Below are 44985 nucleotides of genomic sequence, written 5' to 3'. Positions count from 1 at the left end.
TTCGACATACCAGAGAACCTGAGCGTCGGTCTCGCCGTGCGTCCGGCCGCGGACTGGCTAGTGTCCCTGGACGTGCAGCGCATCAACTTCGCCAGCGTCAACGCGCTTGGCAACGGCGTGCTGAACACGCTCGCCGACCCGCTGGGCAAGCCGCTGGGCAGCAGTGATGGCAGCGGCTTCAACTGGCGGGACGCCACCACCTACCGCATCGGGCTGGCCTACACCTGGTCGCCGAGCCTGACCCTGCGTGCCGGTTACGGTTATGGCGAGCGACCGAACGACAACGACATCAACTCGGTCAGCTTCAACATGCTGACGCCCAACCAGTTGCGCCAGGCGAGCGCCGGATTTACCTGGCAGCTGTCCGACCGCCACGAACTGCACGGCTCAGTCGGCCACTACTTCGAGAAAACCTACCGCGGACCCTCCGCTGCGCTGCCCGGCGCCAGCGAGAAAATACGTCCGCACGTGGAGATGGTCATGCTCGGCTGGAGTTGGCGCCTGTGAGGCGACGCAGCAGTCGCTCGTGCCGTTTCCGGATCCCTAAATAGAACCTCTCAGTGTCATGCGCACGCTTCGCCGCTGCGCAGCACCCGCCCGGGCAGCGCGCCCTGGTACTGCCCTTCCTGATACAACACGCGGCCGTTGACGATGGTGGCGAACATGCCTTCGGCGTGCTGGACCCAACGCTTGCCGCCGGCGGGCAGATCGAACGCTTTTTCCGACTCCAATGGCCGCACCCGGGTGGGGTCGAACAGGGCCAGATCCGCGTAGTTACCCGACTCCAGCAAGCCGCGCTTGGCGATGCCGAAAAAGTTGGCCTGTTCCGAGGTCAGGCGCCGGACGGCTTCCTCAAGCGACAGTACTTTCTCCTCGCGCACCCAGCGCGCGAGCATATAGGTCGCAAAACCGGCGTCGCACATCATGTCCACGTGGGCGCCGGCATCGGACAGACCGATCAGCAGGCGCTTGTCGGTGATCAGCGGAACCACTTCGCTGGCCGCGTGGTTCAGGGCGACCAGCTCGAAGATGGCGCCCAGGTCATCGTCGAAGGCGATCTGGAACATCAGATCGACCGGATCGCAGCCCCGATCGGCCGCCATCCGGGCCACCGAGCGCTTGTCCTGTGCCAGTTTGAGGGTCGGTTGCGTGACACCGTCGATCAGGCGCACGCGGTCCCAGAAGTTACCGCTCAACGCCTCGTTCTTCAGGATGTCCTTGCTGAACTGGGCGCGAAACTGCGGGTCTTTGTAACGCGCCATCTTGCCCGGCAGATCCATGGCCATGACCGGACGCCAGCACTCGAAGATGCCCAGAATGAACGGGTTTTTCAGGTGAAACTGAAACTTGATGGGATGGCAGGTGGTCTGCGGCACCAATTTATCCCAGGCGATCAGGTGCTCAACAGCAGCCAGTTTGGCTTTGTACGAGTCGGTGGTGCCGGGGGTATTGAAACTGCCGATCCAGGTCACCGGCCGTGTGCTCTCGGTGACCAGTAACTCCAGCAGCTGGCGCTGCTCGTCGTTGACGGTATCGGTCGGGGTGACAGTCAGTTCGATGGCGCCGCGGCCCAGATCCCGCAATACGTTGGCGAAGGCGGTGTATTCCGCGTGGTCGGCGTACCGGCACGCCAGGGGCTTGCCCTCATACCCGGCGTGGATGCCGAGCACGGTGGTCGAGAACCCGAAGGCCCCATCCTGCATCGCCTGGCGAAACACGTCGGCCATCTGTTTGGCTTCGCCAGGCGTCGCGGCGCGTTTGCGGGCAGCCTCGCCCATCACGCAGTGGCGAACCGGGGTCATGGCGACCAGGGCCGCGACGTTGATGCCGAGCCCGGTGTCATCCATGGCCTTCAGGTACTCGCCGAAGGTCTCCCAGCGCCAGTCGACGCCCTTGCTGAGCGTGTCGTAGGGCATGCCCTCGACATTCACCAGGTCGCCGATCAGAACTTCGTACAAATCCGGCCTGGCCGGTGCCAGGCCCACCCCGCAGTTGCCGGTAACCACCGTGGTCACGCCGTGCTCGGGCGAGGAGCTGAGCAGCCCGTCCCAGCAAAACTGGGCGTCGTAATGGGTGTGGGGATCGATAAAGCCGGGGGCCACCACCAGGCCGCTGGCATCGATCTGCCGGCGTGCCCGCACGCCACTGCGCTGTTTGGAAACGAACGTGATCTGATCACCATCGATGGCGACATCCCCGGTGAACGCCGCCGCCCCGCTGCCGTCGGCGATCGTCCCACCCTTGATCAACAGGTCGTGCATGACGCTTCCTCCATTATCGAAAGGCGGTTACTTCTGAATCTGGCAGGCACCCCACCGCATGATCGCTCGTTAAGGTTTAATTTACACCGCCAGCCGTTCCGAATACTTCGGGGGCTCGGCCATGCAAAGCTTGAGGGAACCGCTGATTTATTCAGCGGCTCCCGCAGCGCAGGGACGCGCTGCCAAAATCTGTGGCTGTAAGTCACTGATTTTGTGAGTCATCGGAAAACCACGCTTTTCCGATGACGGGCGCTGACAAATCCAGGGCGGATTTATTCAGCGCTTCCTGAGGAGGAATCATGAACTTCGATTACACCGACGACCAGCGCGCCCTGCGTGACCTGTGTCACCGGCTTGGCAGCGATTACGACGACAGCTACTGGAATGCCATCGACCAGAAACACCGCCACCCGCTGGAGTTCTGGAAGCTGCTGGCCGATCAGGGCCTGATGGGCATGACCATCCCGGAGGAATACGGCGGCAGCGGTCTGGGCCTGCTTGACCTGTGCCTGGCCGCCGAGGCCCTGGCCGAGGCCGGCTCCGGTGACGGCGCCGGCGCCTTTGTCAGCGGCCCGGTGTTCGGCGGCTATCTGATCAACCGCGGTGGCACTCCGCAGCAAAAAGCCAGCATCCTGCCGGCACTGGCCAGCGGCGAACTGTGGGCCGGTGCCTTCACCGAGCCGGATGCCGGCTCGAACGTCACCAATATCAAGACCTTTGCCCGCCGCGAGGGCGACACTTTCCTTATCCGGGGACAGAAAGTGTTCATTTCCAACATGGCGGTGGCCAGCAAAATCGCCGTGCTGTGCCGCACGGCGGCTCGGGATGACAAAAATCGCATGAGCGGCATCACGCTGTTGCTGGGCGACATGCCAAGCGAGCGCATCCAGTACCGCCCGTTTCGCAAGATGGGCACCAATTACATGGACACCAACGCGGTGTTCTTTGACGACTATCCGGTGCCGGCGGCCAATGTCATCGGCGAGGAAGGCAACGCCTGGCGCCTGCTCTACCAGGTGCTGAACCCGGAACGACTGGTCATCTCCGCCATCAACGTCGGCACCGGCAACTATCTGGTCAAAAAGGCCGTCAACTACGCCATGGACCGATCAGTCTGGGGGGTGCCCCTGGCTACCCATCAGGGCCTGCAGTTCCCGCTCGCCGAGGCACGTATCGAGCTGGAGTGCGCCAAGCTCAAAATCTACCAGGCCGCGTGGCTGTTCGATCAGGGCAAGGACGCCGGCGTGCCGACGGTCATGGCCAAACATGCGGCAACCCATGCCGCGCTGCACGCCGCCGACCGTGCTATTCAGACTCTGGGTGGGGCCGGCTATATCGCCGATTCGGGGGTCGAGCGGGCTTACCGCAACCTGCGCGGTTCCCGCATGGTGCCGATTACCGACGAAATGGTGCTCAACACCGTCGCCCAGCACGACCTGGGCATGCCACGCTCGTACTGAGTACGCAGCGCCAGCTCATGCGCGACCGGGCTCAGACTGCGCGGCCCCTTCAACCGCCGGCTCCCGGCCAAGAATCCCCGGCGCGAAGCGGATCAGGCCGATGAAACCGGCCGCCATCAGCGTCATGGTGAAGCCGTAGACACTCGGCACCAGGCCCACTTCGGGCCGACCCAGAAACTGCGGCGCGGTGGCCAGCGTGGCGGCCATGATCACGTTCTGGACACCGATCTCCATCGGCAAGGTGATGACCTGCCGCCGGGGCAGGGACGCCAGACGCGCCAGCAGCAGGCCCAAAGCCATCACCAGGAAGTTGTAGCCAAGTACCGGCACAAAGGCAGTCGCCATCATGTTGCCCAGCTGACCGCGCGCGCGCACCAGAATGCCGACCACGGCCAGCGCCAGGAACAGCAGCGACAGGATGCGCACCGGGCGGTCCATACGCCGGGCAAACGTTGGGCGCAGGCGATTGACCAGCATGCCCAGCGACACCGGAACCACGGTCAGCATGGCGATGTGTTTCATGGTCGGAAACAGGGGCAGCCGGATATTGATGCTGTCGCCCACCAGATAGGTCACCGACAGATTCAGCAATATCGGCACCCACACCACCGCCACCGCGGCGCTCAGGGCAGTCAGGGTGACCGCCAGCGCCACGTCACCGCGCGCCAGGTGAGTCCACAGATTGGACACCGCCCCGCCCGGGCAGGCGGCGACCACCATCAACCCCAGCGCGAACGCCGCCGGCATCGGGAACAGCATGATCATGCCCAGCGCCACCGCCGGCAGAATCAGCGTATGGCCGAACAACCCGACCAGCACCGGCCGGGGTATGCGGGCCAGGCGCGTGAAGTCGGCCGCGGTCAGCTCCATGCCCATGCCGAACATGATGAAAATCAGGGCGCCCGGGATCAGCTGCTCGATCACGCCGTGCATCGGTGTTTCTCCTCAGGACTGCCGCTTCGTGCCAACGTTTTTCAGCAGCATAGAGCCAAGCGCCGATCGCGCCAACCAGCCTCAGTCGGCCGGGGTCACCGTACCGAGCGCCTCCCCGCAGCGCAGTGCGACACCGGCGTGTAACGCCGCGTCCCAGCTCAGGCGGCCGGCCGGCACAAGCACAATCACCGTCGAGCCCATCGCGAAATGACCAAGCTCGGCGCCGCGCGCCAGGTGCACACTGCCCGCCCCCGAGGCCGGATAGGTCTGCCGCCACAGGCGTTTGCGGTCGCCGTGTGGATTGATCTCGCCCGCCCACACGGTGGTGATGCTCGACACCAGCAGCGCGCCTACCAAGACCACCACCAGCGGTCCGCCGGCCGTGTCGAACACGCACACCAGGCGCTCGTTGCGGGCATACAGGCGATCGACATGGCGGGCGGTGGCGCCCTGAACGGAGAACAGTCGGCCCGGGATATGGGTCATGCTGCGCAGGGTACCGGCCAGCGGCATGTGTACCCGGTGATAGTCGCGCGGCGCCAGATACACGGTGCAGAACTCGCCGTCGCTGAGTTCGTCGGCCAGTTGAAAGTCGCCACCGAGCAGTTCGCCCAGCGTGAAGCTGCGGCCCTTGGCCTGCAGCAATCGGTCGCCATCGATGCGACCGTGCATGCTCAGCGCGCCATCAGCTGGACTGACCAGGGTCTGTTCGTCACCGGCCACAGGCCGGGCGCCGTCGCGCAGCGCGCGGGTAAAGAAGCTCACGAAATCGGGATAGTCATGCGGGTCCGGCTGCTGCGCATCGGCCAGGTCCACCCGATAAGCGCGAACCAGGCCGTTTATCAGGAGCTGCTTGAACCACGGCCGGCGCGAGCGGGCCAGGACGTATATAAGGCGCGAGATGGCATGCTGCGGCAGCAGCCGCGACGGCAGGCAGGCGAGTTGATCGGAAAACCAGGACATGATGAGCACCGAGATTAATGGCAAGGCATTGTGCTGCGGGACGGGCTCTCACGCTATTCGCGTAACGCCGCTCGATGGGTACCAGACCTCTTGACAGAAGGTCTTGGAACGATTTAACTTTTGTTACGTTGTAACAGGAGAATACTTCATGGCCCCAGTTGTACGAATCGACGACGACGTTTGGGAGTGGTTGAAATCTCAAGCCAGACCGCTCGAAGATACTCCCAACTCAGTGCTCCGGCGCGTCGCCGGACTGGACCATAAGCGGTCCACTCGCCCGATGACGGACGGCACCCCTCAAACTGCCACGCCACAAAGAAATAGCCCTCGCGCGATCAAAAAATCCAAACTACTTGATGTGTTTCTTTCCGAGCTTGAAGCGGCAGATCTCGAAGTAGAGCGGGTAATGCAAGATCGCCGATCAAATCTGTTCGAAACGCGAACACAAGATGGTTCAAAACACTTGTGGTATGTCAAAGAACGTTCAGATGACAAAGGCTTTTGGGGATTAACACCAAAATTTTTAGACTCGTTCAGGGGAAGTGGTTTGCCGTGGCGGGTGGTGCTGCTCATTGGTCCAAGCCAACGTAGCTACTCATTGACACCTGAAGCAGTCGAGAAGAACCAAAACCATTGGAGTACGGATCGTCTTGGTCAGTACAAAGTGCATGAAAAAGATCGCGAACTTGAAGGCGCGCAAAAATTTGACTCGTACGGCAATCTGGTTGTTTCTGTTCTTGCTGACGTCACAAAAGGCTTGTGACGTACACGGATCCATCGGTTCCAGTCCGCCCGGCGCGATCAGAATAACCATCCTGCTCACAACGATGTCATAACCATGCTGCGCATCGCCACCCGCAAGAGCCCGCTCGCCCTGTGGCAGGCCCACCACATCGCCGGCTTGCTGCAAGCGCACCACCCGGCCCTGCGCGTCGAACTGGTGGAGATGCTTACCGAGGGCGACCGCATCCTGGACCGCACGCTCAGCGCCGAGGGCGGCAAGGGCCTGTTCATCAAGGAACTGGAGCAGGGTCTGGCCGATGGCCGCGCGGACCTGGCCGTGCACTCCATGAAGGACGTGCCCGCCGAGCTACCGCCGGGTTTCGCGTTGCCGGTGTTCTGCGCCGCCGCCGATCCGCGCGATGCCCTGGTCACATTGCAGGCAAGCAGCCTGGACACGCTGCCGACCGGCGCCCGCGTCGGCACGGCCAGCCTGCGCCGGGGCTGTCAGGTGCTGGCCCGCCGACCCGACCTGGTGCTGGTGATGACCCGCGGCAATGTTCAGACGCGCCTGGCCAAGCTCGATCGCGGCGACTGCGATGCGCTGCTGCTGGCCGCCGCGGGCCTGGACCGGCTGGGACTGGCTGACCGGATTGCCGCCCGCCTGCCGGTGGACGTAATGCTGCCGGCAGTAACGCAGGGTGTACTGGGCCTGGAATGCCGGACCGGTGATGCAGCCGTCGCGGCACTGATCGCACCCCTGCACCAGCCACCCACGGCCCTACGCGTGCAGGCCGAACGGGCCTTTGCCGGGCGCCTGGGCGGCGGCTGCCATACGCCGCTGGCGGCGCACGCCGTGCTGGACGGCGACACGCTGCACCTGACAGGCCTGGTCGGTACGCCGGATGGCCGCCGCATACTGCGCGAGGCGCTCAGCGGACCGGCTGACCAGCCACAGGCACTCGGTCTGGACCTGGCCCAGCGCCTGCTCGACCACGGCGCGGCCGACATCCTGGCCAACCGTGCCTGAATCCGCCGCCAGCGGCGTGCTGGTGACCCGACCAGCCGGCCAGGCCACGGCGTTTGGCGAGCGGTTGCAGGCTGCCGGCTTCAGTCCGCTGTACCTGCCCACCCTGGCCATCGCGGCGACGGATCCAACGGCGGCCGGCGCGGCCCTGCGAGCCGCCCTGCCCTGCGATTTCGCCGTGTTCATCAGCGCCAACGCCGTACAGCACGCCCTGCCAGCAATTACCGCGGCCGGTGGCCTGTCTGCCAATTGCGGGGTAATCGCGGTCGGGCCGGCGAGTGCCCAGGCACTGCAAGCGGCCGGCTTCCGAAACCTGTTGCTGCCGGAGGCCCGCTTCGACAGCGAAGGCGTGCTCAGCCTCCCGGCCCTGCAGGCCGTGACCGGCAAGCGGGTGGTGATCTTTCGCGGTGAGGGCGGGCGCACCCTGCTGGCCGAGACCCTCGCGGCGCGTGGCGCCGATGTCCGGGCGCTGGTCTGCTACCGGCGGGTCGCGGCGGGTGACCCGGTTCAGCTTGCCGCCTGGCTGGCGCAGGACGCCATCGCCGTGGTGACCGCCACCAGCCGTGCCGGTCTGCATGCCCTGATGGCCCTCGCCGGGCCACTCGCGGTGCAGCTCAAGGCGCTGCCTTTGGCGGTGCTCAGTCCGGCCCTGGCCGAGTCTGCCCTTCAGGCCGGATTCAGCGGGCCACTGATGGCCGCCGACCAGGCGCGCGATGCCGATCTTGTGACAGCCGTCACTCGCTTGCACGGCACGCTCGCCGTGGACCGGTAAAATGCACCCATGGTATGGACTCCTCGCGTCACTGTGGCCGCCATCGTCGAGAACGACGGCCGTTTCCTGCTGGTGGAAGAACTCGCCGAAGGCCGGCTGGTATTCAACCAGCCGGCCGGGCACCTTGAAGATGGCGAAACCCTGATCGAGGCCTGCCGGCGCGAGACGCTGGAAGAAACCGGCTGGAAGGTCGAACCCGAAGCGGTGGTCGGCGTGTACCGGCGTATCGAGCCCGGCAACGGCCTGACCACGCTGCGCGTCTGTTTCAGTGCCCGGGCCGTCCAGCACTATCCTGACCAGCCACTGGACACCGGCATCAAGCGCGCCGTGTGGCTGGATCGCACGCAACTGGCCGCCTGCGTCGACCGCCACCGGACCGAACTGGTGATGCGCTGCCTGGATGACTACCTCGGCGGCGCCCGGCACCCGTTGTCATTGCTCGCCGACATCTGATGGATGCCCCCTTTGGATTGCCGCTGCCGCCACCCGCGCGGGTGGTGGTCGGGCTGTCTGGTGGTGTCGATTCGGCGGTCACCGCATTGCTGCTGCAGCGCGCCGGCTACGAGGTGCTCGGTCTTTTCATGAAGAACTGGGAGGACGACGACCAGTTCGGCGACTGCCCGGCCGAGGTGGACATTGCCGACGTCCAGGCGATCGGCGCGCAGCTCGATATCCCGGTACAGGTGGTCAACTTCGCCGCCGAATATCGCGAGCAGGTATTCGCCCATTTCCTGGCCGAATACCGGCGCGGGCGCACACCCAATCCGGACGTGCTGTGTAACCGCGAAATCAAGTTCGGCGTATTCCAGCAACACGCGCGGGCACTCGGCGCGCAGGCCATCGCCACCGGCCACTACGCCGCCCTGCGGCGAAGCCGCGGGCAGGTTCATCTTTTGTGTCCGGCCGACCCCGACAAGGACCAGACCTACTTCCTGCACGCCCTGACGCAAGCGCAGCTTGCCCCGGCCGGCATGCCGCTGGCCGGATTCACCAAACGCGAAGTGCGCGCGCTGGCCGCCGGGGCCGGCCTGCCGGTGGCGCAAAAGAAAGACTCGACCGGCATCTGTTTTATCGGCGAGCGGCCGTTCCGGGAGTTCCTGAGCCGCTATCTGGTGGCCGAGCCGGGCGACATGCTGGACCCGCATGACACCATCGTCGGCCGGCACATTGGCCTGCCTTACTACACGCTTGGCCAGCGGCAGGGTCTTGGAATCGGCGGCGGGCATGGCGACGGCAACGCGCCCTGGTACGTCGCCGGCAAGGACGCTACGCGCAACACCTTGCTTGTGGTGCAGGGGCACGATCATCCGCTGCTGCTGAGCAATGCCCTGCTGTCCGAGACGGCCAGCTGGATTGGCGGCGGTCCGCCGGATGTCCGATTTGCCTGCACGGCCAAGACCCGCTACCGGCAAACCGCCGAAGCCTGCGAAGTCGAGGCGCTGGATGACGGCCGCTGTCAGGTGCGTTTCGCCCACCCACAGCGGGCGGTCACGCCGGGCCAGTCAGTGGTGTTTTATCGGGACGGCGAATGCCTGGGCGGGGCGGTGATAGACACCACCACCCCCGCTGCCCAAACCCTTTCAGCCGACGCCGTGAGCGCCTGAGGGCGTCTTACCAACCGCCGCTGCGACCCAGATCCTCGTGAATGAGGAAGCGCTCCGGCGGAAAGGTCTTGGTGACGATCGGTGAGTTGAAACGCTCCACCGGCGCCGTGGCTTCCACGAACGCGAACGACAGATTCAGCAGATTCTGTTCGGCCGGTGGCAGATCGCCCAACGGGAACTGGTTCAGGTGCCGGATGACGGCATCGAAGCGCGGCAGCACGGCGTCGTAAAAGACGCGAAGTTCTGCCATATCGCTGCTGATACGCACCTGGTTGCGCTGCGACTCGGTCGGCCGCAGCCACTTGGCACAGAACGGCTCAAGGTCGGCAAACGCAGCGGGCAATTGATTGGTCATTGAACGATCTCCGGGTGCTCGGTAGTTACGGCCGCCGGCCGTTGACCCACTCGTCCGCCACCCAGTACTGGTGACGCACGGCGATCTCGGTATCGCCGATGGTCTGCTCGGTGATCACGCCCGAATCAAAGGCCTTTTGCGAGAACTCCATGGTGCTCATGTCCTCGAACACGGTGTCGCGCAGCACCACGCGGGTGAATTCCTGCGCCAGCCGGTCGCCGGCCGTGGCCGCCTGCACCTGGTAGATGTTCATGTTCCAGATGGTGTCGTTCTCCGACACCGGCCAGAAGTTGTACGTGAAGTACCAGCCACGCCCCAGATCGCAAAAGAAATTCGGGAAGAACACGTTGATGTCGAACCACCAGGACTCGTCACCCGACGGGTTCAGGCCGCGCGTGTCGCCTTCATCGGCCTTCACGAAACCGAAACTGCCGTGCTTGTAGGCAATTGCCTCGGCCGGCGTCGGCTGGATGTCGGTCTTCAGCCAGCACGACACCGAGCGGTGCGGACCGTAGAACCGCACCGAACTTGGCAGCGCCAGCTCAAGATCGCCGGCACCGGGAATGGCATGCCGGTGCAGGTAAGTGGCGTGGTAGGCCTCCTGAAAGGCGTCGATGCTCAGCTTCCAGTTGGCCTTGACGCGCGCCGTGTAGTGGGCGATGTGCTGGCATTGGTCGAACGGAAAACCGTCCATGTCCCTGGCCAGCGGACCCATGAAATCGGCCAGCGACTGCGCCGGCTGCGGGTTCCAGTGCACGAAGATAAAGCCGTTCCACGTGTCGCAGGCCAGTGCTTTCAGACCGAGCCTGGACCGATCAATGCCGGGGAAGGACTCGATCGCCGGCACCGCCTGCAAGCTGCCGTCCAGACCAAAGCCCCAGCCGTGAAACTCGCAGGTAAAGCCGCGCGTGTTGCCGCAGGCCTCAGTCGCCAGCGCCATGCCCCGATGGGTACACATATTGTGGAAGGCGCGCACCGCGCCGTCCTTGCCGCGCACCACCACGATGTTGCTCTTGAACACGTGCAACTCACGCGTGAAGTAATCACCCGCGTTGGGGATTTCCTCCACCCGGCCGACCTGTAGCCAGGCCTGCTTGAATATCTGCTCGCGCTCGCGCTCGAAATACGCGGCCGAGGTCACCGATTCGGCCGGGATTGGCCCACTGCCCATGTCCGGCACCGGGGTGCCGAATTTCATGGCATGGCTGGGACTGAACGGATAACTGACCGGCGGCTGCGGGGCGTTCATGACGACTCCTTCCTGTGCAGGGGCTCGTGGCGGCCCCGCGCTGTCGGCAACCGAACGGCCGGATGCCGGGAGTCATTAGAAAGGCTGGCCAACAGACCCGCTTGACGCCAGTCAAGCGGGCAACAGAGCCTGGAATCGGTGGATTGAGCCGCGCGCTGAGCGCACACCCCTCAGGTCAGCACCTCGAAACGCTGCCAGGGGAACCCGTCCGGCACCTCCGGCGCGTGGAACAACTCCACCGCCGGCGCCACCTCCAGGAACGCCTGACCAAGCTTGAGCAGATTTTGCTCGGGGCCAGGCAGGGCATCCAGGGGAAACGCGTTCAAGTGCAGGATGATGGCGTCCATGCGCAGCAGGAGCGCCTGGTAAAAGGCATCGAGCGCCGCCATCTCGCTCTGGCAGCGCAGGTCGCGTCGTTCGCGCTCGGTATCCAGCACCCAGGTACCCGCCCACCGCTCCAGGTCGGCAAAACTCGACGGCAGCACCGCCCCGCCGCCGCTCATGGCTGACTCAACCAGCGCTGCACCGCCCAATGCTGGTGGCGGATGAAATACTCCATCTCATCCGACAGATAAAGATGCTCCATGGCACCGGTTTCCAGGTTCTTCTGCACCTGCTCGACGGTGCTGAAGTCCTCCATCAGGGCATCGCGCAGCATGATCTTCATATACTCGCCGCCCAGCTTCTGCGCCGCGTTGGTCGGCGTCAGACCATAGGTATTCACTTCCCAAACGGTGCGGTTAACGCTGATCGGCCACACGTCGTAAGTCAGCAACCAGCCGGCACCGACAAACAGCGAGAAGTACGGAAACCAGATATTGGTATCGAACCACCAGGTAGGGGAGCGGTCCGGATTTGCTCCCGGCACGTCCTCCACCTTGCCCGGTTGCAGCGCGAAGGCGTGTTTCCACATCAGCGCTTCGGCCGGCGTCGGCTGGTGCGCCGGATTGCCCCACACCGCCATGGTGCGGTGATCGCCATACACGCGGCAGGAATTGGGCAGCCCCAGCGGATTACCCGGTGAGTTCATGGCATCCGGCAGCGAGCGGCGGTGCACGGTCGCCACGTGGTAAGGCTCGAGAAAGGCGTCGGTGATCACCTTCCAGTTGGCATTCACCTCCAGGCGGTAGCTGCCGGTGTGTTCGTATTGCTCAAGCGGGTGCTGACCGACAAACTCCCCCAGCTCGCCGAGGTATTCGGCCAGCGTCCACGGCGGTGTCGGGTTCCAGTTCACAAACACGAAACCGCGCCAGCTACCCACCGCCAGGCGCCGCGCGCCAAGGCCGGCGCGGTCCGCTTCCAGGCGCGGAAAATATTCCTCGCCCGGCACGCTGCGCAGCGTGCCGTCGAGGTTGTAGGTCCAGCCGTGAAAATCGCACACAAAGCCGCCGGCGTTTCCGCTGGCGCTGCGCGTCAGCACCATGCCCCGGTGGCGACACATGTTCAAAAATGCGTGCAGCTCGCCATCGTTTCCGCGCGTGATGATGACCGAGGCGCCCCACACCGGGATTTCGAGCACCCGGTAGTCGCCGGGTTGCGGTACCTCATTGGCCCTGCACACGCGCAGCCAGGCGCGGCGAAAGATCTTTTCGCGTTCCTGCTCGAACTGCACCGGATCGGTGTAGGCCGCTGCCGGCACCCGGGAGGTGCCGACATCGGGCGTCTGGGTGACAAAATTCATGCCGATCAAATCAGACATGGCAGGTTCCCCTCCGCAAAGTTGCCGTTCGGACGTGCGGGCCGCTACGGAAGACCAACAGGCCCCGAAAGAAGCGCTGAGTAAATCCTTCCTGGCTTTCTCAGCGCCCGTCATCGGAAAAGCGTGGTTTTCCGACGACTCACAAAATCAGCGGCTTACAGCCACAGATTTTGGCAGCGCATCCTTGCGCTGCGGGAACCACTGAATATTCAGCGTCTCCCCAACAAGCGGTAACGTACCGCGATTTGCCGGGTTTGTCCCGCCCGCGGCGCCCGCTATTTGGAACGCATGCCGCCGTCCACGCGCAGCACCGTGCCGGTGATGTAACGCGCCTCGTCGCTGGCCAGGAACACCACCGCATCGGCGATTTCTTCCGGCTCGGCCCAGCGCGCCAGCGGCGTCGACTGGCTGATGAAACCGGCCAGCGCCGGGTCGTCGATCAGGTGCTCGGTCATGCCCGTCTTTACACCGCCCGGCGCCACGCCATTCACGCGGATGCCATGCGCCGCGGCCTCCACACCAATCTGGTTAATCAGCCCGATGGTCGCGTACTTGGATGCCGTGTACGCCGCCCCGCCGCCACCGGACGCCAGCCCGGCCACGGACGCCGTCATCACGATGTTGCCGCCGGTTTTCTTCAGGGCTTCAAAAGCCGCCTGGCAGGTGAAGAAATAACCCTTCACGTTGACGCCGATAACGCGGTCGAACAAGGCCTCGTCGATGTCCGTAAACGGCAAAAAGCCATCGAACACCCCGGCGTTGGCGAACACCACATCCAGCTTGCCACTCGCCGCCACGGCGGCGGCAACCAGTGCCTCCACGCTCGGTTTGCGGGTGGTATCGGTGGCGATGAAAGCGGCCTTGTGACCCTTCCCCCGAATATCGGCGGCCACCGCCTCACCCGCCTTGGCGTTAATGTCGCCGATCATCACCGCCGCGCCCTGGGCAGCAAACGCCCGCGCCGTCGCCGCGCCAATCCCCGAACCCCCGCCGGTGACGATCACCGACTTGCCGTCGAACCGTGCCATCTTCGTATCTCCTCCAAACCGTGGCAGGAGCGCCACCAGTCCGGACGATAACCGAGCGTGGGCGGCTTGGACAGGGCCGCGTGAGGCGCGGGAATGGCAAGTAGTAGCCCGTATCGAGTGCAGCGGAATACGGGGAGGCCGTCACCCACTCGCCCCGGATTCCGCTACGCTTCATCCAGGCTACGGTCCCTGGAGCGCCTTGTTGGGCAGCATTGTCATGACAGGAGAATACCAAGACCAGCAACGCCAGTGCCTGCGACTGCCACGGCCCAGACCCAAGGCCTGACGACGGGTTGCCCGCGCCCCTTCGCAGCTCTTGAACTGACGCTCCAGTGCCCCCAAATCACGTACAAGAAGAGCGGGACTATTACAAAGTATCTGGCCAGCCCAAGTGACTGCTCCCACTCTCTGATTTCAGCCCCGTAGAAATAGCGAAGCGGAAAGGACGCGAGAAGCAAAAAAGTCCCGAATGCAATTGCGTACTCGATAGCCGTGTAACGACCGATCTTCATTGTGATGCCCAACTTCTGCGCTGAACGGACGGCGAAACGCCGCCAGGCGGTGCGCCGGTCCGAGGGCGCGAAGCGCCCGATTCGAGCGCATTGTTAGAGCGAACTTCACGACCACATAGCTTTGCGCCGCGAAATTTAAGCACCGGGAACTCTCGAGGATGAGTCTTTATCACCCTTAATTTTTTTCTCTCGTCTTTCGCGGGAGAGCTTAACCTTCTCGGGCATGATGAACGAATACATCAAGAACTTTGATGTGAAATCATGCACTTCAATCACATCGTCGTGATCTACGTTTTTTAGGTTGTCCTTGTCGGGGTGAGCACCCCAGTTTCCAAATATTCGGATCTGATGCGACCAATCCTTCACATCCTCGGACACGGTGGACAAACTTCCGATTTGCTTGATGAGGTCAATTTTCGGGTCGGCCCCGAGTTTTACTAGGGCGCTTTGCAGGGCTCTTCGAAACATGGCGCATGCTGCTCTATCGGCTCCTATCGCTTGGCATCTCAATGCTTCGTTGTAATCTTGACACACCTCGCTCGGAATAAACGCTTTTTCCTCATTACTGAGCTTGTCGTCTAGGGACACGGGGAACATATCCGTCCAACCCTTCATTGAGAGCAACTCATTGCGGCTATGCTCATTCTGCTTAAAGTAGAAGGTCTTTAGAAGGAGTTTCCGACATGGCTTGCACCGGAAGATTACGTAGAATTCAACATCTCGATTTTTCAGCCTGTGGTAGTCATTCCATAAGGCTTCGATATGAGCTTGCGTATCACAATGCGGGCATACCTCAATAAGGTCCTTGACGTGATTGGAAATTCCTTCCTGGGCTTCTTTAATATCCATAATTTCTACGGTTCGTGAGTCGATGGGATGCAGTGTGCGTTCGCTCTAACGCTCAGCATCAGCGGCGGCGCGGAGCGTCCGCTGCAACGATTTGTTAGCCGTCAGCGACTGCATCGTGGAAATCATTTTCATGAACAATGACAAGGGAAACTCCTTGCTTTCGCAGTTGCACAGCTTTTTCAACTTTACGGCCATAACAGGCGTATGCCCAACACGGGTTTCCTTCCGCCCCAATAACCAGATAGTTAACCTTCTTCGAAACGCCGGGAAGCGCTTGGCCACCTAGCTCCCGCACAACCTCGACAAATCCCGCCCGTGTGTATGAATTGGAAGCACCAGTAAAACAAAACACAGAGCCCACGAATGTTATTTCAGGGCAAACTGCGCAGACACCCGCAACTGAGCTTTGCTCGGAAAATACGGGGTTTGTGATTGTCCTGTCATCAAGTACAGCGACAAATTCGGAAAAGAACGACATAAGCATCTTGTGCTCTTCCGGATCTATGTGGTGATCGGCTAGTACAGCAGTGATAATGCTATCCACTTCATCATACGGCCAGCATGTTCGCAGATGCTCATGATTTGCCAACCAAGCAGCAAGCCCTTCTAGCTCTTCTTTCGTTATTTCTCCATCACCTGCGATTCCACCAAGAATTGCATGAAGCCTCTGAAGGTCGGCAGTTGTTTGATCAAAGAATTCAGTTGATCGTAGGCGCTCACAGAGCCATAGAATGTCATCCCTTTCCTCGTTCGCCAGAACCCCGTCAGCGATGGCTTCAGCTACAACAGGAACGAGTTCGTTAAAAGGATGTTTTTTCTGTACATCGCGATGGTCGTCCAGCCATAGATTTAGGAAATGAATTTCGTTTTCGTTTATTTTTCCATCGATCGAGATGCCCTCGACGAGCCCCAACAATGAATTTACCGCCTTGTCGATTCGCGACCGCCCGGTGAAAAGGTAATAGGGCTTGTGATCTTCGTGCATCGGGTTCTCCTACCTTTTTTCTGACGGCTAACGCTCAGCATCAGCTGCGGCGCGAAGCGCCGTCAGCTGCATGCTGTTGTTAGCCAGCATGCTGCGCAATGGGAACCTCACTTTTCCAAGAACTCTATGTCGATTATCTCGGCCTCAATCTTTTTGGCCCAAGCTGACGGAGTGTCCTCCTCAACGTTGTAGCCGAAGTCTTTCCGATACCCGGGGCGAAGCGGCGTGTTGTCGCCGATCGAGAACTCGGTGACGAGCACGGGCGAATAGTCCTTCTCGCCTATGCGGCGGCTGGCATTGTCCAGAAAGTAGATTCGCACGGTCACCTTTCGAAGCGGCTCGGCGCCGTTGTTCACGATGGTTCCAAATACGCCATCCACGGTTCGTCCGAAGCGCTCACCGGGAGCAACCCGAACGCTTTCCAGTGAGAGATTCGAAGACACATATGCCCGGATTGATCGTAGCCGCTCGGCTTCGGCCTCGGCTTTCGCTCGGGCCTCGTCCGCCCTGCGCTTCTCTCGCTCCTCCCGCATCCTTGCGACAGCCTCCGCGCTGGCTGGCTCTGTCGAGAGACGGACACGGTAAGGAACGAGCACCGCGTAGAGATCGTACTGCTCCCGCGCGCGAGTGTTCAGCTCCCGCTCGATGAAGCTCGGCCCGATGGCCTGGATCATCGCCTCACCCAGGGCCGAGCCGAGGGCGGCGAACGGGTTGTCTTCGCTCACATCTGGGGGCATGGCGATCGTCATTGAAACCAGGTTTGTCACGGGGTTCACCGAGATCGAGAGTTCCTGCTGCGAGTCGCTACTGGCCGATTGAAGAGAGCGCACGCGATTGTTGAGCCCGACGGACAGGTAAAGATGCCACGCGACCAAGAGGAAGATGATGACCAAGAACGCGAGCAACACTCGTCGTCCCCAGCAGGGCCGATTGGTGACGGCTTGCGGTGTGTCCATACGATCACCTCATGCTGGCTAACATTGAGTATCCGGAAATCTTCCGCGTTTAAACACGGAACATTTCCGCATAACCCGCCGAAGCTTCACCGGCTTCATGTCTGCCATGTCGGCTCGGCCCACCGCCAAAATCCATTGTTTCCGCCGTCGCCGTTGAGCTATCGGCCAAGAACCAAGGTGACCGCCACGAAATTCGGGAACTTTTGCGTATATCCAGCAGCATCCCAGGCACACCCTTTGTCTGGCAGGAACACGATGGGCCAACAACTCATAAACGCCTCCCGATCAGTCGGGTACGGCTTGCTCCGACCCCGTCGCGGTTAATCAACGCGATCCATTGCGCCGAAATCTACTACTGTTTTGCTGGGCAGTATAGGCAAGCCAATGACCACTCGGCAGATGGGCCATCAAGCGGACCGCTTAGGGGTCGACATCGGCCTTGAACAGACTGTTGCAATGTTGAGTCTCAGGATTTGCCGGACCTGAGCAAGTCGTGGGTGACCAAGATCACGGTTTTGCCAGGGGTGGCTTACAGATACGGCTGGCCGTCTGTGCCTCTGGGTGCTCTGGCGGGACACGAGGAGCCTTAACGTTCGCACAGTCGTACCCTGGTCGCTTTCCTCCCCCACCCCACGCAAGAACTGGTCAGCCGCGCGCCAACAGCACCAACAGTGCGATCAGCAATGCCAGGGATAGCCCCTGCCAGAACCGTAGCGGATTGCGCTCGTACAAGGGCTGGCGGCGCTGCGGCGCGGTACCGCCACCGCCGGAGAGGCCATGTTCCAGATCGGCCACCAGGTCCGCCACGTGCGCATACCGCTCGGTGGGCTGCACCGCGGTAGCGCGCGCCAGTACCGCGTCAAGCCACGCCGGCAGCTGCGGCCGGTAGTGCGCCAGGGGCTGGCGGCGGGTAAAGCGCGGCCGGGCGAAGGCTTCGGTCTCGCCGTACGGGTAGTGGCCGGTGAACATGCGGTACAGGGTCACGCCAAGCGCATACACGTCGGTGCATTCGTCGCCGGCGTTGCCCTCGTACTGCTCTGGCGCCAGGTAGCTTGGCGTGCCCGGAATATCTTCGTCAGGTGCGCCCTGTACACCGGGTAGACGTGCCACGCCCAGGTCGAGCAGCTTCAGGCCGCCACCGGGCAGCAGCAGTACGTTGTCAGGCTTGATGTCGCGGTGCACGATGCGCCGCCGGTGCAGGGCATCGACCGCCCGGCCGAGCTGGCTGGCAATGGCGACGCCCTCGGCCAGGCCAAGCGGGCTACGCTTGAGGCGCTGCTCCAGGGTCTCGCCAACATAGAACGGCATTGCCGAATACAGGCGCGTCTGGCGATCCGGCGCCAGTTCGATCACTTCCGCCACGTACGGGCTGCGCACCTGCGCCGCCACGGCCGCCTCGCGCAGGAAAGCCCGCCGGTAGATATCCTCGCCCTCCAGGCGCGGGTGCGGAAACTTCAGCGCCGCCTGACGCGACTCACGCAGGTCCTGGGCCCTAAACAGGCGGCTGTAGCGGCCGTCTGAAATCTGCTCCAGCAGTCGAAAGCCGTCCACTTCGTCGCCGACTTTGGGCAAGGCCAGCAGGGGCAGCGCCGCCAGGGCGGCTTCAAGGCCAGTCTGATCGAGCGGCGGCAGCGCCAGCACGTCCAGCACCAGGGCCGTTACGTTGTCGCGACTGCCGGCCTCCAGCGCCGCCGCGACAATTTCGGCGGCACTCGCCTGCGGGTCCCCACGGGTTGCCAGCAGGGCCTCGATGCGCCGGTCCGGCAGCGTGCCGTGCACCCCATCCGTACATAGCAGGTAGCGGTCGTGCACGCGCAGCTCGTGTCGGCTGGCGTCGGCGCGCACGTTGTCTTCCAGCGCCACGGCCCGCAGCAGCACGTGTTGCAGGTCCGGGTGATCGTGCGCGTGATCGGTGGTCACCCGGTGCAGGCTGGCATCCCGGAGCCGGTACACACGGCTGTCGCCAACGTGCAGCACGTACCCCTCGCGCCCGCGCAGCAGCAGCGCGCTGAAGGTGGTTGCCATGCCACGCAGGTCGACGTTTTGCTGGGCCAGACCGTGCAACCAGCGGTTGATGGCCTGGAGTGCGCGGCCGGCGGCGCGTTCGGCGCCCAGCGTCGCTGGCAGCCCGAAGTAGCCATCCAGAAACCCCCGAACGGCGGTCTCCGCCGCCAAGCGACCGCCCGGGCCGCCGCCGACGCCATCGGCAATCGCCGCCGCAAACTCGTAACCGCCACGACTGCCGACCGGACGATCCGCCGCCACGAAGTCCTCGTTCTGCGGCCGACGACCGGTCTGGCTGACCAGGCCGACGCCGACTTCCAGCCGCTCGCTAGTCACGCGAATGGCTCTGACGGTGGCTCAAACACGTGCCTCGGCCACCGCGCCCCAGGTGGTACGCCAGCGCGTCTTGACCGCGGCCAGCCCGATCAGTCCGACCAGAGCCAGGCCCGCGAACAGGAAAAACCCCATCCCGAAATCGCCGGTCGCCACCTTGGACCAGCCCAATGTTTTGGCCAGGAAAAACCCGCCTACTCCACCGGCCGCCCCAACCAGCCCGGTGACCACGCCGATCTCGCGCCGAAAGCGCAGCGGCACTAGCTGAAACACCGACCCGTTGCCCATACCCAGCGCCATGGCGCCGACAAAAAACGCCGCCACCGCCACCCAGGCAACCGACGGCAGTTCGCCGATGCTCCAACCCGCGACCTTGGCATCGGCCACGCTCCCGGCCAGCGGTGCCGGCCCCTCCGGCAACAAGCCGACCACCACATAGCTGACCGCCACCACACAGAACAGCACCTGCAGGGAGCGTATGCCGCCGACCCGATCCGCCAGCCAGCCGCCCACCGGCCGGAACATGGACCCGGCGAACACCACCAGCGCCACCATCAGGCCCGCCGCCACGCCAGACACGTGGTACCAGGTGGTGAAGTACAGCGGCAGTGCATTGCCCAGACCCACAAATCCCCCAAACGTGATCGAGTAGAAAAACATGAACCACCAGGTATCCCGATCGCCCAGCACCGCACCATAGTTGCGCAGCGACACGGGCGTGCGCTGCTCCGGAGCATCCTTGGCCATCACCAGGTACAGCACAAACACGATCGCCATCGGAATCAGCAGGATGCCGAACACGGCGCGCCAGCCCCAGGCCTCGGCGGCCCAGGGCACCAGCAGCGAGTCGAGCACCACACCCATGTTGCCGGCCCCGGCGATGCCCAGCACGATGCCCTGATACCTGGGCGGATACCAGCGCGAGGCCTGCGGCAGCGCGACCGCAAAACTGGCTCCGGCCAGGCCGAGCATAACGCCGAACACCTCGACCGCCAGGATGGATTCGAAGCCGACCAGCCACGCGTAGGCCAGCGCCGCCATCACCAGCAGCTGCGCCATGACGCCGGTGCGTTTGGGCCCGATGTGATCCGCCAGCATGCCCAGCGGCACCCGCAGCAATGCGCCGAACAGTATGGGAATGGCGACGATGGTGAACTTCTGCGACACGTCGAGCGCGATGTCCTGCGCCATGTACAGCGACAGCGGCCCCAAAACCACCCACACCATGAAGCTGAAGTCGAAATACAAAAACGCCGCCAGCAGCGTCGGCCAGTGGCCCGAGCGGCGAAAGTCCTGCCAGTCCATATCCTCACTCCTGAAAATACGCCGCCCCGTGCCGACGGCGATAAACCCGTTTAACAATCCCGGCCTCGCGACGAAGGCCGGGGTTTCAAAGCAGTCAGCTCTACGCGTGATCCCGAATCAGACCTTCACCTGCATCCACAACCAGCTTTTCGCGGCGTCGGTGGTATCGGGCCGGCCGGCAATGAAGGCCGGGGCGTCGGTGTCGTAGTCCGCATACTTGATGCCAAGCGTGTATTTCCGGGCAAAGGTCTTGCTCAGCTGCACGCCCCACTCGCTGCCGTAATCGTTATTGCCGGCATCGGCGCGGTAGTCGTCGTAGCGCACCAGCCAGTTGATGCCGCAGTTCGGCACCACCCCGCTGACAGTCACGTAACGATCCTGGAGACCTGCCGCCGGCGTGCGCAGGAACTGATCCGCCCAGCCATTGAAGGCATGCAGCGTTGCCAGCGGCGTCTGCAAGGCGCGCGCGCCACCCATTGCGCCCCCTTCGAGCAGCTCGTAACCGGCTTTGGCGCTGACCCCGAACAGGCGCAACCCGGCTTCGGCCAGGCCGTAGCTGAGGCCAAAATCGCCGGGGTTGTCGGCGTAATCGCCCTGGTACGCGTACTCGGCGGCATACAGAAACGCGCCGTCCGGCACGCCGACCCGCGCCAACGGCCGTTCGCCCGCTGCCCGCAGACCGTAAGTGGCCGTCGACTCGGCGTCGAAATGGTCGAAATCGAGCAGGTAGGCATAGCCGGTGAGCGCGGTGGAGGCGTTCGGCGTCCACTGCACGTTGACCAGGTGGCCGTCCAGTTGGAAATCGCCGGTATTGGCGAAAGCAGTGTTCGGCGTGTCCTCGCCAAAAATCCGGTTCACGTTGTAGATGTAGGCGTAGCTGGCGGTGACACCCGCCAGCATGGTGTTCTGGTACGTGAAGCCATCCAGGGTCTGCTGGTTCTGCCGCCAGCCGACATCACCTACAAACCGCTGGTTGTCGAAGTTGATTGCCTGGCGCCCATAGCGCGCCAGGTTGCCGGCCACGCCCTGCCAGGCCAGGTAGGCCTGGTTCACTTCGGTGCCGTCCGGATCGGCCACCACCGGGTACTTGCCCTTGCCGTTGTAGGTGTTGTTGTAGTCCTCGTTACCGATCACCGACACGTTCTCGGCCTCGGCATAGGCGGAGAAACCGTGGAACAAACCGGTGCGCCAGCCCAGGTTCGTGCGCACCGTATGTGCATTGGCTTCGTGCAGGATGCTGCCCGGCCGCTCCTGGGACGCGTGCTCGTAGCGGTAGCGGACCCCAAGGTTGACCTGGCCGTTGACGATGGCATCGGTCAGAGACGGCAAGGCGTTACCGACCGTCTGCCCCCGCGCGCCAGAGGCGGCAACGGAAGCCAGCAGCGCACCGCCAGCCAGAAAATAAGCGTGCTTGATGTTCACGTAGCAGCAACTCCGAACTGAGCACATCACCCGCAAACGGGCATAAAAAAAGGTCGCACCCGCCCGTGGGCAGGTACGACCTCGTTGTCGTAGCGCGGCGCTACAGCGCGCCGCCGGAGAATTTCCAGAATGGCTGCCGCGTCGCAGCCGCGCTACTTAAAGCAATACTCGGGCCAGATTGACAATGGTATAGAGCCGGCGTGTGTATCATCTCGCGGCCGTACCACCCTGGGTGGTGTCCACGCCGGAATGTACCGGGTATTGACCGAGACCCATCCGGGCACCAGCGTCACCCAGAGCGCCTACGCCGGCTACGCCATCCTCACCAACCCCGGGGCAGGTCAACAACCACGGGCAGCTCGGGCGCGCGACGGCGCCAGTAACGCCCTGTACAAGCAGGCCAACGCGGCGATGGCCAACGGCACGTCAGTTCTCCAGTGACTGAAGTCCGCCGACAGGCGATGGAACTGGCACACGGAGCCGTGCAAGCGGTGCGCAAGTGGGAGCGCGGCGCGCCAAGGGCAGTCCGCAACATGCCTTGGACGCACGCTTGGCCAGTGCAGGCAATGCACAAGCCCATCACGTCAGGGCGCGTTCATCCTTGCCGCCAATCATCACCACGCATGATGCGTTTCATGAACTGGTCAAACATCGGCACCGTAAATGCGGTGTCCCCGTGACTTGGACTCCAGATCATCCCCTTGGCAATGAGCTGACTACGGATCGGACCGAAGCTCGAAACCTTGCGGCCTAACATTTCGGCAACATCCCCTGACCGGTGAGGTCCGGGGCCAAGCTGTGCCATGGCGCGCAAATAGCGTTTCTCTGCCGGCGTCAGGCGGTCGAATCGCACCCGGAAAAAACTCTCCTCTAGCGCGGCAATCGCCTCTCGCGAGGCGCGTATCACATCGTCCTCGGTGATCGGAGACTGTTGCGCCACGTCCCACACGTGCTTGCCCCATTCCTGGAGGAAATAGGGATAGCCACTGGTTTCACGCACTATGCGTTGCAACGCGCGCGGGTCGAAGTAAACACCCTGGTTCGCGGCGGGTTTTTCAATGGCAACTCGCGCCGGATCAGGTCCTAGTGGACCGACTTCTGGGTAATCGAACAACCGCTCCGCATAGGACTTTGCCCGACCCATACGCCCCGGCAACTGAGGCAGTCCAGCACCGATCATCACCACGGGAAGTTGTCGCTGCGCTGTTCGGTGCAGCGCCGTAATCAGAGCAGCCAACTGGTTCTCTTCAACGTATTGCAGCTCGTCAACGAACAGGATCAAGGCTGTGCTAGCGCGCTGTGCGGCAGCGCCAGCCGCTTCGAGGAGTGCTTGTAGATCGTGCTCCAGGTCGCCGTTGTCCGCTAATCCCGGCTCCGGCTCGAAATCGAATCCGACTTCAATGTCCTGATACCTGAGTTTTAGCCCCTTGGCGAAACCAGCCAACGCCCGCAATGCGCGGTGTCCAAGTTAAGTTCCCGCGCCTGTTCGTTGCGCGATAGGCGCAATAGCGCTTGTCGTAACTGGGGCGCCAGAATGGCCGGTAGAGAACGTCCCTCAGGTGCTTCGATGCGCAGCGTTTGCATATCAGCCGCCTCGGCTTCATTGCGCATACGGTCCAGCAAGACGGTTTTTCCAACGCCTCTCAGGCCAATCAGCAAAACACTCTTGGCCGGCCTGCCAGCACGTATGCGCGAAGTAGCGACTCGTACCGTTTCGAGCAACGCATCACGACCGGCCAGTTCGGGAGGGGGAGTGCCTGCCCCAGGGGCGTAAGGATTGGTTATAGGGTCCATCGGCGCCAGTGTATATGGTTATTAAGTAAATTATGGAGCCGGCATAACTTCCTTAACTTCACTTAAATTAACTCCCGACTCGTACCCAGAAATCCGTCGTCACAACCACCTCAGGAGTTCGCCGCCAGGACCAAACTCGTCCGTTCTGCGCCTAACTGAAGGAAGCGCTGAATAAATCCGTCCTGGATCTTTCAGCGCCCGCCACCGGAAAAGCGTGGTTTTCCGGTGGCTCACAAAATCAATGGTTTACAGCCATCGATTTTGGTAGTGCGTCCCTGCACTGCGGGAGCCGCTGCATAAATCAGCGGCTCCTGAACCACTTGCCAATCAATCGCGATCCGCCAACCGCCCGTCCGTGAGCACCAGCTGACGGTCGAGCGAAGCCGCCAGTTCCGGATTGTGGGTGACCACCACCAGCCCGCCGCCGCGTTCGCTACAGACCTCCACCATTTGCGCAAACACCTGCTGGGCGGTGTGCGGGTCGAGGTTGCCGGTCGGTTCGTCGGCCAGGATGCAGCGCGGCTGAGTCACCAGCGCGCGGCCGATGGCTACCCGCTGGCGCTCGCCGCCGGACAGCTGACCCGGCTTGTGGTGGTGGCGCGCGGCCAGGCCAAGGCGTGCCAGCATGTCGGCCGCCGCCTGACGCGCCGCGGGCGGCTGGGCGCCGCCGATCAGCAGCGGCATGGCGATGTTCTCCAACGCCGTGAACTCCGCCAGCAGGTGGTGGAACTGGTAAACGAAGCCGAGCGAGCGGTTGCGCAGGCGCGAGCGCGCCTGCTCGCCAAGACCGGTCAGTAACTCGCCCTCGACCCGCACCTGGCCGGTGCTGGCAGCGTCCAGCCCGCCCAGCAGATGCAGCAACGTGCTCTTGCCGGCACCGGATGCGCCCATGATGGCCACGCTCTCGCCCGCCTCGACCGTGAGGTCCACATCATGCAGTACGGTCAGTGCGCCACCGGCGTCGACATAGGTCTTGCCCAGGCCACGGGCCTCCAGCACCGGTCTTGAATTACTCATAACGCAGGGCCTCGGCCGGATCGGTACGGGACGCGTGCCAGGCCGGGTACAGCGTGGCCAGCAGCGATAGCAACAACGCCAGCCCGGTGATGTTCATCACATCGCCCACTTCCAACTGCGATGGCAGGGTGGAGATGTAATACACGTCGGTCGGCCACAGGCTCACGTGCAGCACCCGCTCCAGCCACGGCACCAGGGTCGCGATGTTCAGCGACAACACCACCCCACTGACCAGCCCGAGCAGCGTGCCAATCACGCCGATGACCGCGCCTTGCACGATGAACACTCCCATCACGCTGCCCGGTGTGGCGCCCATGGTGCGCAGGATGGCGATATCGGCACGCTTGTCGGCCACCATCATCACCAGGGTGGAGATGATATTGAACGCCGCCACGGCGACGATCAGCGACAGGATGATGAACATCACGGTCTTTTCGGTGCGCACGGCGCGAAAGAAGTTGACGTGCTGGCGCGTCCAGTCACTCACGGCCAGGTAGGGCAGCTGCAAGCCCAGACGCCGCGCCACGGTGGGTGCCTGCATGAGATTCGTCAGGCGCAAGCGTACGCCGCTGACGGCATCGTCCTGCAACCGCAGCAGACGCTGGGCGTCGCCGATGGCCACCAGGGCCAGTGCGCTGTCGTATTCGTACATGCCGGCCGAGAAGTAACCGAGCACGGTAAAACGCTTCATGCGCGGCAACACGCCGGCCGGACCGGCGCTGACTTCCGGTATCAGCACCGTCACCTTGTCGCCCACCTTGGCTCCCAGCGCCTGCCCCAGATCCCGCCCCAGGATGATGCCGAACTCACCCGGTCCGAGCGCGGACAGCGTGGTGCCGCTGGTATTGAGTGTCAGTTCGGCGACGCCGGGCTCCTGGGCCGGGTCGATGCCACGCAGCAACACACCGTTGGCGTTGCCGGCGAACGAGATCATGGCCTCGGTCTCAACGTACGGCGCGCTGGCCTCGACCTCGGATTCGCGTTTGACCTCGCGCTGCGTCGCCCGCCAGTCGCGCAGCACGCCGCCATCGCCGCTGACGGTAACGTGCGCCACCATGCCAAGAATGCGCGAGCGCAGCTCGTGCTCGAAACCGTTCATCACCGAAATGACCGTAATCAGCGCCATCACGCCCAGGGCGATACCGGCCATCGAAACCAGGCTGATGAAGGAGATGAAGTGGTTGCGCCGCTTGGCGCGCGTGTAACGCAGGCCGATAAAAATTTCGTAGGGTTTGAACATGCTCAGGCGGGCGCCTCTGCGCCATATTGTTGTTGTGGATCGCGCACGAAACCGAACGCCCGCGGCAGATCATTGCTGGCGCAACGGGTCAGCGGCACCCGGCCCTGCGGAAGGTCCAGAATCAGTGCTGGCGTGTCCGCGCCGCCGTGCATGAGGGCGGACAGCGCGGTCTCGTCGGCCGGCTGGTCGTCCGCATGACGCACGCGGTCGGCAAAGTATTCCAACGTGGCCTCGTCAGCCCGTGCCGCGCCAAGCTCGGTCAACAGGGTCAGCACGCCGGCCTCGTCCAGACACGCCGCCTGCACCGCTCCGGCCGGCTGCCCGGTGTGGGCAACCAGCGACCCATCCGCCGCCACGTGCACCGTATAGGGCGCGTAATCCAGGCGCACAAAAACCACCTGGGCGCCGTTCTGCACGAAATAGCGACCCTGCGCGTCGCGCTGGTAATGGCGGTTCAGATGCGCCCGCAGCGACGGATGTTCCACCGCCGCATCGCGGATCAGCCACGTACCCCGCCCGGTCAGTCGCAGCCAGCCCGCCAGGGGCTGGCCCGGCGACCATGCCGGCGTGACGGGCAGTTCGCTCATTTCAGGTGCACCCGCTCACCGAGCGTCGGCGCCGTTGCCGCCCAACCGAACTTCTCGTGCAGGCGCAGGCGCAGTGCATCGGCCGCCGCCGGCTCGCCATGGGTAACGAAGGCCTGGCGGGGCGAAGGCATGGCGGATAGCCAATCCAGAATGCCCTGCCAGTCGGCATGCGCGGACAGGTTCTCGATGCTCGCCACTTCGGCCTTCACCCGCAGATAGCGGCCATGCAGCTTGATCTCCTGTGCACCGGCCAGCAGCGCGGCGCCGCGCGTGCCGCCGGCCTGGTAGCCGGCGAACAGAATGGTGTTGTCCGGATTCCCGGCACGGGCCTTCAGGTGATGCAGTACCCGCCCGCCGGTGATCATGCCGCTGGCGGAAATAATGATCATCGGGTGGGTGCGGGAATTGAGCGCGATCGAATCCTCGCGTTCGCGTACATACGTTGCCGTGGCGCACACCTCACCGGCCTGCGCGGCGCTGAGCCGATGCTCGCTGGCAAACCGCTGTAGCAACTCGCTGGCGTTGATGGCCATCGGGCTGTCCAGGAACACCGGCACGTCGGGAATGGCACCCTGCTGCTTGAGCTGATGAATGTAAAACAGCAGTTCCTGGGTACGGCCAACGGCAAACGCCGGGATCAGCACCATGCCACCACGGGCAGCGGTGCGTTTGATGACTGCGGCCAGTTCCTGGGCCGGGTCGCTGGGCGGATGCAGGCGATCCCCATAGGTGGACTCGACGACCAGATAATCGACCGGCGGTGGCGGCGCCGGATCGTACAGGATGGGGTGGTCGTTGCGGCCGAGGTCGCCGCTGAACAACAGCCGCCGGCCATCCGCCTCAAGCTCTACGCTGGACGCGCCCAGGATATGACCGGCAGGCCGCAAGCGCGCCCGCACGCCGGCGCATGGCTCGAACCAGTCATTGAATTCAACCCGTTCCAGCGCCGGCAGGCAATCGATGGCGTCCTGCTTGTCATACAGGGGCAGCGCCGGGCGGTGCTTGGAGAACCCCTTGCGGTTGGCGTACTCGGCATCCTGCTGCTGCAGGTGGCCGCTGTCCGGCAACAGGATTTCGCACAGGGCTGCGGTGCCCGGCGTGCACCAGACACGTCCGCCATAACCATTTTTCACCAGCAGCGGCAGGTAGCCGCTGTGGTCGATATGGGCATGCGTCAGTAGCACCGCGTCCAGGCTGGCGGGCTTTACCGGCAGCGCCGCCCAGTTTTTAAGACGCAGCTGCTTGTAGCCCTGGAACAGGCCGCAGTCCACCAGCAGGCGCCGGCCGGCCACTTCCAGCAGATACTTCGAGCCGGTGACCGTACCGGCCGCGCCAAGGAAAGTCAGATGCATGAAACCTCTGTCGGACTGGAATGCTTGCCGTCGGCAACACAACGCACCGTCTGGCGCAACCCGTGACGCATGCCTGCGCAACCGGGCAACAACACAGAAGGTACCGCGTCGCGCAGGAAGGTGGGCTGCCGACGTCCCACCGGCGACACCTTGCCGCTCAGGAATCGGCTAACAGGCTGCGCACATAATCGGCGACGCCGCGTTCAACCGGCATGAACTCGCCGTCGTATCCGGCCAGTCGCAGTCCGGCAAGATCAGCCTGGGTGTAGCTCTGATATCGCTCGGCAAGGCCCGGCGGGAAATCGACATAACGCACCGCACCGCTGGCTACCAGCGCTGGCAAATCGAGCGGCGCCTCGCCCGCGGCGTCGCGGCAGGCATTGATCACCGCCTGTGCCACGCGGTTGAAACTCGCTGCCTCACCGCTGCCCAGGTTGAACACACCGCTGCCCTGCGGCCGGTCCAGGAAGTGCAGCACCGCTCGTGTCAGATCGTCCACCGCCACGAAGTCACGCCGTTGCTCGCCGTCGCCATAGCCGCCGCTGCCGCTGAACAGGCGCACGCATCCCTCCTCCCGGTACTGAAGGAAGAACTGGCGCGCCACCGACGCCATGCGCCCCTTGTGCGCTTCGCCCGGCCCGTAAACGTTGAAGTAGCGAAAGCCGGTCACCGGCGCCTGCAAGCGACCGGCGTGTCGGCGAAGGTAGTTATCGAACAACAGCTTGGAGTAGCCGTAGACGTTAAGAGGTTGCTCATTTTCGGGACGTTCGGCGAACTCCTGACTCGCCCCGTACACCGCCGCCGAAGACGCATACAGCAACGGCACCCGCGCGCCCTGGCAGTAATCGAACACGGCTTTCGAGTACGCGTAGTTGTTTTCCATCATGTAGCGGCCGTCCAGTTCCATGGTGTCGGAACAGGCGCCCTGGTGCAGGACGGCGGTCAGTTTGCCCAGACGGCCGGTGTCCAGCAGGCCGAGAAAGTCGCGCTTGTCGACATAATCAGCGATCGCGCGGCCAACCAGGTTACGGAACTTGGCCGAGTTGGTTTCGAGGTTGTCCACCACCAGGATGTCGGTGATGCCGCGGCGGTTCAAGGCGCCCACAAGATTACTGCCGACGAAGCCCGCGCCACCTGTCACTACGTACATAATCCATCCTCCTGCTCCAGCACCGCAGCCACCTCGTCCGCAGTGGCTGTGGCCGTGCCAAGCTTGCCAACCACTATGCCAGCCGCGAGATTGGCCAGGTGCACCGCGGCTGCGTCAGGCAGACCTGCCGCCAACGCCAGGGCAATGGCTGCCACGACGGTGTCGCCGGCGCCCGACACGTCGTACACCTCGCGCGCCCGGGCCGGGTCGTGCAGGGCCGGCGCATCGGCGCGAAACAGGGTCATGCCCTCCTCGCTGCGGGTGATCAGCAGCCCCCCGACGTCGAGTCTGCGCAGCCAGGAGGACGCCCTGACCTGCAATTCGGCTTCGTTGCTCCACGGCCCCCCGGCGACGGTCGCGAACTCACTGCGGTTCGGCGTCAGCAGGGTGGCGCCGGCATAACAGGCGTAATCGTGGCCCTTGGGATCGACGATCACCAACAAACCGCGGGCGCGTGCCTCGCCAATCAACGCAGCCACGTGCAACAGCGAGCCCTTGCCGTAGTCGGACAGCACCACCGCCTGTGCCCAGTCGAGCGCGGACTGGAATTCAGCCCGCAGGCCGTCGAGGGCCGCCGCGCTGGGCCGCGCTTCAAAATCGAGCCGTATCAGTTGTTGGCTGCGCGACAACACGCGCAGCTTCAGCGTGGTCGGCAAGGCCGGGTCGCGCACCAATCGGGCATCAATTGCGGTGTCGGTCAGGAGTGATTCGAGCCGCTGCCCGGCCTCATCGGTGCCCGTGATGGCCAGCAGTCGCGCCTTGGCGCCGAGCGCCACCACGTTACGGGCCACGTTGGCGGCGCCGCCAAGGCGCTCCTCGCTGGCGCCTACCGCCACCACCGGCACCGGCGCTTCCGGTGATATGCGTTCGACCGACCCAAACCAGTAGCGATCCAGCATGGCATCGCCCACGACCAGCACCCGCTGGCCTTCAAGGCGGGCCAGGTGCGCGGGTGTAAGTCCGCTGACTAACACTCAGTCGCTCGGAACGCTTGCCGCCAGCGCCCGCAATGCGGCGCCAGGGTCAAGCGCACGGGTGATCGGGCGGCCGATCACCAGGTAAGTTGCTCCGGCCGCCAGCGCGGCGGCCGGGGCCAGGGTACGCTGCTGGTCATCGAGCGCCTCGCCAGGCGCGCGTATGCCGGGTGTCACCAGGGTAAATTGTTCCCCCAGCGCTGCCCGCAGCGGGACGATTTCGAGTGGTGAACAGACCACGCCGTCGAGTCCGGCATTGGCGCAGCAGCGCGCCAGATGCAGCACCCGCTCGGCAGGGTCGCCAGGCATTCCGACGGCCGCCAACTCGGTGCCATCCAGACTCGTCAGCAAGGTCACACCAACCAGGACTGGCCTGCTCGGCCCGCCGGCAAGCGCTTCGACCGCCGCCCCCAACATGCGGGGGCCGCCACTGGCGTGGACGTTCACCATCCACACGCCAAGCGCTGCGGCGCTGCGGCAAGCGCCCGCCACGGTGTTGGGAATGTCGTGAAATTTAAGGTCCAGAAACACGTCGAAACCTTGCCGCTGCAGGGCTTCGACCGCTGCCGGCCCGGCAGCGGTGAACAGTTCCATACCTACCTTAAGGCGGCACAACGCCGGATCGAGATGTGCCGTCAGGGACAATGCCTGACCCAAATCCGGGCGATCGATGGCAACAACGATTCGGGGCTTCGACATCGATATCCAGGATTGCAGTACAGGCCCGGGTCAAGGATCTGGCGGCGTGCTCAGCTGAGTCTGCAAACGTCGCTGCTCCGAGCGTAGCTGGCGCAGTTCCCGCCCGCGCCGCCAGCGCACTGGTAGCGCCGCCAGCCAGCCGAGCACCACGCTGACACCAACCACCAAAAGCAGCAGCCAGGCCAGGCGTAACTCGCCACTCCCGATCAGATAGTTGATCTTTACCGGCTGCGTGTTGACGCTGGCGAAAAGACCCGCCAGCAACGCGACCGTCAGCAATAGCAGTAAGCGCAATACACGCATCATGACACCTCCACAAACAAAAACGGCATAGCCGGGGCCATGCCGTTTTTATTCAGGTTCCAGACTTCGCCCAAGCGCCCACTGAAGTCAGGCAACGCTGCCTGCCGACCGATCAGTTACCGCGGTCACCCATTTGCTCCTTCAACAGGTCACCCAGGTTGGTAGTACCGGTAACGTTGGTGGAGCGGTACTCCTCAACTGTCGCTGCTTCTTCCTTGATCTCCTGCGCGCGCACCGACAACTGGATTGCACGAGCCTTGGCGTCTACGGAGATGATCATGCACTCGACTTCGTCGCCCACTTTAAGGACTTCGGTCACGTCCTTGGTCTTGTCCTGCGAGGCCTCGCCGGACTTCATGGTGCCTACAATGCCGCTGGCCAACTCGAGGGTCGCGAACTTCGGCTCGACCTCGGTCACCTTGCCGGTAATGCGGGTGCCGCGGGGATGATCCGTCACGTAGTCAGTCCAGGCATCGCTCTCGACCTGTTTCATGCCGAGCGAAATGCGCTCACGCTCGGGGTCCACCAGCAATACCACGGCTTCCACCACATCGCCTTTCTTGAAATCGCGTATGGCGTCCTCGCCGGGTTTGTCCCAGGAAATGTCGGTCAGGTGCACCAGACCATCGATTCCGCCATCCAGCTCGACAAACACCCCGAAATCGGTAATCGACTTGATGCGGCCGCTGACCTTGTCGCCCTTGTTGTTCAAGACAGCAAATTCTTCCCAGGGATTCATGCGGCATTGCTTCATGCCCAGCGAGATGCGTCGACGCTCGCCGTCCACATCGAGAATCATTACCTCGACCTGATCGCCCGGCTGCACCACCTTGGCCGGCTGCACGTTGCGGTTGGTCCAGTCCATTTCGGACATGTGTACCAGACCTTCCACGCCGTCTTCGATCTCGACGAAGCAACCGTAGTCGGTGACGTTGGTGACCGTACCGACCAACTTGGTCGCCACCGGGTAACGGCGGGCGATGTTGACCCACGGATCTTCCTGCAACTGTTTCAGACCAAGCGAAACGCGGACCCGCTCGCGGTCGAACTTCAGAATCTTGACTTCAAGCTCGTCGCCGACCTTGACCACTTCGCTGGGATGACGCACGCGCTTCCAGGACATATCGGTCACGTGCAGCAGGCCGTCGATGCCGCCCAAATCCACAAACGCACCGTAATCGGTCAGGTTCTTGACCATACCTTGCTTGATCTGGCCCTCCTCCAGGCTCTCGATCAGGGCGCGACGCTCCTCGACATAGCTGTCCTCGAGCACCGCGCGACGGGAAACCACGACGTTGTTGCGCTTGCGGTCAAGCTTGATGCACTTGAACTGGATTTCGCGCCCTTCGAGATGCGTGATGTCCCGCACCGGGCGAATGTCGACCAGGGAGCCGGGCAAGAATGCCCGCACGTCGCCGATCATGACGGTGAAACCGCCCTTGACCTTGTCCGTAATGATGCCGTTGATGGGTTCGGCCTTCTCGAAGGCGTCCTCCAGCACAATCCACTGCTTGTTGAGTCGTGCTTCTTCACGCGACAGCACGGTCTCGCCGTAACCATCCTCGATCGCCTTGAGCGCTACCTCGACCTCGTCCCCAATGCCGACTTCCAGCTCACCCCGCTCGTTGCGGAATTCGTGAATCGCGATCAGTGCTTCGGATTTCAGACCGGCATGCACGGTGACGAAGTTGTCGTCCAGATCGACGACGATGGCTTTGACGATGGAACCGGCCTGCAGCTTTCTGCGTGACAGGCTTTCTTCAAGAAGGGCAGCGAACGATTCGGTCATAGGGGCTAACACGTGATGGCGGATTCCGCATTCCGCAGTGGATAACAAATGCGCTGTCGACAGGGCTTTCGCCACGAAACGGAGAACGTCAACACCCCCCAGCCCTCACGGGGCCAGGCCGGCGCTGTCCGTCAGACCGCGCTCCTTACAGTGCCCTAGAATCCGGGCACAAACTTCATCCGCCGTGAGGTCGCTGCTGTCGATGATGACCGCGTCGTCCGCCGGGCGTAGAGGGGCGGTTTTGCGCGAGCCATCCCGCGCATCTCGCTGCCCCAAATCGCTCAAAATATCCGCAAGCCTAGCATCGACACCGGCCGCGCTCAACTGCGACCAGCGCCGCCGCGCCCGCTGCTCGACGCTGGCGGTCAGAAAAATCTTCAGCGGTGCCTGGGGAAACACTGTGGTGCCCATGTCGCGCCCCTCTGCCACCAGGCCCGGCGAGCGGGCACGCGCCCGCTGCAGTGGCAGTAGCACGGTACGAAGATCGGCCTGCACAGCCAGGCGCGAGGCGGCGCGCGCGCAGGCCTCCTCCCGAATCGCCGCCGTCACATCCGTGCCATCCAGCAGTACCCGCAGCGCCGCGGCATCCGGGCGAAACTCAAACTCGAGGCGGCTCACCAGGCCCGCTAGCGCGGCGCCGTCGTCCAGATCCAGTCCAGCCCGCGTCGCGGCCAATCCAACCAGCCGATACAGCGCCCCACTGTCCAGGTAATGCCAGCCGAGGCGGCGTGCCAGCTGAAGACTCACCGTGCCTTTGCCCGCACCACCTGGGCCGTCGATTGTTAAAACGGGGGGATTCACGCCTCCTCGATCTCCAGGCCGAGGCCTCGCATCAAGACCGTATAACCCGGAAACGAAGTCCCGACGTTGACACAGTCACGAATCCGCACTGCCTCAGGAGCGCGAAGCGCCGCCAGGCTGAAGGCCATGGCAATACGATGGTCCCCGTGGCTATCCACCGTACCGCCACGAAACTGCCCGCCCTCGATGCGCAGGCCATCCGGCAACGTCTCCACCGTGATACCCAGCATGCCGAGGCCCGACGCGATGGCCGCGATGCGGTCACTCTCCTTGACCCGCAACTCGGCCGCACCCGTGATAAGCGTTTGGCCCTGCGCACAGGCGGCGGCGACGGCAATGGCAGGAAACTCGTCGATCGCCAGCGGCACCAGCTCCGGTGGCACGGCGATGCCACGCAGCCGGCTTGCGCGCACCCGGATATCCGCCACCGGTTCGGCACCGGCATCGCGCGGGTTCAGCAACGTGATGTCGGCACCCATGGCACGCAGGATGTCCAGAATGCCGGTACGGGTCGGATTGACACCAACGCCTTCGATAAGCACTTCGCCCTGCGCGGCGATGACAGCCGCCACCAGCGGAAACGCCGCCGATGAAATATCGCCGGGAATGGAAAATTGCGTTGCCTGAAGCGACCCCCTGCCACCGGTGATGCACACCCGCCCACGCTGCCGCGTCACTGGCCAGCCAAACGCGGCCAACATGCGCTCGGTGTGGTCGCGGGTCGGTGCCGGTTCGGTCACGCAGGTCTGGCCCTGGGCATACAGACCGGCCAGCAGCAGACAGGATTTGACCTGCGCGCTGGCCATCGGCAGCGCGTAATCAATGCCGCGCAACTGCGCTACTGGCCGCAACACCAGTGGCGGCGTGTCACCCTCCCTGGCAGCAAGGTCAGCCCCCATCTGCCGCAGCGGGCCGATGACCCGAGCCATCGGTCGACGCGACAGTGATTCGTCGCCGGTGAGGGTCACTCCGAAACGCTGGCCGGCCAGCAAGCCTGCAAGCAGGCGCATACCGGTGCCCGCGTTACCCATATCCAGCGCCCCGGCCGGCGGTTGCAGGCCATGCAGCCCGACCCCCTGCACCCTGACACTGCCATCCTGCGGACCGTCGATGGCCACGCCCATGGCGCGAAACGCGGCCGCGGTTGCCAGCGTGTCGGCGCCAGCCAGAAAACCGTCGAAGCGACTCTCCCCTTGTGCGAGGGCGGCCAACATCACGGCCCGATGCGAAATGGACTTGTCGCCTGGCACGCGGCAGCGGCCTGCGATACGAACCGCCGGGGCAATGCGGTAATCCACGGCCAATCCTTCAGGCCGCAGGCAAACGGTGATGTGCCGCCTGGGCAGCCGTGAACAGCGCCAACAGGCGCTCGCTGTCGCCAGCATCGACCGCCGCCGCCAGCTCGCCGAGGCGTTCCATATAGCGGCGCAGGGCGAGGCTGAGCTGTGCCCGATTGGCCAGGGATACGTCATGCCACATCGCCGGATCGCTGCCCGCCAGGCGTGTCATGTCCCGAAACCCGCTGCCCGCCAGTTCCGCCAGGGTCTTGCCCTGCCCGAACTCGGCAAACTGACCCATCAGCGTATAGGCCAGCATCTGAGGCAGATGGCTGGTCAGCGCCAGGGCCGCGTCGTGTTGCTCGGCACTCAGCGCCAGAACCCGCGCTCCGACCTCCAGCCACAGCGCGACCACGCGCGCTTCGGCGCCAGGGTCGGTATCGGCCGTAGGGGTAAGAACCACTGTCCGGCCAGCAAACAGGCCCTCGACGCTGGCGGCAAAACCGCTGTGCTCGGTGCCGGCGATGGGATGGCCAGGCACAAACTGCGCTGGCAGGCGACCGCACAGGGCTGTCAGGTCGCGTACTACCGAACATTTGCTGCTACCGACATCGGTGACTGGTGTGTCGGCGGTCAGGTGGGGACGTATGCGAGCGTAGACCTCCCGCGTGCGCCCAACCGGCACGGCCAGGACCACCAGATCCGCACCGGCGACGGCCATCTGCCAGTCGGGCTCAACGGCATCGACAATGCCTAGCTTCAGCGCTGGCGCCAGCCGGCCGGCATCCCTTCCACAGGCGGTGACGCGATGGCCGCAGCGGCGCAGATCGCGCGCCAGCGAACCCCCGATGAGTCCCAGACCGATGATGACAATGTTCGCCATCAGCCGGCCAGTGCCTGCGGCAGCGCGCTGAGCAGGCGCTCCATCTGCGCGGGCGTACCGATGGTGATGCGCAGATGGCGGGGCATGCCGTACGGTGCCAACGGGCGCACGATGATGCCCCGCCGCAGCAGCGCCTCGTATACCGGCCCCGCCAGGCGACCGACATCGACAGCGATGAAGTTGCCAACCGACGGGATGTAGTCCAGGCCGAGCTGTTGGCAAGCAGCACCTAGCGCAGCCAGGCCCTGGAGGTTGAAATCCCGCGAGCGGCGCACATGCTCGTGATCGGCCAGCGCCGCCTCGCCCGCGACCAGCGCCAGGCTGTTGACTGTGAACGGCTCGCGCAGACGGTTTAGCAGGTCCGCCATGTCCGCACTGGCCACCCCATAACCCAAACGCAACCCGGCCAGGCCGTAGATCTTCGAGAACGTGCGCGACACCAGCAGGTTGGGAAACTCGGCCAGCCAGGCCAGGCCATCCGGATAATCGGGCTCGCTGACGTACTCGCAGTAGGCCTCGTCGAGCACCACCACCACATGCGCCGGCAACGAACCCAAAAACGCGTGCAAATGCGCCGCGCGGTGCCAGGTACCGGTCGGATTGTTCGGGTTGGCGACAAAGACGAGCCGGGTCCGTTCGCCGACCGCGTCCCGCATGGCCGGCAGGTCGGCACCCCAGTCGCGCGCCGGCACGCTGACCACGGTGCCGCCCGCGCTGACCGCCTCGGTGGTGAAAATGGCGAACGCATGCTGCGCCACCACCGCCTCGTCGCCAGGACTCAGGAACGCGCGTGTCACCAGTTGCAGGACTTCGTTGGAGCCATTGCCGAGCACCAGCTGATCGGCGCGCACACCCAACGCCGCGGAAAGCGCGTTTTTGAGCTCGAAACCATGGCTGTCCGGGTACAGCGCCAGGTCGGCCAGCGCACGCCGCGCCGCTTCAATACCAAGTGGACTTGGGCCGAGCGGGTTCTCGTTGGAAGCAAGCTTGATCGCGTCGCGGATACCGTACTCGCGCTCCAGTTCGCTCAGCGGCTTGCCTGGCTGGTAGGGCTGCAGCGCCCTCACGCCGGCTGTGGCCAAGTCCCTGACCGAGTGCCTCAAGGCGCATCCCCGGCCGCACGCGGGTAGGCACCCAATACCTTGCACAGAGCAGTCACTTCGCGCAGTTCTTCGAGTACCTGCTGTACCGGCGCATCACGCACGTGGCCCTCGATGTCGATAAAGAACACGTACTGCCAGCGGCCGGTGCGGGCCGGGCGCGATTCGATGCGGGTCATGGAGATGCCATGCCGGCGCAGCGGCTCCAGCAGACTGGCCAGCGCCCCCGGCCGGTTACCGGTAGACAGTAACAGCGAGGTCTTGTCGCGCCCACTGGGCTGGGTGTCCTGGCTGCCGATAATCAGGAACCGCGTGGTGTTGCCCGGCTCGTCCTCGATATTGGCCGCCAGGCACGGCAGGTCGTATAGCCGTCCGGCTGACTGCCCAGCAATGGCCGCGGCGCCGTCTTCGCTGGCGGCCCGGCGGGCCGCCTCGGCATTGCTGCTGACCGCTTCCGCGGCCACGCCCGGCAGATGGCCGACCAGCCAGCGCCGGCACTGCGCCAGCGACTGAGCATGCGAGTACACCTTGTTGATTTCGGAAAGGTCCGCGGCACGACTCAGCAGCTGTTGATGCACTGCCAGCTCCACCTCGCCGCAAACCTTGAGCGGTGAGCTCAGGAACATGTCCAAGGTGTGGGTAACCGCGCCCTCGGTCGAGTTCTCGATCGGCACCACGCCGTAGTCGGCGGCGCCAGCATCGACCTCGCGGAATACCTGGTCTATGGTGGCCTGCGGCAGGCTGCTGGCGGCCTGCCCGAAATGCTTCTGCGTCGCATCCTGCGAGAAGGTACCGGGTGGGCCCAGATAGGCCACAGTCAGCGGTCGCTCCAGTGCCAGACACGCTGACATGATTTCGCGGAAGATGCGCGTGACGGCCTCCTCCGGCAAGGGCCCGGGATTGGTCGCAGCCACCTGGCGCAACACCTGGGCTTCCCGCTCGGGGCGGTAAAAAGCGCTCTCGCCCGCGGCACGCTTGACCTCGGCGACTTGCTGGGCACAGGCGGCGCGCTCGGACAGCAGGCGCAGCAGTTCGGTGTCCAAGGCGTCGATACGCAGCCGTATCGCAGCGAGTTTTCCGTCGTCCGGCATGACTCCCCCCGCTCGATCGGCAAGCAGCTGCCCTCAGGGGCAGCGCACCGCCAGCACGCCTTCGATGGCGCGGATCTTCACCAGCAGCTCGGCGGGCACCGGACGATCCACATCGACCAGCGTGTAGGCGAGCTCACCTTTCGACTTGTTGATCATGTCGACGATGTTGAGTTTGGCCTCGGCCAGCGCGGTGGTGATCTGGCCGACCATATTCGGCACGTTGGCATTGACCACCGCCAGCCGCACCCCACCCTCGGCACGCGGCATGACCACCCAAGGGAAATTGACCGCGTTGGTGATGTTGCCGTTCTCGACGTATTCGCGCACCTGCTCGGCCACCATGATGGCGCAGTTCTCCTCCGCCTCGGTCGTGGATGCCCCCAGATGCGGCAACGCTATCACCCGTGGATGACCTATCAAGCCCGGTTTCGGAAAATCACTGACGTAAGCATGCACTTGACCGGTTTCGAGCGCGGCCGCGACGGCGCCGATATCGACAATGCCGGCGCGCGCAAAATTCAGCACCGTCAGCCCAGGCCGCGCCAGACGCAAGGTGTCGGCGTTGGCCAGACCCCGCGTGTGCTCGTTCAGCGGCACGTGGAAGGTAATGAAATCGGCGCGGCTGAATACTGTCTCCACGGTGGTCGCCCGCTCCACCTGGGATGACAGCGCCCACGCGCCGTCGACCGTGAGTCCGGGGTCATAACCAACCACTTTCATGCCCAGCGCCAGAGCCGCATTGGCCACTTCCCGGCCGATGGCGCCCAGGCCGACGACGCCAAGCGTGCGACCTGGCAGCTCGAAGCCGGCGAACTGTTTCTTGCCAGCCTCGACCGCGTGCTCGATGGCCTGTGCGTCGCCTTGCAGTGCCTGCGTGTAGGCCCAGGCCTGACAGATGTTGCGCGCCGCCAGGAGCAGGCCGGCGATCACCAGTTCCTTGACCGCGTTGGCGTTGGCGCCCGGCGTGTTGAACACCGGGATGCCCTGCGCCGACAGCGCCGGGACGGGAATGTTGTTGACGCCCGCCCCGGCCCGGCCCACTGCCAGTAACGTGGCCGGCAGGACCATGCTATGCAGGTCAGCTGAGCGCAGCAGAATGACGTCCGGGTCAGCCAGGTCCTTGCCAACCTGGAAGCGGTCGGCAGGCAGGCGTGCCAGGCCGGCCTTGGAGATATTGTTCAGCGCGAGTACGCGGTACATAGGGATGTCTATTTCCTGAAGGTAAGGAAGCGGCTCAGCCGTTGCGGCGCTCGAAGTCGATCATGAAATCGACCAGCGCCTGCACACCGGCCAGCGGCATGGCGTTGTAGATGCTGGCGCGCATGCCGCCGACACTGCGGTGACCTTTGAGTTGAACCAAGCCGGCTGTCTTGGCCTCGGCCAGAAACGGCGCGTCGAGTTCGGCGTTGGCCAGTGTGAACGGCACGTTCATGCGCGAGCGGCTGGCCGGCTCGGTCGGGCAACTGTAAAAAGCGCTGCGATCGAGCAAACCGTAGAGCAGATCGGCCTTCTGGACATTGGCGCGTTCCACGGCCGCCAGCCCGCCCTGAGCGATCAGGTGCTTGAACACCAGGCCAGCCACGTAGATGGCGAAGGTCGGCGGCGTGTTGTAGGCCGAATCGTTCTGGGCATGGACGGCGTAATCGAGCATGGTCGGCGCGCCCTCGCGACAATGGCCGAGCAGGTCGTCCCGCACGATTACCAGCGTCAGCCCGGCCGGGCCGATGTTCTTCTGTGCCCCGGCATAGATCAGGCCGTAGCGGCCGACGTCCACCGGTCGCGACAGGATGTGGCTTGAGGCATCCGAGACCAGCGGCACGGCACCGGTATCCGGCGTGTAGTGATACTCGGTACCGAAGATGGTGTTGTTGCCGGTGATATGCACGTAGGCGGCGGCCGGATCGAGCTTGAGCTCACCCTGGCCCGGAATGCGGTTGAAGTTGCTCTCGGCGCTGCTGGCGGCGATGTTGACGGTGCCGTAGCGCTTGGCCTCGGCAGCGGCTTTCTTGGCCCAGGCGCCGGTCAGCACGTAATCGGTCGCTCCGCCGACCGGCAGCAGGTTCAGCGGCAGCATCGAGAACTGCAGACTGGCGCCGCCCTGCAGAAACAGAACCTTATAGTTGGCCGGGATGCCCATGAGTGTGCGCAGGTCGCCTTCGGCCTGCTCCTGGATGGCGATGAACTCCTTGCCCCGGTGGCTCATCTCCATGACCGACATGCCGCTATCGTGCCAGTCAAGCAATTCGTCCCGAACCTGCGCCAGCACGGACTCCGGCAGCACCGCCGGACCGGCACTGAAGTTATAAATACGAGCCATCATGGTCTCCGTGTCAGGACCGGTGCGCGAGACACCAGCCGCTTAATCATGCGTCGGGCGAAACGTCGTCGGGATCGGAGTCGGCGACGGTTGGGGCGGCCTCAGCTCCCTCCGCGTCGATGTCATCGTCCTCGGGCAGCTCGTCCTCCGGTGCCACCACGGCGAGTCCGGCCAGCAGTTCGCCTTCACCCACGCCGATCAGCTTCACGCCCTGAGTGTTACGCCCCAGCACGGAAATGCTGGCCACCGTGGTGCGGATGGCGGTTCCCCCGTTGGTGACCAGCATGACCTGGTCGTCCTCGCCGACTTGCACGGCTCCCACCACCGCACCGTTGCGGGCGCTGGTCTGGATGGAGATGACACCCATGCCGCCGCGCCCGCGCAGCGGGTAATCGGCCAGCGGCGTTCGTTTGCCGTAGCCATTGGCCGTCACGGTCAGGATTGCTCCCGGCCCGCCCTGCGGCGGCTCCGGGACCTCGGCCGATTGCGCAACCAGCATGCCGATCAGGCTTTGATCGGCGCGCAGGTTCATGCCGCGCACGCCCCGCGCGTCGCGTCCGACGGCACGCACGTTTTGCTCGTCAAAACGTAGCACCTTGCCGTCGTCGGAGAACAGCATCACATGGTCGCCGCCGCCGGTCATCGCCACCGCCACCAGAGCATCGCCCTCGACGATATCAAGCGCAATGATGCCGGCGGCTCGCGGTCGGGAGTAATTGGCCAGCGCGGTCTTCTTGATCAGTCCGCGGCGGGTGGCAAACAGCACGTAACGGTCAGCGGCGAACTCAGCCACCGGCAATACGGCACTGATGCGCTCGCCATCCTCAAGCGGCAACAGATTGACGATCGGCCGGCCCCGGCTGCCGGAACCGGCCAGCGGGAGTTCGTAGACCTTGCGCCAATACACCTTGCCCGCGCTGGAGAAGCACAGCAGGGTGTCGTGGCTGTTGGCCACGAACAGCCGCTCGATGAAATCCTCTTCCTTCACGCGCGCCGCGGCCCGGCCTCGGCCACCTCGGTGCTGCGAACGGTACTCGCTGACCGGCTGCGCCTTGCAGTAACCCTGATGAGAAAAAGTAACCACCAGGTCCTTCTCGGCAATCAGATCCTCGGAGGTCAGCTGCAGGCGGTCGACCATGATGTTCGTACGCCGGGCGTCACCGTACTGATCGCGCACCTCCAGCAGCTCGCGGCGGATTTCCGACAGCAAACGGCCGTCACTGCCCAGAATGTCCAGTAAATCGGCGATCTGCGTGGTGAGTTCACCGTATTCATCGACGATCTTGTCGCGCTCAAGCCCGGTCAAACGCTGCAAACGCATGTCCAGAATCGCCTGCGCCTGCCGCTCGCTCAGGTAATACTGGCCATCGACCAGACCACGCCCGGACTCGGTGGGACGTAGCGCATCCACGGCCAGGGCCCGCGTCAGCATTTCACCGACAAAGCCCGGTGAAAAACCTTCGTCGATCAGCTTGGCGCGCGCCTCGTCGGTCGTTTGCGAACCCCGTATCAGCACGATCACGCGCTCGATACTGGCCAATGCCACCGCCAGGCCTTCCAGGATGTGCAAGCGGTCGCGGGCCTTGCGCAGCGCAAACAGGGTGCGCCGGCTGACCACCTCGCGCCGGTGACGAATGAACGCTTCCAGAACCTCCAGCAAGGTCAGCAGACGCGGCTGCCCGTCCAGCAACGCCACCATGTTGATGCCAAACACGGCCTGCAACTGGGTCTGCTGGTAGAGGTGGTTGAGTACCACCTCGGGCACCTCGCCGCGACGCAGCTCGATCACCGCCCGCATGCCGTCCTTGTCGGACTCGTCCCGGATCTCGGTGATCCCCTCGACGCGCTTCTCCTTGACCAGCTCGGCGACTTTTTCGAGCAGGTGGGCCTTGTTGACCTGGTACGGCAGTTCAAAGATGACCAGACTGGCCTTGCCGGTCTTCTTGTCTTCCTCGATCTCCACCCGGGCCCGCATATAGATCTTGCCCCGTCCGGTGGCGTAGGCCTCGCGGATGCCAGCGGCGCCGTTGATGCTCGCCGCGGTCGGGAAATCCGGCCCTGGCAGGTGCACCATCAAACCGTCCAAATCGATATCCGGGTCATCAATCAGCGCCACACAGGCGTTGACCACTTCTACCAGGTTGTGCGGCGGAATATTGGTGGCCATACCCACCGCAATGCCGGTCGCACCGTTGATCAGCAAGTTGGGCAGCCGCGACGGGAGCACCGCCGGTTCGCGTTCCTTGCCGTCGTAATTGGGTACGAAATCGACCGTGTCCATGTCGATATCGGCCAGCAGCTCGCTGGCAATCCGCGCCAGGCGCGATTCGGTGTAGCGCATGGCGGCCGGCGAGTCGCCGTCGACCGAACCGAAGTTGCCCTGGCCGTCGATCAGCGGGTAGCGCAGCGAGAAATGCTGCGCCATGCGCACCAGCGTGTCGTAGATGGCCGAATCGCCGTGCGGGTGGTACTTACCCATCACGTCGCCGACCACCCGCGCAGACTTGACGTGGGCGCGGTTCCACAGGTGGCTGGACTCATGCATGGCGTACAGCACGCGCCGATGCACAGGCTTGAGGCCGTCTTTCACGTCCGGCAAGGCGCGACCAACGATGACGCTCATGGCGTAATCGAGATAGGAGCGCTTGAGCTCGTCCTCGATGTTGGCGGAGATAATTTCGCGGGCGAACTCGGTCATGCTGTCGCCAATAGAAGGGCTAAAGGTGTCGGGCCGGTAGCGGCAAGGCCGCCACCGCGGGATAGGTTATAGAGCGGTTGCCACGGACTGTGCTGGTGTCGAACGCGTGGCGTGCGCAACCGGTCGCAACTCCGGTCGCTTTCGGGTATACCAGACCCCTGCCACAACCATGAAAAATCAATTAGTTGCAACGCAATATTCACGGACTAGGTGCCTTTACGAACGCTCCAGGCCGTGGACAAAACGCCTGCCTGCCAAGTACGGTCATCACCGCGGCACGCTTGGCAGTTCAAGGCTGCGCGCCCAGTGCGCCAAGCAAGGGATAAACGGGTACGACACGGCCGCGAATTCTAGCACAGCGCCCTGAGCCTCTGGACCTCGCGGCGACGCGCTGCAGGCCGCTGTGGAGCCTCGCACACAGGCCATTCCCAAGTCCCCTCCGCAGGTCATGAGAATCACAAGCTATCCAGCGCCGCGTTCCATAATCCCAATGACCGGCCGGCAGGCGGTTGCTGACACTCAATTGGCGACCTGGAGCTGGCCAGATCAGCGCGTTTCACTATCCGGCGCTGCACGCAACCACAGCGCAGCGGCTTATCAAGCGAACCTGGCGGAGCCCGTCCAGTGAAAAGAATCGTGCAAATGGCCGTGCTGATCCTGGCTGGCGAGATGATTTTCAGCTTGCCGTTTCACACGGCGCGGTTTTTTCGTCCGACTTTGCTGGAGGTGTTTGAGTTCTCAAACACCAGCCTGGGCGACATCTTCGCCGTGTATGGGTTAGCCGCCATGCTTGCGTATTTCCCAGGAGGTTTGCTCGCGGATCGATTGTCCATTCGCGTATTGCTCGGTTCGTCCCTCATTCTGACCGGCGCCGGAGGCTTCTATATGGCAACCATCCCTAGCGCGGGGCAGATGGCACTGCTTTATGGTTATTGGGGAATTACCACAATTTTCATGTTCTGGGCCGCCATGATTAAGGCCACGCGCGAATGGGGTGGAGCATTATCTCAAGGCAAGGCGTTTGGAATTCTGGATGGTGGTCGCGGATTCGTTGCCGCTTGCTTTGCATTCATCGGCATCGCGGTATTGGCGTTCTACTTGCCAATCGATGCCACTCTGGCAACTGATGTACAGCGCCGGGCGGGTTTTCGCGGGGTGCTCCTACTGTATTCAATCGCCACCTGCGCTATCGGCGTGCTGGCCTGGTTCCTGTTGCCCGGGTCGGGCGAAAAATCCTCTGCAATAAAGCCCCGACTGACATTCGGGAATACGGTCGCTACGTTTAAACGCCCGACCATCTGGGCGCAGGCCGGAATCATCCTGTGCGCCTATTGCGGCTATAAAGGCCTGGACAACTATTCCCTGTATGCCGTCCAGGTATTGGGGATGAACGAAATTGACGCCGCCCGGCTTTCTGCCCTGACCTCCTATGTGCGACCGATTGCGGCCGTGGCTGCCGGCGTGCTGGCGGACAGG

At 63.7% G+C, this 44985-nt stretch carries 40 protein-coding genes and 1 pseudogene; 9 read left to right on the top strand and 32 right to left on the bottom strand.

Features of this window, described 5'->3' with window-relative positions:
* The coding region (locus tag ABZF37_RS02155) for an OmpP1/FadL family transporter (protein WP_372716276.1) at nucleotides 1-507 on the top strand (507 nt) is incomplete at its 5' end.
* A gap of 56 nt (nucleotides 508-563) precedes the next feature.
* On the opposite strand, the gene ABZF37_RS02150 is transcribed toward ABZF37_RS02155, so the two are convergent.
* A complete protein-coding gene (locus tag ABZF37_RS02150; RefSeq protein WP_372716274.1) occupies nucleotides 564-2261 on the bottom strand; it encodes an amidohydrolase family protein in 1698 nt (565 codons plus the stop codon).
* Between the two features lie 299 nt (nucleotides 2262-2560).
* Here ABZF37_RS02150 and ABZF37_RS02145 point away from each other — a divergent pair, with 299 nt between their 5' ends.
* Nucleotides 2561-3721, top strand: a complete 1161-nt coding sequence (locus ABZF37_RS02145) for an acyl-CoA dehydrogenase family protein (RefSeq protein WP_372716272.1) — start codon at nucleotides 2561-2563, stop codon at nucleotides 3719-3721.
* A 15-nt stretch (nucleotides 3722-3736) separates the two neighbouring features.
* Here ABZF37_RS02145 and ABZF37_RS02140 read toward each other — a convergent pair whose 3' ends face one another.
* On the bottom strand, nucleotides 3737-4654 hold the full coding sequence (locus tag ABZF37_RS02140; RefSeq protein WP_372716270.1) for a bile acid:sodium symporter family protein: 918 nt from the start codon (nucleotides 4652-4654) through the stop codon (nucleotides 3737-3739).
* Between the two features lie 81 nt (nucleotides 4655-4735).
* Nucleotides 4736-5617 (bottom strand): archaetidylserine decarboxylase, encoded by an 882-nt coding sequence (asd, locus tag ABZF37_RS02135; RefSeq protein WP_372716268.1) that lies wholly within the window; start codon nucleotides 5615-5617, stop codon nucleotides 4736-4738.
* Nucleotides 5618-5765: 148 nt separating this feature from the next.
* Between asd and ABZF37_RS02130 the strand changes: the two genes are divergently transcribed.
* From ABZF37_RS02130 to mnmA, 5 genes are all read left to right on the top strand, one after another.
* Entirely contained in the window at nucleotides 5766-6380 is a 615-nt protein-coding gene (locus ABZF37_RS02130) for a hypothetical protein (protein WP_372716266.1), read from the top strand.
* A 75-nt stretch (nucleotides 6381-6455) separates the two neighbouring features.
* Nucleotides 6456-7367, top strand: coding sequence for a hydroxymethylbilane synthase (hemC, locus tag ABZF37_RS02125; RefSeq protein WP_372716264.1), 912 nt, complete (start codon nucleotides 6456-6458; stop codon nucleotides 7365-7367).
* Complete coding sequence (locus ABZF37_RS02120) at nucleotides 7360-8136, top strand: uroporphyrinogen-III synthase (RefSeq protein ID WP_372716262.1); 777 nt, start codon at nucleotides 7360-7362, stop codon at nucleotides 8134-8136. The genes hemC and ABZF37_RS02120 overlap by 8 nt, the downstream gene beginning before the upstream one ends.
* A gap of 9 nt (nucleotides 8137-8145) precedes the next feature.
* Nucleotides 8146-8589 carry an NUDIX hydrolase gene (locus tag ABZF37_RS02115; protein WP_372716260.1) on the top strand — a complete coding sequence of 148 codons (444 nt, stop codon included), beginning with the start codon at nucleotides 8146-8148 and terminating at the stop codon, nucleotides 8587-8589.
* Nucleotides 8589-9740 carry a tRNA 2-thiouridine(34) synthase MnmA gene (gene mnmA, locus ABZF37_RS02110; protein WP_372716258.1) on the top strand — a complete coding sequence of 384 codons (1152 nt, stop codon included), beginning with the start codon at nucleotides 8589-8591 and terminating at the stop codon, nucleotides 9738-9740. The genes ABZF37_RS02115 and mnmA overlap by 1 nt, the downstream gene beginning before the upstream one ends.
* Nucleotides 9741-9747: 7 nt before the next feature.
* Here mnmA and ABZF37_RS02105 read toward each other — a convergent pair whose 3' ends face one another.
* From ABZF37_RS02105 to ABZF37_RS02055, 11 genes are all read right to left on the bottom strand, one after another.
* A complete protein-coding gene (locus ABZF37_RS02105) occupies nucleotides 9748-10095 on the bottom strand; it encodes a hypothetical protein (protein ID WP_372716255.1) in 348 nt (115 codons plus the stop codon).
* Between the two features lie 25 nt (nucleotides 10096-10120).
* Nucleotides 10121-11344 carry an aromatic ring-hydroxylating dioxygenase subunit alpha gene (locus tag ABZF37_RS02100; protein WP_372716253.1) on the bottom strand — a complete coding sequence of 408 codons (1224 nt, stop codon included), beginning with the start codon at nucleotides 11342-11344 and terminating at the stop codon, nucleotides 10121-10123.
* Nucleotides 11345-11514: 170 nt separating this feature from the next.
* Nucleotides 11515-11847 (bottom strand): hypothetical protein, encoded by a 333-nt coding sequence (locus ABZF37_RS02095; RefSeq protein ID WP_372716251.1) that lies wholly within the window; start codon nucleotides 11845-11847, stop codon nucleotides 11515-11517.
* On the bottom strand, nucleotides 11844-13043 hold the full coding sequence (locus ABZF37_RS02090; protein ID WP_372716249.1) for an aromatic ring-hydroxylating dioxygenase subunit alpha: 1200 nt from the start codon (nucleotides 13041-13043) through the stop codon (nucleotides 11844-11846). Before ABZF37_RS02090 ends, ABZF37_RS02095 begins: the two co-directional genes overlap by 4 nt.
* Before the next feature lie 275 nt (nucleotides 13044-13318).
* Nucleotides 13319-14071 (bottom strand): SDR family NAD(P)-dependent oxidoreductase, encoded by a 753-nt coding sequence (locus ABZF37_RS02085; protein ID WP_372716247.1) that lies wholly within the window; start codon nucleotides 14069-14071, stop codon nucleotides 13319-13321.
* Between the two features lie 647 nt (nucleotides 14072-14718).
* A complete protein-coding gene (locus tag ABZF37_RS02080) occupies nucleotides 14719-15432 on the bottom strand; it encodes a DUF4145 domain-containing protein (protein WP_372716245.1) in 714 nt (237 codons plus the stop codon).
* A gap of 94 nt (nucleotides 15433-15526) precedes the next feature.
* Nucleotides 15527-16417, bottom strand: coding sequence for an NAD-dependent DNA ligase (locus tag ABZF37_RS02075; protein WP_372716243.1), 891 nt, complete (start codon nucleotides 16415-16417; stop codon nucleotides 15527-15529).
* Between the two features lie 107 nt (nucleotides 16418-16524).
* A complete protein-coding gene (locus ABZF37_RS02070) occupies nucleotides 16525-17373 on the bottom strand; it encodes a hypothetical protein (RefSeq protein ID WP_372716241.1) in 849 nt (282 codons plus the stop codon).
* A 645-nt stretch (nucleotides 17374-18018) separates the two neighbouring features.
* Nucleotides 18019-19713, bottom strand: a complete 1695-nt coding sequence (locus tag ABZF37_RS02065) for a bifunctional protein-serine/threonine kinase/phosphatase (protein ID WP_372716239.1) — start codon at nucleotides 19711-19713, stop codon at nucleotides 18019-18021.
* Nucleotides 19714-19734: 21 nt separating this feature from the next.
* Nucleotides 19735-21015 carry a nitrate/nitrite transporter gene (locus ABZF37_RS02060; RefSeq protein ID WP_372716237.1) on the bottom strand — a complete coding sequence of 427 codons (1281 nt, stop codon included), beginning with the start codon at nucleotides 21013-21015 and terminating at the stop codon, nucleotides 19735-19737.
* A 117-nt stretch (nucleotides 21016-21132) separates the two neighbouring features.
* Nucleotides 21133-22437 carry an alginate export family protein gene (locus ABZF37_RS02055; RefSeq protein WP_372716235.1) on the bottom strand — a complete coding sequence of 435 codons (1305 nt, stop codon included), beginning with the start codon at nucleotides 22435-22437 and terminating at the stop codon, nucleotides 21133-21135.
* Between the two features lie 249 nt (nucleotides 22438-22686).
* On the opposite strand from ABZF37_RS02055, the gene ABZF37_RS02050 reads away from it, so the two are divergent.
* A complete protein-coding gene (locus ABZF37_RS02050) occupies nucleotides 22687-22878 on the top strand; it encodes a hypothetical protein (protein WP_372716233.1) in 192 nt (63 codons plus the stop codon).
* Nucleotides 22879-23032: 154 nt separating this feature from the next.
* Here ABZF37_RS02050 and ABZF37_RS02045 read toward each other — a convergent pair.
* From ABZF37_RS02045 to gyrA, 18 genes and pseudogenes are all read right to left on the bottom strand, one after another.
* Nucleotides 23033-24231: pseudogene (locus ABZF37_RS02045) on the bottom strand (ATP-binding protein).
* Nucleotides 24232-24558: 327 nt separating this feature from the next.
* Nucleotides 24559-25248: an ABC transporter ATP-binding protein gene (locus ABZF37_RS02040; RefSeq protein WP_372716231.1), complete on the bottom strand. Its 690-nt coding sequence runs from the start codon at nucleotides 25246-25248 to the stop codon at nucleotides 24559-24561.
* Complete coding sequence (locus ABZF37_RS02035; RefSeq protein WP_372716229.1) at nucleotides 25241-26488, bottom strand: lipoprotein-releasing ABC transporter permease subunit; 1248 nt, start codon at nucleotides 26486-26488, stop codon at nucleotides 25241-25243. Before ABZF37_RS02035 ends, ABZF37_RS02040 begins: the two co-directional genes overlap by 8 nt.
* 2 nt (nucleotides 26489-26490) lie before the next feature.
* The gene (locus ABZF37_RS02030) at nucleotides 26491-27075 is read right to left on the bottom strand and encodes a DUF2946 family protein (protein ID WP_372716227.1); all 585 of its coding nucleotides are present in this window, start codon (nucleotides 27073-27075) and stop codon (nucleotides 26491-26493) included.
* Nucleotides 27072-28427 carry an MBL fold metallo-hydrolase gene (locus ABZF37_RS02025; protein ID WP_372716224.1) on the bottom strand — a complete coding sequence of 452 codons (1356 nt, stop codon included), beginning with the start codon at nucleotides 28425-28427 and terminating at the stop codon, nucleotides 27072-27074. The genes ABZF37_RS02030 and ABZF37_RS02025 overlap by 4 nt, the downstream gene beginning before the upstream one ends.
* A 157-nt stretch (nucleotides 28428-28584) precedes the next feature.
* Entirely contained in the window at nucleotides 28585-29577 is a 993-nt protein-coding gene (gene rfaD / locus ABZF37_RS02020; protein ID WP_372716222.1) for an ADP-glyceromanno-heptose 6-epimerase, read from the bottom strand.
* Nucleotides 29568-30551, bottom strand: coding sequence for a D-glycero-beta-D-manno-heptose-7-phosphate kinase (gene rfaE1, locus ABZF37_RS02015; protein WP_372716220.1), 984 nt, complete (start codon nucleotides 30549-30551; stop codon nucleotides 29568-29570). The genes rfaD and rfaE1 overlap by 10 nt, the downstream gene beginning before the upstream one ends.
* Complete coding sequence (gene pyrF, locus ABZF37_RS02010; RefSeq protein WP_372716218.1) at nucleotides 30552-31250, bottom strand: orotidine-5'-phosphate decarboxylase; 699 nt, start codon at nucleotides 31248-31250, stop codon at nucleotides 30552-30554.
* A gap of 30 nt (nucleotides 31251-31280) precedes the next feature.
* Complete coding sequence (locus ABZF37_RS02005) at nucleotides 31281-31556, bottom strand: lipopolysaccharide assembly protein LapA domain-containing protein (protein ID WP_372716216.1); 276 nt, start codon at nucleotides 31554-31556, stop codon at nucleotides 31281-31283.
* 109 nt (nucleotides 31557-31665) lie between these two features.
* The gene (gene rpsA / locus ABZF37_RS02000; protein WP_372716213.1) at nucleotides 31666-33342 is read right to left on the bottom strand and encodes a 30S ribosomal protein S1; all 1677 of its coding nucleotides are present in this window, start codon (nucleotides 33340-33342) and stop codon (nucleotides 31666-31668) included.
* 105 nt (nucleotides 33343-33447) lie between these two features.
* Nucleotides 33448-34143, bottom strand: coding sequence for a (d)CMP kinase (gene cmk, locus ABZF37_RS01995; RefSeq protein WP_372716211.1), 696 nt, complete (start codon nucleotides 34141-34143; stop codon nucleotides 33448-33450).
* On the bottom strand, nucleotides 34140-35441 hold the full coding sequence (gene aroA, locus ABZF37_RS01990) for a 3-phosphoshikimate 1-carboxyvinyltransferase (protein ID WP_372716209.1): 1302 nt from the start codon (nucleotides 35439-35441) through the stop codon (nucleotides 34140-34142). Before aroA ends, cmk begins: the two co-directional genes overlap by 4 nt.
* Before the next feature lie 10 nt (nucleotides 35442-35451).
* On the bottom strand, nucleotides 35452-36303 hold the full coding sequence (locus tag ABZF37_RS01985) for a prephenate dehydrogenase (RefSeq protein ID WP_372716207.1): 852 nt from the start codon (nucleotides 36301-36303) through the stop codon (nucleotides 35452-35454).
* The gene (gene hisC, locus ABZF37_RS01980; protein WP_372716205.1) at nucleotides 36303-37406 is read right to left on the bottom strand and encodes a histidinol-phosphate transaminase; all 1104 of its coding nucleotides are present in this window, start codon (nucleotides 37404-37406) and stop codon (nucleotides 36303-36305) included. Before hisC ends, ABZF37_RS01985 begins: the two co-directional genes overlap by 1 nt.
* On the bottom strand, nucleotides 37403-38494 hold the full coding sequence (gene pheA, locus ABZF37_RS01975) for a prephenate dehydratase (protein ID WP_372716202.1): 1092 nt from the start codon (nucleotides 38492-38494) through the stop codon (nucleotides 37403-37405). Before pheA ends, hisC begins: the two co-directional genes overlap by 4 nt.
* 33 nt (nucleotides 38495-38527) lie before the next feature.
* Nucleotides 38528-39694, bottom strand: a complete 1167-nt coding sequence (locus tag ABZF37_RS01970) for a phosphoglycerate dehydrogenase (protein ID WP_372716200.1) — start codon at nucleotides 39692-39694, stop codon at nucleotides 38528-38530.
* A 34-nt stretch (nucleotides 39695-39728) separates the two neighbouring features.
* A complete protein-coding gene (gene serC, locus ABZF37_RS01965) occupies nucleotides 39729-40811 on the bottom strand; it encodes a 3-phosphoserine/phosphohydroxythreonine transaminase (RefSeq protein ID WP_372716198.1) in 1083 nt (360 codons plus the stop codon).
* 46 nt (nucleotides 40812-40857) lie between these two features.
* Nucleotides 40858-43509 carry a DNA gyrase subunit A gene (gene gyrA, locus ABZF37_RS01960; protein ID WP_372716196.1) on the bottom strand — a complete coding sequence of 884 codons (2652 nt, stop codon included), beginning with the start codon at nucleotides 43507-43509 and terminating at the stop codon, nucleotides 40858-40860.
* 642 nt (nucleotides 43510-44151) lie between these two features.
* Here gyrA and ABZF37_RS01955 point away from each other — a divergent pair.
* On the top strand, nucleotides 44152-44985 hold an 834-nt coding region (locus tag ABZF37_RS01955), incomplete at its 3' end, for an MFS transporter (protein ID WP_372716194.1).

The organism is Immundisolibacter sp. (genome assembly GCF_041601295.1).
GTDB lineage: Bacteria > Pseudomonadota > Gammaproteobacteria > Immundisolibacterales > Immundisolibacteraceae > Immundisolibacter.
The sequence above is the reverse complement of the archived record's forward strand: the minus strand, read 5'-3'. Positions and strand labels throughout refer to the sequence as shown.

Coding starts and splice junctions, on each gene's coding strand:
- ABZF37_RS02150 (WP_372716274.1), bottom strand. CDS start 2,261: ATGCACGACCTGTTGATCAAGGGTGGGACGATCGCCGACGGCAGCGGG.
- ABZF37_RS02145 (WP_372716272.1), top strand. CDS start 2,561: ATGAACTTCGATTACACCGACGACCAGCGCGCCCTGCGTGACCTGTGT.
- ABZF37_RS02140 (WP_372716270.1), bottom strand. CDS start 4,654: ATGCACGGCGTGATCGAGCAGCTGATCCCGGGCGCCCTGATTTTCATC.
- asd (WP_372716268.1), bottom strand. CDS start 5,617: ATGTCCTGGTTTTCCGATCAACTCGCCTGCCTGCCGTCGCGGCTGCTG.
- ABZF37_RS02130 (WP_372716266.1), top strand. CDS start 5,766: ATGGCCCCAGTTGTACGAATCGACGACGACGTTTGGGAGTGGTTGAAA.
- hemC (WP_372716264.1), top strand. CDS start 6,456: ATGCTGCGCATCGCCACCCGCAAGAGCCCGCTCGCCCTGTGGCAGGCC.
- ABZF37_RS02115 (WP_372716260.1), top strand. CDS start 8,146: ATGGTATGGACTCCTCGCGTCACTGTGGCCGCCATCGTCGAGAACGAC.
- mnmA (WP_372716258.1), top strand. CDS start 8,589: ATGGATGCCCCCTTTGGATTGCCGCTGCCGCCACCCGCGCGGGTGGTG.
- ABZF37_RS02105 (WP_372716255.1), bottom strand. CDS start 10,095: ATGACCAATCAATTGCCCGCTGCGTTTGCCGACCTTGAGCCGTTCTGT.
- ABZF37_RS02100 (WP_372716253.1), bottom strand. CDS start 11,344: ATGAACGCCCCGCAGCCGCCGGTCAGTTATCCGTTCAGTCCCAGCCAT.
- ABZF37_RS02095 (WP_372716251.1), bottom strand. CDS start 11,847: ATGAGCGGCGGCGGGGCGGTGCTGCCGTCGAGTTTTGCCGACCTGGAG.
- ABZF37_RS02090 (WP_372716249.1), bottom strand. CDS start 13,043: ATGTCTGATTTGATCGGCATGAATTTTGTCACCCAGACGCCCGATGTC.
- ABZF37_RS02085 (WP_372716247.1), bottom strand. CDS start 14,071: ATGGCACGGTTCGACGGCAAGTCGGTGATCGTCACCGGCGGGGGTTCG.
- ABZF37_RS02080 (WP_372716245.1), bottom strand. CDS start 15,432: ATGGATATTAAAGAAGCCCAGGAAGGAATTTCCAATCACGTCAAGGAC.
- ABZF37_RS02075 (WP_372716243.1), bottom strand. CDS start 16,417: ATGCACGAAGATCACAAGCCCTATTACCTTTTCACCGGGCGGTCGCGA.
- ABZF37_RS02070 (WP_372716241.1), bottom strand. CDS start 17,373: ATGGACACACCGCAAGCCGTCACCAATCGGCCCTGCTGGGGACGACGA.
- ABZF37_RS02060 (WP_372716237.1), bottom strand. CDS start 21,015: ATGGACTGGCAGGACTTTCGCCGCTCGGGCCACTGGCCGACGCTGCTG.
- ABZF37_RS02050 (WP_372716233.1), top strand. CDS start 22,687: ATGTACCGGGTATTGACCGAGACCCATCCGGGCACCAGCGTCACCCAG.
- ABZF37_RS02040 (WP_372716231.1), bottom strand. CDS start 25,248: ATGAGTAATTCAAGACCGGTGCTGGAGGCCCGTGGCCTGGGCAAGACC.
- ABZF37_RS02035 (WP_372716229.1), bottom strand. CDS start 26,488: ATGTTCAAACCCTACGAAATTTTTATCGGCCTGCGTTACACGCGCGCC.
- ABZF37_RS02030 (WP_372716227.1), bottom strand. CDS start 27,075: ATGAGCGAACTGCCCGTCACGCCGGCATGGTCGCCGGGCCAGCCCCTG.
- ABZF37_RS02025 (WP_372716224.1), bottom strand. CDS start 28,427: ATGCATCTGACTTTCCTTGGCGCGGCCGGTACGGTCACCGGCTCGAAG.
- rfaD (WP_372716222.1), bottom strand. CDS start 29,577: ATGTACGTAGTGACAGGTGGCGCGGGCTTCGTCGGCAGTAATCTTGTG.
- pyrF (WP_372716218.1), bottom strand. CDS start 31,250: ATGTCGAAGCCCCGAATCGTTGTTGCCATCGATCGCCCGGATTTGGGT.
- ABZF37_RS02005 (WP_372716216.1), bottom strand. CDS start 31,556: ATGATGCGTGTATTGCGCTTACTGCTATTGCTGACGGTCGCGTTGCTG.
- rpsA (WP_372716213.1), bottom strand. CDS start 33,342: ATGACCGAATCGTTCGCTGCCCTTCTTGAAGAAAGCCTGTCACGCAGA.
- ABZF37_RS01985 (WP_372716207.1), bottom strand. CDS start 36,303: ATGGCGAACATTGTCATCATCGGTCTGGGACTCATCGGGGGTTCGCTG.
- pheA (WP_372716202.1), bottom strand. CDS start 38,494: ATGCCGGACGACGGAAAACTCGCTGCGATACGGCTGCGTATCGACGCC.
- ABZF37_RS01970 (WP_372716200.1), bottom strand. CDS start 39,694: ATGTACCGCGTACTCGCGCTGAACAATATCTCCAAGGCCGGCCTGGCA.
- serC (WP_372716198.1), bottom strand. CDS start 40,811: ATGGCTCGTATTTATAACTTCAGTGCCGGTCCGGCGGTGCTGCCGGAG.
- gyrA (WP_372716196.1), bottom strand. CDS start 43,509: ATGACCGAGTTCGCCCGCGAAATTATCTCCGCCAACATCGAGGACGAG.